Origin of the sequence: Nakamurella lactea DSM 19367 (genome assembly GCF_000426645.1) — a bacterium.
Lineage (GTDB): Bacteria > Actinomycetota > Actinomycetes > Mycobacteriales > Nakamurellaceae > Nakamurella > Nakamurella lactea.
Genome location: NZ_KE384551.1, coordinates 115389 through 172072 on the forward strand (window position 1 = coordinate 115389; position 56684 = coordinate 172072).

57 protein-coding genes, 1 pseudogene and 1 riboswitch (1 of these 59 only partly in view) are annotated in these 56684 nt (G+C 69.6%); of the genes and pseudogenes, 25 read left to right on the forward strand and 33 right to left on the reverse strand.

Annotated elements, in window-relative coordinates; translation table 11 throughout:
* The 11 genes and pseudogenes from K340_RS36345 to K340_RS33465 form a co-directional block, all read right to left on the reverse strand.
* Positions 1-462, reverse strand: a pseudogene (locus K340_RS36345) (hypothetical protein); the annotation flags it as partial.
* Between the two features lie 122 nt (positions 463-584).
* On the reverse strand, positions 585-2444 hold the full coding sequence (locus tag K340_RS0125745) for an ABC transporter substrate-binding protein (RefSeq protein ID WP_154674489.1): 1860 nt from the start codon (positions 2442-2444) through the stop codon (positions 585-587).
* Between the two features lie 40 nt (positions 2445-2484).
* A complete protein-coding gene (gene typA, locus K340_RS0125750) occupies positions 2485-4344 on the reverse strand; it encodes a translational GTPase TypA (RefSeq protein WP_029138805.1) in 1860 nt (619 codons plus the stop codon).
* A gap of 370 nt (positions 4345-4714) precedes the next feature.
* Entirely contained in the window at positions 4715-5551 is an 837-nt protein-coding gene (locus tag K340_RS33440) for an amino acid ABC transporter ATP-binding protein (protein WP_051267675.1), read from the reverse strand.
* Entirely contained in the window at positions 5551-6345 is a 795-nt protein-coding gene (locus K340_RS0125760) for an amino acid ABC transporter permease (RefSeq protein ID WP_051267676.1), read from the reverse strand. Before K340_RS0125760 ends, K340_RS33440 begins: the two co-directional genes overlap by 1 nt.
* Before the next feature lie 84 nt (positions 6346-6429).
* Positions 6430-7440 carry an ABC transporter substrate-binding protein gene (locus tag K340_RS33445; protein WP_051267677.1) on the reverse strand — a complete coding sequence of 337 codons (1011 nt, stop codon included), beginning with the start codon at positions 7438-7440 and terminating at the stop codon, positions 6430-6432.
* 206 nt (positions 7441-7646) lie between these two features.
* Positions 7647-8531, reverse strand: coding sequence for a (deoxy)nucleoside triphosphate pyrophosphohydrolase (locus K340_RS36815; protein WP_281170767.1), 885 nt, complete (start codon positions 8529-8531; stop codon positions 7647-7649).
* The gene (locus K340_RS33450) at positions 8528-9613 is read right to left on the reverse strand and encodes an ABC transporter ATP-binding protein (RefSeq protein ID WP_084615016.1); all 1086 of its coding nucleotides are present in this window, start codon (positions 9611-9613) and stop codon (positions 8528-8530) included. The genes K340_RS36815 and K340_RS33450 overlap by 4 nt, the downstream gene beginning before the upstream one ends.
* Positions 9614-11419, reverse strand: a complete 1806-nt coding sequence (locus K340_RS33455; RefSeq protein WP_084615018.1) for an ABC transporter permease — start codon at positions 11417-11419, stop codon at positions 9614-9616.
* Positions 11420-11430: 11 nt separating this feature from the next.
* Positions 11431-12723, reverse strand: coding sequence for a thiamine ABC transporter substrate-binding protein (locus K340_RS33460; RefSeq protein ID WP_084615020.1), 1293 nt, complete (start codon positions 12721-12723; stop codon positions 11431-11433).
* 30 nt (positions 12724-12753) lie between these two features.
* Positions 12754-12862: riboswitch (TPP riboswitch) on the reverse strand.
* A gap of 4 nt (positions 12863-12866) precedes the next feature.
* A complete protein-coding gene (locus tag K340_RS33465) occupies positions 12867-14093 on the reverse strand; it encodes a mannosyltransferase (RefSeq protein ID WP_161632192.1) in 1227 nt (408 codons plus the stop codon).
* Positions 14094-14385: 292 nt separating this feature from the next.
* On the opposite strand from K340_RS33465, the gene K340_RS0125795 reads away from it, so the two are divergent.
* Positions 14386-14928: a hypothetical protein gene (locus K340_RS0125795; RefSeq protein WP_211229642.1), complete on the forward strand. Its 543-nt coding sequence runs from the start codon at positions 14386-14388 to the stop codon at positions 14926-14928.
* 52 nt (positions 14929-14980) lie between these two features.
* Here K340_RS0125795 and K340_RS0125800 read toward each other — a convergent pair whose 3' ends face one another.
* The 3 genes from K340_RS0125800 to K340_RS34865 form a co-directional block, all read right to left on the reverse strand.
* Complete coding sequence (locus K340_RS0125800) at positions 14981-15514, reverse strand: hypothetical protein (protein ID WP_029138809.1); 534 nt, start codon at positions 15512-15514, stop codon at positions 14981-14983.
* A gap of 3 nt (positions 15515-15517) precedes the next feature.
* The gene (locus K340_RS0125805) at positions 15518-16246 is read right to left on the reverse strand and encodes a class I SAM-dependent DNA methyltransferase (protein WP_029138810.1); all 729 of its coding nucleotides are present in this window, start codon (positions 16244-16246) and stop codon (positions 15518-15520) included.
* A gap of 248 nt (positions 16247-16494) precedes the next feature.
* Complete coding sequence (locus K340_RS34865) at positions 16495-17769, reverse strand: HNH endonuclease signature motif containing protein (RefSeq protein WP_029138811.1); 1275 nt, start codon at positions 17767-17769, stop codon at positions 16495-16497.
* A 118-nt stretch (positions 17770-17887) separates the two neighbouring features.
* On the opposite strand from K340_RS34865, the gene K340_RS0125815 reads away from it, so the two are divergent.
* Positions 17888-18358, forward strand: coding sequence for a DUF1877 family protein (locus K340_RS0125815; RefSeq protein WP_161632193.1), 471 nt, complete (start codon positions 17888-17890; stop codon positions 18356-18358).
* A 134-nt stretch (positions 18359-18492) separates the two neighbouring features.
* Here K340_RS0125815 and K340_RS0125825 read toward each other — a convergent pair whose 3' ends face one another.
* On the reverse strand, positions 18493-19239 hold the full coding sequence (locus tag K340_RS0125825; protein WP_029138813.1) for a Sua5/YciO/YrdC/YwlC family protein: 747 nt from the start codon (positions 19237-19239) through the stop codon (positions 18493-18495).
* 278 nt (positions 19240-19517) lie between these two features.
* Here K340_RS0125825 and K340_RS34870 point away from each other — a divergent pair, with 278 nt between their 5' ends.
* Entirely contained in the window at positions 19518-20519 is a 1002-nt protein-coding gene (locus K340_RS34870) for a hypothetical protein (protein WP_084615028.1), read from the forward strand.
* Between the two features lie 107 nt (positions 20520-20626).
* On the opposite strand, the gene K340_RS33480 is transcribed toward K340_RS34870, so the two are convergent.
* Positions 20627-21142: a group II truncated hemoglobin gene (locus K340_RS33480; protein ID WP_084615031.1), complete on the reverse strand. Its 516-nt coding sequence runs from the start codon at positions 21140-21142 to the stop codon at positions 20627-20629.
* Between the two features lie 132 nt (positions 21143-21274).
* Here K340_RS33480 and K340_RS34875 point away from each other — a divergent pair, with 132 nt between their 5' ends.
* Positions 21275-21685 carry a hypothetical protein gene (locus K340_RS34875; protein WP_051267680.1) on the forward strand — a complete coding sequence of 137 codons (411 nt, stop codon included), beginning with the start codon at positions 21275-21277 and terminating at the stop codon, positions 21683-21685.
* Between the two features lie 42 nt (positions 21686-21727).
* A complete protein-coding gene (locus K340_RS0125845; RefSeq protein ID WP_029138814.1) occupies positions 21728-22438 on the forward strand; it encodes a TetR/AcrR family transcriptional regulator in 711 nt (236 codons plus the stop codon).
* A 17-nt stretch (positions 22439-22455) separates the two neighbouring features.
* Here K340_RS0125845 and K340_RS0125850 read toward each other — a convergent pair whose 3' ends face one another.
* Positions 22456-23424, reverse strand: coding sequence for a zinc-binding alcohol dehydrogenase family protein (locus K340_RS0125850; protein ID WP_029138815.1), 969 nt, complete (start codon positions 23422-23424; stop codon positions 22456-22458).
* Between the two features lie 110 nt (positions 23425-23534).
* Between K340_RS0125850 and K340_RS33490 the strand changes: the two genes are divergently transcribed.
* Positions 23535-24173 (forward strand): TetR/AcrR family transcriptional regulator C-terminal domain-containing protein, encoded by a 639-nt coding sequence (locus K340_RS33490; protein WP_051267681.1) that lies wholly within the window; start codon positions 23535-23537, stop codon positions 24171-24173.
* A 58-nt stretch (positions 24174-24231) separates the two neighbouring features.
* Here the strand turns inward: K340_RS33490 and K340_RS36820 are convergent, their stop codons facing one another.
* On the reverse strand, positions 24232-24924 hold the full coding sequence (locus K340_RS36820) for a hypothetical protein (RefSeq protein ID WP_051267682.1): 693 nt from the start codon (positions 24922-24924) through the stop codon (positions 24232-24234).
* Between the two features lie 55 nt (positions 24925-24979).
* On the opposite strand from K340_RS36820, the gene K340_RS36495 reads away from it, so the two are divergent.
* Complete coding sequence (locus tag K340_RS36495; protein ID WP_029138816.1) at positions 24980-25312, forward strand: hypothetical protein; 333 nt, start codon at positions 24980-24982, stop codon at positions 25310-25312.
* A gap of 61 nt (positions 25313-25373) precedes the next feature.
* On the opposite strand, the gene K340_RS36175 is transcribed toward K340_RS36495, so the two are convergent.
* A complete protein-coding gene (locus tag K340_RS36175; RefSeq protein WP_051267683.1) occupies positions 25374-26096 on the reverse strand; it encodes a glycine-rich protein in 723 nt (240 codons plus the stop codon).
* On the opposite strand from K340_RS36175, the gene K340_RS36500 reads away from it, so the two are divergent.
* Positions 26080-26580, forward strand: coding sequence for a hypothetical protein (locus K340_RS36500; RefSeq protein WP_029138817.1), 501 nt, complete (start codon positions 26080-26082; stop codon positions 26578-26580). The genes K340_RS36175 and K340_RS36500 overlap by 17 nt on opposite strands.
* A 250-nt stretch (positions 26581-26830) precedes the next feature.
* Here K340_RS36500 and K340_RS0125880 read toward each other — a convergent pair whose 3' ends face one another.
* Positions 26831-29563, reverse strand: a complete 2733-nt coding sequence (locus K340_RS0125880) for a helix-turn-helix transcriptional regulator (protein WP_029138818.1) — start codon at positions 29561-29563, stop codon at positions 26831-26833.
* A 164-nt stretch (positions 29564-29727) separates the two neighbouring features.
* On the opposite strand from K340_RS0125880, the gene K340_RS0125885 reads away from it, so the two are divergent.
* The gene (locus K340_RS0125885; protein WP_051267684.1) at positions 29728-31134 is read left to right on the forward strand and encodes an alpha/beta hydrolase family protein; all 1407 of its coding nucleotides are present in this window, start codon (positions 29728-29730) and stop codon (positions 31132-31134) included.
* Here K340_RS0125885 and K340_RS0125890 read toward each other — a convergent pair.
* The gene (locus K340_RS0125890) at positions 31121-31681 is read right to left on the reverse strand and encodes a TetR family transcriptional regulator (protein ID WP_029138820.1); all 561 of its coding nucleotides are present in this window, start codon (positions 31679-31681) and stop codon (positions 31121-31123) included. The genes K340_RS0125885 and K340_RS0125890 overlap by 14 nt on opposite strands.
* A gap of 121 nt (positions 31682-31802) precedes the next feature.
* Here K340_RS0125890 and K340_RS33505 point away from each other — a divergent pair, with 121 nt between their 5' ends.
* Positions 31803-32723, forward strand: a complete 921-nt coding sequence (locus K340_RS33505; RefSeq protein ID WP_037366887.1) for an SDR family oxidoreductase — start codon at positions 31803-31805, stop codon at positions 32721-32723.
* 57 nt (positions 32724-32780) lie between these two features.
* Here K340_RS33505 and K340_RS0125900 read toward each other — a convergent pair whose 3' ends face one another.
* On the reverse strand, positions 32781-33137 hold the full coding sequence (locus K340_RS0125900; RefSeq protein WP_029138821.1) for a VOC family protein: 357 nt from the start codon (positions 33135-33137) through the stop codon (positions 32781-32783).
* Positions 33138-33315: 178 nt separating this feature from the next.
* On the opposite strand from K340_RS0125900, the gene K340_RS33510 reads away from it, so the two are divergent.
* Positions 33316-34548 carry a DUF480 domain-containing protein gene (locus tag K340_RS33510; protein ID WP_211229643.1) on the forward strand — a complete coding sequence of 411 codons (1233 nt, stop codon included), beginning with the start codon at positions 33316-33318 and terminating at the stop codon, positions 34546-34548.
* Positions 34549-34623: 75 nt separating this feature from the next.
* On the opposite strand, the gene K340_RS0125915 is transcribed toward K340_RS33510, so the two are convergent.
* Positions 34624-35070, reverse strand: coding sequence for a MarR family winged helix-turn-helix transcriptional regulator (locus K340_RS0125915; RefSeq protein ID WP_029138822.1), 447 nt, complete (start codon positions 35068-35070; stop codon positions 34624-34626).
* Between the two features lie 84 nt (positions 35071-35154).
* Here K340_RS0125915 and K340_RS33515 point away from each other — a divergent pair, with 84 nt between their 5' ends.
* A complete protein-coding gene (locus K340_RS33515; RefSeq protein ID WP_051267685.1) occupies positions 35155-36612 on the forward strand; it encodes an MFS transporter in 1458 nt (485 codons plus the stop codon).
* 94 nt (positions 36613-36706) lie between these two features.
* On the opposite strand, the gene K340_RS0125925 is transcribed toward K340_RS33515, so the two are convergent.
* The 3 genes from K340_RS0125925 to K340_RS0125930 form a co-directional block, all read right to left on the reverse strand.
* A complete protein-coding gene (locus K340_RS0125925) occupies positions 36707-37117 on the reverse strand; it encodes a type II toxin-antitoxin system VapC family toxin (RefSeq protein WP_029138823.1) in 411 nt (136 codons plus the stop codon).
* On the reverse strand, positions 37114-37395 hold the full coding sequence (locus K340_RS35525; RefSeq protein WP_084615040.1) for a type II toxin-antitoxin system Phd/YefM family antitoxin: 282 nt from the start codon (positions 37393-37395) through the stop codon (positions 37114-37116). The genes K340_RS0125925 and K340_RS35525 overlap by 4 nt, the downstream gene beginning before the upstream one ends.
* Before the next feature lie 98 nt (positions 37396-37493).
* Positions 37494-37946 carry a MarR family winged helix-turn-helix transcriptional regulator gene (locus K340_RS0125930; protein ID WP_029138824.1) on the reverse strand — a complete coding sequence of 151 codons (453 nt, stop codon included), beginning with the start codon at positions 37944-37946 and terminating at the stop codon, positions 37494-37496.
* 133 nt (positions 37947-38079) lie between these two features.
* On the opposite strand from K340_RS0125930, the gene K340_RS0125935 reads away from it, so the two are divergent.
* Positions 38080-38673 (forward strand): hypothetical protein, encoded by a 594-nt coding sequence (locus K340_RS0125935; protein WP_154674490.1) that lies wholly within the window; start codon positions 38080-38082, stop codon positions 38671-38673.
* Between the two features lie 157 nt (positions 38674-38830).
* Here the strand turns inward: K340_RS0125935 and K340_RS0125940 are convergent, their stop codons facing one another.
* Together K340_RS0125940 and K340_RS33520 are read right to left on the reverse strand one after the other, a co-directional pair.
* Positions 38831-39379 carry a GNAT family N-acetyltransferase gene (locus K340_RS0125940; protein ID WP_029138826.1) on the reverse strand — a complete coding sequence of 183 codons (549 nt, stop codon included), beginning with the start codon at positions 39377-39379 and terminating at the stop codon, positions 38831-38833.
* Positions 39380-39584: 205 nt separating this feature from the next.
* Positions 39585-40208 carry a TetR/AcrR family transcriptional regulator gene (locus tag K340_RS33520; RefSeq protein ID WP_051267686.1) on the reverse strand — a complete coding sequence of 208 codons (624 nt, stop codon included), beginning with the start codon at positions 40206-40208 and terminating at the stop codon, positions 39585-39587.
* A 64-nt stretch (positions 40209-40272) separates the two neighbouring features.
* On the opposite strand from K340_RS33520, the gene K340_RS0125950 reads away from it, so the two are divergent.
* The gene (locus tag K340_RS0125950) at positions 40273-40566 is read left to right on the forward strand and encodes a DUF4287 domain-containing protein (RefSeq protein WP_029138827.1); all 294 of its coding nucleotides are present in this window, start codon (positions 40273-40275) and stop codon (positions 40564-40566) included.
* 84 nt (positions 40567-40650) lie between these two features.
* On the opposite strand, the gene ychF is transcribed toward K340_RS0125950, so the two are convergent.
* Together ychF and K340_RS33525 are read right to left on the reverse strand one after the other, a co-directional pair.
* On the reverse strand, positions 40651-41730 hold the full coding sequence (ychF, locus tag K340_RS0125955; RefSeq protein ID WP_029138828.1) for a redox-regulated ATPase YchF: 1080 nt from the start codon (positions 41728-41730) through the stop codon (positions 40651-40653).
* Positions 41731-41772: 42 nt separating this feature from the next.
* Complete coding sequence (locus K340_RS33525; RefSeq protein WP_051267687.1) at positions 41773-42489, reverse strand: class I SAM-dependent methyltransferase; 717 nt, start codon at positions 42487-42489, stop codon at positions 41773-41775.
* A gap of 75 nt (positions 42490-42564) precedes the next feature.
* On the opposite strand from K340_RS33525, the gene K340_RS0125965 reads away from it, so the two are divergent.
* The 6 genes from K340_RS0125965 to zwf all read left to right on the forward strand — a co-directional run bounded on the left by K340_RS0125965 (position 42565) and on the right by zwf (position 48877).
* A complete protein-coding gene (locus K340_RS0125965) occupies positions 42565-44091 on the forward strand; it encodes an AlkA N-terminal domain-containing protein (protein ID WP_029138829.1) in 1527 nt (508 codons plus the stop codon).
* Complete coding sequence (locus tag K340_RS0125970; RefSeq protein WP_084615041.1) at positions 44088-44744, forward strand: methylated-DNA--[protein]-cysteine S-methyltransferase; 657 nt, start codon at positions 44088-44090, stop codon at positions 44742-44744. The genes K340_RS0125965 and K340_RS0125970 overlap by 4 nt, the downstream gene beginning before the upstream one ends.
* Before the next feature lie 33 nt (positions 44745-44777).
* On the forward strand, positions 44778-45569 hold the full coding sequence (locus K340_RS0125975) for an inositol monophosphatase family protein (RefSeq protein WP_029138831.1): 792 nt from the start codon (positions 44778-44780) through the stop codon (positions 45567-45569).
* A 203-nt stretch (positions 45570-45772) separates the two neighbouring features.
* Positions 45773-46861, forward strand: a complete 1089-nt coding sequence (locus K340_RS33530) for a DNA recombination protein RmuC (protein WP_051267688.1) — start codon at positions 45773-45775, stop codon at positions 46859-46861.
* Between the two features lie 45 nt (positions 46862-46906).
* Positions 46907-47347, forward strand: coding sequence for a DUF6542 domain-containing protein (locus K340_RS0125985; RefSeq protein WP_154674491.1), 441 nt, complete (start codon positions 46907-46909; stop codon positions 47345-47347).
* A 36-nt stretch (positions 47348-47383) separates the two neighbouring features.
* Positions 47384-48877 carry a glucose-6-phosphate dehydrogenase gene (zwf, locus tag K340_RS0125990; RefSeq protein ID WP_029138833.1) on the forward strand — a complete coding sequence of 498 codons (1494 nt, stop codon included), beginning with the start codon at positions 47384-47386 and terminating at the stop codon, positions 48875-48877.
* A 35-nt stretch (positions 48878-48912) separates the two neighbouring features.
* On the opposite strand, the gene K340_RS0125995 is transcribed toward zwf, so the two are convergent.
* The gene (locus K340_RS0125995) at positions 48913-49872 is read right to left on the reverse strand and encodes a 4-hydroxy-3-methylbut-2-enyl diphosphate reductase (protein WP_029138834.1); all 960 of its coding nucleotides are present in this window, start codon (positions 49870-49872) and stop codon (positions 48913-48915) included.
* A gap of 114 nt (positions 49873-49986) precedes the next feature.
* On the opposite strand from K340_RS0125995, the gene K340_RS0126000 reads away from it, so the two are divergent.
* The 4 genes from K340_RS0126000 (at position 49987) to K340_RS0126015 (ending at position 52719) form a co-directional block, all read left to right on the forward strand.
* Entirely contained in the window at positions 49987-50412 is a 426-nt protein-coding gene (locus K340_RS0126000; RefSeq protein WP_051267689.1) for a TIGR03667 family PPOX class F420-dependent oxidoreductase, read from the forward strand.
* 62 nt (positions 50413-50474) lie between these two features.
* On the forward strand, positions 50475-51176 hold the full coding sequence (locus K340_RS0126005) for a lipid droplet-associated protein (RefSeq protein WP_029138836.1): 702 nt from the start codon (positions 50475-50477) through the stop codon (positions 51174-51176).
* The gene (gene xseA, locus K340_RS33535) at positions 51173-52450 is read left to right on the forward strand and encodes an exodeoxyribonuclease VII large subunit (RefSeq protein WP_037366895.1); all 1278 of its coding nucleotides are present in this window, start codon (positions 51173-51175) and stop codon (positions 52448-52450) included. The genes K340_RS0126005 and xseA overlap by 4 nt, the downstream gene beginning before the upstream one ends.
* The gene (locus K340_RS0126015; RefSeq protein WP_029138837.1) at positions 52447-52719 is read left to right on the forward strand and encodes an exodeoxyribonuclease VII small subunit; all 273 of its coding nucleotides are present in this window, start codon (positions 52447-52449) and stop codon (positions 52717-52719) included. The genes xseA and K340_RS0126015 overlap by 4 nt, the downstream gene beginning before the upstream one ends.
* 60 nt (positions 52720-52779) lie before the next feature.
* Here K340_RS0126015 and K340_RS0126020 read toward each other — a convergent pair whose 3' ends face one another.
* A complete protein-coding gene (locus K340_RS0126020) occupies positions 52780-53469 on the reverse strand; it encodes a DUF4245 domain-containing protein (RefSeq protein WP_154674493.1) in 690 nt (229 codons plus the stop codon).
* 109 nt (positions 53470-53578) lie between these two features.
* On the opposite strand from K340_RS0126020, the gene K340_RS0126025 reads away from it, so the two are divergent.
* The gene (locus K340_RS0126025) at positions 53579-55039 is read left to right on the forward strand and encodes a class II fumarate hydratase (protein ID WP_051267709.1); all 1461 of its coding nucleotides are present in this window, start codon (positions 53579-53581) and stop codon (positions 55037-55039) included.
* A gap of 179 nt (positions 55040-55218) precedes the next feature.
* Here K340_RS0126025 and K340_RS36180 read toward each other — a convergent pair whose 3' ends face one another.
* Positions 55219-56684: the 3' portion of a hypothetical protein gene (locus tag K340_RS36180; RefSeq protein WP_154674494.1), read on the reverse strand. Its footprint extends 331 nt past the window's final position; only the last 1466 of its 1797 coding nucleotides appear in the window; its start codon lies off the right edge, out of view; its stop codon occupies positions 55219-55221.

Below are 56684 nucleotides of genomic sequence, written 5' to 3' on the forward strand. Positions count from 1 at the left end.
GCAGGTACCGAACTGGTCGTTGTTCACCAGCTCGAGCTTGTCGTTGTAGTAGAAGAACCCGCCCTGGTTCATCAGGTACAGCGGCTGGGTGTTCGCGGTCGCGTTGCCGTGGCCGCTGTTGGTGTTGAACGAATACAGCGGCTGGTTCCAGGAAATCTTGACCGAGCCGCCGGTCGTCGCCGGCTTGTCGTACGGACCGTGCGGCACGCCACAGGCGTTGTCCCCGCTGGCAGCGGCGCCGCCGCCGGTCGCGGTGGCGGCGGACGATCCGGTGGCACCGGACGTACCCGCACCCTCCGAGCCTGTCGCGCCGGTGTCGCTGGGCGCGGCGGGCGCCGAGGTGGCGGTGTTCGGCGCCGATGTGTTGCTGCCGCCCTGCTGCTCGGTGCTGCCGCATGCGGCCACCACCAACGCAGTCGCGGCGACGAGAGCAGTGACCGCTACTGCCCGGGTTGTCCTCATGGATGAGTCCTCCTTGTGTGTGCTTACCTCCTCTTGAATGTCACCGCGGCGCCCGCGAGTGTCGCACCGTGATCAAAGAGTGACCGGATCCACGCAGCGAAGTTCCCGACCGGGTCGACCGATCAGGCCGGCCAGCCGGCCACGCCGCTCAGCGGTCCGGTCCACAACCAGCCGGCCCCGGCCCCGTCCAGTACCGAGGTCAGCTCCGGCGCCACGGCGAACACCGCCGCCGGTTGTCCCAGCGGAATCGTCGGCAGGTCGCGCCACAACTGTGGGTCGAGCGAGGTCACGGTCCCCCCGCCGGTCAGTACGGCTGTCAGCGTCGGCTGGACGAAGGTCGAGCAGTACCCGGTCAGGTTCGAGGCGAGAACCCCGTCCCGCACCGGACAACCGAACAGTGACGCCGCAGCCACCGCGTCCGAGCTACCCCTTGGCACCGTCAGCAGGGCCATGTCGATCTGGCCGGTCGTCAGCCGGGCGACGACACCGTCCGGCGTGTCCACCAGCAGATCCACCTCGATGCCGACCCTGCCGAGTTGCTGCTGGATCAGCTTCGCGGCGGCGGCGATCCGCGGGTCACCGGTCGCGAAACCCAGCGAAAGCCTCAGCGGCACACCGTCTTTGGTGGCATACAACCCGTCGACCAGATAGCCGGCCGAGGCCAGCTCGGCGGCGGCGGTCGCCGCGTCACCGAAGACCCCAGGTGATCCATCCACCGCGCCGGTCGCCGATCCGGGCTCGGCCGGCAGCCGGACCATCGACGTCACCTCGGCCATGCCGTCGACGCGGGAGCCGGACAGCGCGTCGGTGATCACCTCCTTCGACAATCCGGCGGCCACCGCCCGGCGGACGGCCGGCAACGACCCGGGCCGGGTGGCGGTGCCGCTGCCGGCCGCCGGGTCGGTGGCCGGCGCCGGATCGGTGGCGGGAGCGGTGGCAGTGGCCGGGGCGGTGGCGTTGGCCGGGGCGTTGGCGGTGGCGGTGGCGGTGGCACCGGCGAACGCCAGCTGCACGGTGGCCGGCACCGGCACATCGATCCGCCGATCCGCCGGCACCGCGGTTGCCAGCTCGTCGGCGGCCGCGCTGTTCGGCCGGATCAACAACGCCTGCACGTCGCCGCGCTGCAGGGCAGATACCAGCTCCGCGCCGGTGCCGACCCGCAACTGCACCGTTTGCGGTCCGGGCTGCTCGCCCCAGAACTTGTCGTTGCGCACCAACGTGATCAGTCCGGTCACCCGGTCCACCGAGTCCAGCCGATAGGGGCCGGCGGACACCGGCACGCCGCCGGCCAGGCCACCGGCGAAGCCGCCGGGCGCGTCCTTGAGGATGTGCGCCGGCAGCAACGGCGAGAACATCGTCAGCCAGTCCTGCACCGGCGCGCTGAACACCACCACTACCTTCTTGCCGGCGTCCTGCGAGCGGATCTCATTGATCGAGGCGTACGGCGCGGCCCCGACGGTGCCGTTGGCGGCCACCAGCTGCTCGTGCAGATATCGGAAGTCCTCGGCGGTTACCGGGGTGCCGTCCGACCAGGCGGCGTCACGGACCAGGTCGTAGGTCACGGTGAATGGATTGGTGTCGGTGACGGTCGCCGACCGCACCAGGCGCCGGTCCAGCCCGACGGTGCCGTCGGCCGCCACCGTCGAGACCGACGGCAGCACCAGCGACGCGACCGTCCGCTCGGCCGGCGAGAAGTCTGCGACGGCATAGGGGTTGAAGCCGCTGATCGGCCCGTCGATGCCGATCGTCACCGAGCCGGCGGTGGCCTGACCGGTGGCGGTGACGGTGGCGACGCCGGAGTGACCGGTGGATCCACCGGACGTCTGCTCCGGGCTCAGCGGGGCCGGCAGGCCGGGCGGCGTGCACCCGGTGGCCAGTAGCGCGGCGACCGCGATCACTGAACGCAACAGCAACCGGCGCCGGCCGGTGAGCATGCCGCCCCGTTGATCAAGCCACGGGCGGGCGGCACGGCGTTCCGTCACCGCCCCACCCTATGGCGTGCCGGCGGACCGGCGCGGAGCGTCAGCCGGCGTTCTTCGAGCGCGACCGGGCCCTGGCCCGCTCCCCCGCATTCAGGATCAGCTTGCGGATCCTGGCCGAGGTCGGCGTCACCTCGACACACTCGTCGTCGCTGCAGAACTCCAGGCTCTGCTCCAGGCTCAGCGCCCGCGGCGGCACCAGGTGGACCAGCTCGTCACCGCTGGACTGACGCATGTTGGTCAGCTTCTTCTCCTTGGTGATGTTCACGTCCATGTCGTCCTGCCGGGAGTTCTCGCCGACGATCATGCCCTCGTACACATCGGTGGTCGGCGGGACGAACATGGTGCCGCGCTCCTGCAGCGAGAACATGGCGAACGGGGTGGCCTTGCCAGCCCGATCGGCGACCAGCGAACCCGTTGCCCGGGAACGCATCTCGCCGGCCCACGGGCCGTAACCGTCGAAGATCGCCGAGGCGATGCCGGTGCCGCGGGTGTCGGTGAGGAAGTCGGTGCGGAAGCCGATCAGGCCGCGGGACGGCACGTGGAACTCCAGCCGGATCCAGCCGGTGCCGTGGTTCGTCATGTTCTCCATCCGGCCCTTGCGGACCGCCAGCAGCTGGGTGACGGCGCCCAGATACTCCTCGGGCACGTCGACGGTGAGCCGCTCGAACGGCTCCTGCTTCTTGCCGTCGACCTCGCGGGTCACCACCTGCGGCTTGCCGATGGTCAATTCGAATCCCTCCCGGCGCATGGTCTCCACCAGGATGGCCAGCGCCAGCTCGCCGCGGCCCTGCACCTCCCAGGTGTCCGGCCGCTCGGTCGGCAGCACCCGCATCGAGACGTTGCCGATCAGCTCGCTGTCCAGCCGGTTCTTCACCTGACGGGCGGTCAGCTTGCTGCCGCCGTCCTTGCCGGCCAGCGGCGAGGTGTTGATACCGACCGTCATCGAGATGGCCGGTTCGTCGACGTGGATCGGCTCAAGGGCCACCGGATTGTCCGGGTCCGCGAGGGTCTCGCCGATGGTGATGTCGGCCATCCCGGCCACCGCGATCAGGTCGCCGGCGGACGCCGACTCCACCGGCACCCGGTCCAGCGCCTCGGTGATCAGCAGCTCGGTGATCTTGGTCTTCACCACGGTGCCGTCGAGCTTCATCCAGGCCACCTGCTGACCCTTGGTGATCGTGCCCTCGATCACCCGGCACATGCCGATCCGGCCGAGGAACGGCGAGGCGTCGATGTTCGTCACCTGCGCCTGCAGCGGAGCGCCCTCGGTGTACTTGGGGGCCGGAATCGCCTCCAGCAGCACGTCGAACAGCGGGTCGAGGTTCTCGTGGTCGGGCATCTCGCCGTTGGCCGGCTTGTTCAGGCTGGCCCGGCCGGCCCGGGAGGCGCAGTAGACGATCGGGAACTCGATCTGCTCGTCATCGGCGTCCAGGTCGATGAACAGCCCGTAGGTCTCGTCCACCACCTCGTCGATCCGGGCATCCGGCCGGTCGGTCTTGTTGATCACCAGCACCACCGGCAGCCGGGCCTGCAACGCCTTGCGCAACACGAACCGGGTCTGCGGCAGCGGCCCCTCGGAGGCGTCGACCAGCAGCACAACGCCGTCCACCATCATCAACGCCCGCTCCACCTCGCCACCGAAGTCCGCGTGGCCGGGGGTGTCGACGATGTTGATGATCAACTCGCCATCGGGGGTATGACGGTGTACCGCGGTGTTCTTTGCCAGGATGGTGATGCCCTTTTCCCGCTCCAGGTCGCCGGAGTCCATCACCCGGTCGGTGTGTGCCGACCCTTCGCGGAAGGCGCCGGACTGCCAGAGCATGGCGTCGACGAGCGTCGTCTTGCCATGGTCGACGTGGGCGACGATGGCGACGTTGCGGAGATCGGAACGAATCGGCATGAATGAACTTCCTGGTGATGACGGATGACGGCGCTCGGCCGGCACTGGCATGCGCTGACCTGCGGGGTGCTGACTACGGGGTGCTGACACCCGGAGTGCGGGCACGGCGAAGCCAGGTAGGCATTGCCAATGAGCAAACCTACCCGTACCGGCCCGCTTTACCTGCAACGATCGGGTCTGACGTGAGCAGGTTCTCAGTCATCTGGTCGCCTACGGGCGCTCGGCTGTGTCATCTGGTCGCCTACGGGCGCTCGGCTGTGTCATCTGGTCGCCTACGGGCGCTCGGCTGTGTCATCTGGTCGCCTACGGGCGCTCGGCTGCGGTCAGGCGCGACCGCTCCTTCGTCGCGGCCGCACCTGTCCTCGCTTCGCTACTTCGGCTCCGTTTTCTGGTCGGGTGCCGGGAACTGATCGCCCTCCTGCACCGCCGTCGGGTTCAGCACCCTGGCCAGGAAGCTCTTCGTCCGCTCGTGCTGCGGGTCGCCGATCACCTGCTGGGGGGTACCTTCCTCGACGATGTAGCCGCCGTCCATGAAGACCACCCGGTCGGCGACGTCCTTGGCGAAAGCCATCTCGTGGGTGACGACCATCATCGTCATCCCCTCCTTGGCCAACCCCTTCATCACCGCCAGCACCTCGCCGACCAGCTCGGGATCGAGCGCCGAAGTCGGCTCGTCGAACAGCATCAGCTCCGGATCCATCGACAGCGAGCGGGCGATCGCGACGCGTTGTTGTTGGCCGCCGGACAGCTGGGCCGGGAAGGCGTCCGCCCGGTGCGCCAGCCCGACCCGGTCCAGGTTCGCCATGGCGACCCGGGTGGCCTCCGCCACCGGCCGCTTGAGCACCTTGGTCTGCGCGATCGTCAGATTCTTCAGCACCGACAGGTGCGCGAACAGGTTGAACTGTTGGAACACCATGCCGATCTGCCGCCGGGCCTGATCGATGTCGACGTCCGGGTCGGTGATCTCGTGAGCGCCGACCACGATGGTGCCGGCGGTCGGCTCCTCCAGCAGATTGACGCAACGCAGCAGCGTCGACTTGCCGGAACCGGATGGCCCGATCACGCAGACCACCTCGCCGGCGCCGACCTCGAGGTCGATGTTCTTGAGCACCTCGATCGGACCGAACGACTTGACCAGCCCGCGGATCGAGATCGCCGCGGCTCCACCGCCGGTCGGCGCGGGTGTCGGGTTCTTGGTCAAGGACATCAGCGGGCCTTTGCGTGACGGCGCTCGAGTCGGCGCACCAACCAGGACAGCGGGAGGGTGATGAACAGGTAGAGCACCGCGATCACCGTCAACGGGGTAACGCTGGCGAACTCGTTGATGGCGCTCTGCCCGTACTTGGTGAGTTCGTACTGGTCGGTGGTGACACCGAGGATGTAGACCAACGACGAATCCTTGACCAGCAGGATGATCTCGTTCGTCAGCGGCGGGATGACGATCCGCAGCGCCTGCGGGAGCACGATGGTGACCATCGTCCGGCCAGGCGACATGCCGAGCGTCCGCGCCGCCTCGACCTGACCCTTGGGCACGGCCTGGATGCCGGCCCGCAACGTCTCGGCCATGTAGGCCGCTGCGGTCACCCCGAGGCCGACCGCCACCTGACCCAGGGTGTCGCCGGGAAACTTGAAACCGGGAAAGGCGCGCGGCAGTCCGTAGGCGATGATCACCAGCACGGCCAGGGCAGGCAGGCCGCGGAACAACTCGATGTAGGCCATCGCCACCGCCCGATAGACCTTGATCGAGCTCAGCCGCATCAGGGCCAGGACGATCGCGAGGGCGATACCGAAGGTGAATCCCAGTGCTGTGTACAACAGCGTGTTGACCAGACCGGTGGCGAGCACGTCGGGGAACATCTGCCACGCGATGTCGAGGTTGAACCACGCCTTGACGAACACCGGCCAGTCGATGAGCAGCGCCACGATCACCACGACGACCAGCCCGATGAGGTACTGGATACCGCGGAACATCCGCTTCCGCTGCGTGCGGGTCAACGCCATGGTCGCTCCGAGGGGTTCAGAGTTGCGGGTCGTACGCCGAAGGTCGCCCCGCCCGGGTGCACCGAGCGGGGCGACCGCAGGCGATCAATTCTTCGGAGCGTCCGTACCGAACCACTTCTTGTAGCTCTCGTTGTACCTGCCGTCTGCCTTGATATCCGACAGCACACCGTTCACGACGGTCGCCAGGGCCTCGTTGCCCAGCTTCAGCCCGAAGCCGTACTGATCGCCGGTGTCGACGGTCTGCACGATCTTCACGGTGGAAGCGTTGTCGTCGACCAGCTTCTTCAGTACCGGAACGTCATTGAAGACCGCGTCCACCTGGCCGGTGAGAATGGCCTGGCTCTGCAGGTCGAACCCGGTGTACTCGACGACCTCGTAGCCGTACTTGTCCTTGTTCTCGTTCAGCCAGTCGAGGCCGGTGGTGCTGGCCTGCCCACCGACCTTCTTGCCCTTGAGGTCCTCGATCTTGGTCACCGTGCTGGCCGTGGGCACCACCAGCGAGAAGTTCGCCGAGAAGTACGGATCGGAGAAGGTCATCACCTTCTGCCGCTCAGCGGTGATGGACATGCCGGCGGCGGAGAGGTCGCACTTGCCGCTGTTGTTCGCCTCGCCGGACTTGATGCCCTCGAACGGGGTGTCGATGATGCTCGTCTGAACGCCGAGTTCGGCCGAGATGAAGTCGACGAGATCGATGTCGAAGCCGACCACCTCACCGCCCTTCTTCGACTCGAACGGCTCGAACGGCAGCGTGGTGCAGACGGTGAGCTTGCTGGGATCGATGAGCGTCTTCTTGGCCGCGTCGATGGCCGCCTGATCCATTGCCGCACCGGCGGCGCTGGTGGCGCCGGACGCCATCGAACCGGCCGCGCTGGTGGCCTCCGAGGCCATCGAACCGGCGGCGCTGGTGGCCGCTGACGCCATCGACTCGGCGCCGCTGGCCGCAGCCGTGATCGCGCTGGAGGCGCTGTCCGCGGTCTTGTCGGCGCTCCCGCAGGCGCCGAGCGCGAGCAGCGCGACCGCACCGATCGCGACCGCGCCACTACGCAGCGCGAAGGTGCGGCGGGGCGCCGCCGAACGGGTGGATGCAACTATCACGATGACTCCCAGTACAGGTCGGGTTGGCCCGAACGGACCAACAGCACGCAGGTATCCGTGTGGTCGCATCCTGCCACGCCGGGCGTATTTCGAAGATGACGATTGCGCTACGGCTGTAGCTTTTGGTGCGCCTCTGGCGCTCGACTGCTGGCGCGATACCCGGCTGCTTCGGCGCGGGTCTTCGTGTCCTCGCTTCGCTGGTCGGCTCAGCCACGGAGCAAGTCGCGGAGCGCCGGCAGCAGGTCGCGGTCGGCCGGCAGCCAGTCGACGGTGTCCAACTCGTCGGCCGTCAGCGCACGGAATTCCTGGTGCTCGCGAACCGTCGGCACCTCGTCCGAGGTCACCCGGAAGGCCCGCAGCACCATCCCGCTGCCTAGGTCGACGTCGGGGCCGATCCGGCCGCCGACCGATACCGCGATTCCCAGTTCCTCGTCCATTTCCCTGGCCAGTGCGGCAAACTCGGACTCGCCGAGCTCCACCTTCCCTCCGGGTAGCTCCCAACCGGCGGGCCGGTGATCCTCGCACTGTCCCTGACCAGGACGCAGTGCGGCCAGCACCGTCGGACGGGCGCGCTCGTCGCTGCCCAGCAACGCACCGGCGACCACCACCAGCGGTTCGCGGGCCACCAGGGTGGCGATGCCCAGCAGGGTCTGCGCCGCCAGCAGCACCCGGCGCCTGGTCAGCGCGCTGCTCAACGCCGAACCCCCGGTCCGGTAGTCCAACCGGGTGAGCACGCCAGCCCCGGTCCGGCTGGTGTGCAGGGTGATGCTGGTCCCGCCGTCACCGGCCGGGTCGCCGGTCCGGCCGGACGAGCGGCCGGCCCGCACCGAACGACCGGCCGTGCGGCCGGCGACACCCCGCAATTCCGGCAGCCCGGCGTCGCTGATGCTGACGGCGAACTGCCGACCGGGCCGCAGTGGCCCCGATCCGGTGAACGTCATGGTGTCGCCGGTCCGCAGCGCCCCGCTCGGCCCGGCCAGCCGGCCGCCGACTGCTCGGGCAGTGCGGCGCCAGGTGTCGCCCGTCGCCAGAGCACGGATCACCGCCGGTTCGGCGGCGTCGATCACCGCGGCGGCGCGAATCAGGGTCACCGGTTCACTGTGCCCGATGTGAGCGATGCGTGATGCTGCGGTGCCTGATCGTCCGGCGCCTGATCGTCCTGCGCATGATGATCCGGCGCCTTCGCGCTGCCGGCCGGCAACGGGGCGGTGGCCGACAGGTCGACGGCCAGCCGGACGGTCGCACCAACGGCCGGCAACGTACCCGAGATCGCTTGGACCGCACCGGATCCGGGCAGCTCGACGGTGAGCCGGACGGTATCCGGCGCCGGCCGGGCCTCGAGTACCCGGCCGGCCAGCCGGCCGTCCGGATCCACCACCAACGCGGGCGGCCGGAGCGCGATCGGGCCATCGGGCAGGCCGGGTACGCCGTGACCGACCGGCAGCACCGTGGTGTAGCCGACGAATCGGGCCACCCACTCGTCAGCCGGTTCCCGCCACACGTCGGACGGGCTACCGACCTGGCGGATCCGGCCCTCGTTCATCAGCGCGACCCGGTCGGCGATCGCGAATGCCTCGCCCTGGTCGTGGGTCACGTACAGCGCGGTGCTGTGGGTCCGGGTCAACACCGTGCGCAAGTCAGTGAGCAACCGGGAGCGCAACGCGGTGTCCAGGGCGGCCAGCGGCTCGTCCAGCAACAACAGCCGCGGCTGCGGGGCCAGCGCCCTAGCCAGCGCCACCCTTTGCTGTTGCCCTCCGGACAGCTCGGTGACCCGACGGCCGCCCAGCCCCGGTAGACCGACCAGTTCCAGCAGTTCATCGACCCGGTGCCGACGCCGGGCCGGGGCCAGACCCAGCTGGCGCAGTCCGTAGCCGATGTTGCCGGCCACCGTGCGATGCGGGAACAGCACCCCGTCCTGGAACATCAGACCGAAGTGCCTGCGGTGCACCGGGATCCGCGCGAGATCGGTGTCGTCCCAGCAGATCCGGCCGCCGCTCAGCGGCTCCAGCCCGGCGATCGCGCGCAACAACGTCGATTTACCGCAGCCGGACGGCCCGAGCAGCGCCAGCACCTGCCCGTCGGCCAGGTCCAGCTCGACGCCGTCGACCGCGGTAACCGGGTCGCTCCCCCGGGCGCCCACGTAGGTCACCCGGACATCCGTCAGCGAGAGCATCTAGAAGCCTCCGATCCGGGCGGCGTTGCGGGCTCCGGCGAGAGTATCCACCGCGACCATCACCAGCGCGCAAGCCAGTGCCAGCACGGTCGCGGCGGCCAGCGCGGTGCCGGTGTTCGCGGCGCCCGGGCGGCTGATCAGCCGGACGATCACCACCGGCAGGGTCGGTGTCTGCGGACGCGCCAGGAAACTCGTCGCCCCGAACTCGCCGAGCGAGACCGCGAAGGCGAACGCAGCGGCACCGGCCAATGCCCTGGCCATCAGCGGCAGGTCGACGCCCGTCCACACCCGCAGCGGCGGCGCCCCGAGGGTGGCGGCCGCCTGCCGCAACCGGTCGTCGGCGGCCCGTAGCACCGGCAGCACCATCCGCACCACCAACGGTAGCGCGACCATGGCCTGGGCGATCGGCACCAGCAGCGCCGAGCCGCGCAGGTCCAACGGCGGCCGGTCCAACGCGATCAGGAAGCCGAAGCCGACGGTCACCGCCGAGACCCCCAACGGCAGCATCATCACCGTGTCGACGGCGCCCAGAATCCGTCCCACGCCGCGGTTCCGCGGCCGACGGGCCAGTACCACGCAGAGAGCGACGCCGACCAGTACGGCCAGGGCGGCGGCGATCGCCGCCGCCCGCAACGAATTCACCAACGCGTCCGTCACCGGCACCAGCATCAGGTTGTCCTCGCCAAGGGTGGCCAGCGCGCGGTAGTTGCCCAGCCCCCAACCGGTCGGTGTCTGCAGCGATCGGAGCACCATCACCAGCATCGGCGCCAGGAACGCCACCCCGACGGCGGCGGTCACCAGCAGCGCCGGCAGCGCCTCCCGCCCGAGCCGCCGGCTGCCGGCCCGGGCGCCGGTCAGCGACAGCCTGGCCTCGGCCCTGCGCCGCAACAGTCCGGTCAGCACCAGCACCCCGGTCACCAGCACGATCTGGGTGATCGAGAGCACCGCGGCGGTGCGCAGGTCGAAGATGTCGGTGGTCTGCCGGTAGATCTCCGTCTCCAGGGTGCGGAACTTCGACCCGCCGAGGATCAGCATCACCCCGAAGCTGGTGGCGCAGAACAGGAACACCATCGCCGCTGCTCCGGCAATGGCCGGTCCGAGTGCCGGAACGGTGACGGTGAGAAAAGTGCGGACGCCGCCGGCTCCCAGACTCCTGGCGGCCTGCGCCGGCCGCTCGTCCAGGACGGCCCAGGTGGCCCCGACCGTGCGGACCACCACCGCGTAGTTGAGGAACACGTGTGCGGCCAGCACCACCGCCAGCGAGCCGTCCCAGCCCCACGAGCCGAGCGGGCCGTCGGCGGCGAACAACGTCCGAAAGGCCAGCCCGACCACCACCGTCGGCAGCACGAACGGCACGGTGACCAACGCCCGGAGCACCGCCTGACCGCGGAACCGGCAGCGGTACAACAGATATGCCCCCGGTATGCCGAGCAGCAGACACAGCCCGGCCGAGACCGCCGCCTGCCAGATGGTGAACACCACCAGCGAACGCATCCGGGACCGGCCGAAGACGTCGGCGAACGCGCCCAGGTCCAGGCCGCTGTCCGACCACAGTCCCCGGCCGATCAAGGCGACCACCGGGTAGCAGAAGAACAGTCCCAGCGCGACCAGCGGCACCGCGGCCAGCAGCACCAGCCCGACCCGGCGACCGACCGCCAAGGCCCGATCGGCGGGCCGCTCGATCAGCCCGGCGGGCCGCTCGATCAGCTCGGCGGGCCGCTCGATCGGGTCGGCGGGCCGCTCAATCGGGTCGGCGGGCCGCTCAATCGGGTCGGCGGGCCGCTCAATCGGGTCGGCGACTGCCATCGGAGTTCCGCTCAGCCCTCGACCAGGTCGGTCCAGGTCTGGATCCACTGGTCACGGTGCGCGGCGATCTGGTCCGCCGGCAGCGAGGCCGGGTCCTTCGCCGCCGGGGCGAACTGCTGCCAGTTCTTCGGCAGCGCCACGTCGTCATCCACCGGATAGACGTACATCTGGTCCGGCATCGCCGCCTGGAACTCCTTGGACAGCAGGAAATCCACTACCTTCTTCGCCCTCTCCGGATTGGCCGCGCCGGCCAGCACCCCGGTGTACTCGACCTGCCGGAAACAGGTGTCCAGCAGCGCTCCGGTCGGCGCCTTCGTCTCGCCCGGCTTGACCTCGAACGGGGGTGACGACGCATAGGAAAGGACCAACGGCCTGGCCCCCTTGCCCGACGAACCGGAGAAGTCGACGCTGTAAGCGTCCTCCCAGCCGGCGGTGACCTTCACGCCGTTGGTCTTCAACGCGGTCCAGTACTGCTGCCAGCCGCTGCCGTCGCCGGCGTCTGTCGAGTCGCCGCCGCCGAAATGCGCGATGGTGCCGAGCAGAAAGGCCAGACCCGGCGAGCTGGTGGCGGGCGACGGGACGACCAGCAGGTCCTTGTACTCGGGCTTGGCCAGATCCTCATAGGTCTTGGGCTCGGCGAGCTTCTTGTTCGCGAACCAGGTGTGGTCGACGTTCACGCACACGTCGCCGTAATCCACTGCGGTGAGCCGGTTCTGGTCGTCGCTCGAGCCGCCACCGATCGAGTACTTGTCGGCGCCGTTGTGCGCCGCGGGCGGGGCGTAAGGCTGCAGCACCCCGGCGTCCAGCGCCCGCGAGGCGAAGGTGTTGTCGATGCCGAACACCACGTCGCCCAGCGGCGCGTCCTTCGTCAGCACCAGCTTGTTCACCATCGCGCCGGCGTCGCCCTGGGCCAGAATCTTCAGCGTGATGCCGGTGTCGGTCTGGAACTTCGCCAGCACCTTCTTGTCCATGTTGAACGAGTCGTGCGTCACCAGTGTCACCGTGCCGCCCGTCGCGGCACCGCCTGTCGCGGCACTGCCTGTCGCGGCACTGCCTGTCGCGGCACTGCCTGTCGCGGCACTGCCGGTCGCGGCACTGCTCGATCCCGCGCTCGACCCGGCGCCGGTCGAACCCCCACCGGCGGTCGTGGCGGCCGAGCTGTCGGCGCCGGCCGCCGGCCCGGGGGTCTGCCCGCCGGCGGCGTCGCTGCCGCAGCCGGCGAGCACGGTCAGCAGAGCGGTGGTGGCGGCCAATCCGGCCGCCGCGCGGCGACCGGATCGGTGTCTGGATGAGCGGTTCTGCATGGGGTGCCCCTTCCCTCGCGGGCTCAGGCACGGGTGGCAAGAGGACGTCCCTGCGCCGGCATGATCCGGGTCAGGTTCGACGGTCAGGGACTCCGTGTCCCTCTCTCAGCCCGGCGCACCGGACTCCCGTGTCAGGCGTCAGCCTACGCGGTCGCCGCCGGGCGCGACGACAGCGTCTCGCCGTCCTGCAGCGGCAGCGGGCGTCGGTTGAGCACGGCCAACACGACCAGGGTGAGCATGCCCATCAGCACGTACGCGGTACCCAACCAGGAATGCAGGCCGGGCCGACTGGCCGGCTCACCCTCGTACTGCCAGGCGATCAGGATCGAGACGACGTAGCTGCAGGTCGCGGCCAGCCAGCCGGCCGCCAACAGCCAGGCCAGCGGCCGACGACGATGCGGTCCGAAGAACGCCCACAGCAGCAGCGGCAGCACCCACACCCAATGGTGCGACCAGGAGATCGGCGATACCAGCAGCCCGATGAACTGCACCGCCAGGAATGAGCCGGTCCGGTCCCCGGCCCGCAGCGACCACCAGGTCGCTGCCACCCCGATCACCACCGTCACCAGGGAGGCGATGACCCAGCCCGTGGACACGTCGTGGCCGGCGAGTCGGGCAAGCGTCCCACGCCAGGACTGATTGATCGCCGACCAGACCGGTCCGGTCCGGCCGGGATCGAGCATCAGCTCGGTGTAGAACCGGACGGTCTCGCTGGGAAGGAAGATCAACGCGATGACGACGGTCACCGCGAACGCGGCGAACGCGGCGATCACCGCGGTCCAGCGACGTTGCAGCAGGTAGTAGAGCCCGGTGATGGCCGGCACCAGCTTGATGCCGGCCGCGATGCCGACCGAGCCGCCGGCGAACCACTCCTTGGCCGACGCCGCGCCGGCCAGCAGCAGCGCCGCCAGGAACAGGTTGATCTGTCCGTAGTTGAAGGTGGTGCGCACCGGCTCCAGCCAGATCGCCAGCGCGGTGCCGGTGATGACGATTCCGCGGACGTTCTGCATCGGGTTGGGCGCGCCCTTCCCGGTTCGGCCGAGCAGCCGCAGGGTGGCGTGGATCATCAGCGCCACGGCGCCGAACGACGCGGCCTGCCACAGGATCCGCAGCAGAGTCCATGGCAGCCAGGAGATCAGCCCGAACAGCAGCGCGGAGAACGGCGGATAGGTGAACGGCAGGTGCAGCGGCTCGGAGAAGAAGTCGTAGAGGGTGCCGTCGAACAAGTGGTGGGCGCCGTCGACATAGACCTTCAGGTCGACCATCTTGAACGGGTCGGCGCCGGCCAGCGTGACCAGCACGTGGGCGACTGCGGTCAGCACCAGGAACACCCAGGGCGCCCAGGACGATGCCAGGTACCGCTTCAGCACGCGCACTCCTTCTCGGCCGTCCGCCGGTCGGGGTGATCACGGCGGGTCGAACAGCCAGAGCGTAGCGACACCGTGGCCCGATACGGTCGACGTCGTGACCCATTGCGACGATTCGGCGCGCGACGATTCGGCGTCCGCGGCACCGCAGACGGGATCGCCGGGGACGCGATCGCCAGGGACCCGGTCGCCGAGAACGGGATCGCCACGGACGGGATCCGCACAGACGGGATCGACGGGAAACCGATCGCCGGGGAAGCCGAGCCGGATCTGGTACGTCAGCTACGGCTCCAACATGTGCCGGGCGCGATTCACCCACTACCTGGCCGGTGGTCGGCCGGACGGCGCGCGGCGCAGCTACCCCGGCGCCAGGGACTCCACCGCACCGACGGACGACGCGGCCGTCGAGCTGCCCGGTCGGATCTACTTCGCGGGGCGGTCACGAACCTGGGGCGGCGGGATGGCCTTCTACGACCACGACGCGAACGGGCCCGCTCCCGCCCGCGCCTACCTGATCACCGTCGGACAGTTCGCCGACGTCGCGGCCCAGGAGATGCACCGGCTCCCGGATCCGGCGGATCCGATCGAGCAGGTGCTGATCGACGGCTTCGCCGGTGGCCGGCACTCCGCCGGTCCCGGTCGGTACGAGACGCTGATCGAGGTCGGCGCCCGCGACGGCCTGCCGATGTACACGTTCACCGCGCCGCACGGCTCGGCCGCAGTCCCGCACACTCCGCCAACCCGGCCGTATCTGGCGATGCTCGCCGTCGGGTTGCGCGAGTCACAAGGCTGGGATGACGAACGGATCGAGGACTACCTGCGGTCTGCCATCGGCTGACGGCTGAGGGCTGAGGGCTGAGGTCCTCCCCGCGTCGTCAACCGAGCAGTCGTCAACCGGTGGCGACCACGGTCAGACCGGCGATCACCGCGTAGGCCAACAGGCTCGTGCCCATCGCGGCCCCGACCTGCGCGCTGGTGGTGCGGGTGTCCGAACGAAGCCGACGATGAAGTCCGACCAGAATCACCAGCTCCAGGGCCCCGATCACGGCGATCGACGCATCGTCCAGCAGCCAGGCGAGCGGCAGGAAGTGCACCGCCACCACCAGGCCCACCCACCAGGCCATCCAGCGTTGCCGATGGGTCTTGGCCAGCCACGCGCACCCGCCGCCGGCCAGCAAGACCTCCGCGGCAACCAGAACGCCGAACCACTGGTATCGCCCCTGCAAGGCGCTCGGGGAGTCCCAGTTCGCCGCCGTCGCGACGCCGAATCCGATGGCGATTGCCGTACCGATCACCGAGCCGATGCCGAGCCAGATCCGCCATCTCGGTGGCGGATCCTCCTGTGCCCAGCCGAACCAGACCATCGTCATCAGCCCAAACCAGGCAACGGTGAAGACCGCGTCCCGTGAGAATTCGGTGAGCACGGATCACGACTCCCGAGTGGCGACGAAGACGAGCTCGCGCCTGGGGCGATCCGGCGCATCGCGGACCACGTCCACGGTGAATCCGTTGTCCCGCAGGGACTGTTCGATCTCCTGGCGGGTCCGGAACCGGAGCGTGGAGTCGGAGATGATCGTCGCACCGTCGGCGTGGAAGATGTTCGTCCAGCGGAAGCTGACCAGCTGGCCACTCACGTCCGTCAGGTCGCACCACGTCTCGACCGGGCCGACGCCGGGAACGTCCTTGGTCTCGTGGGTGTGCTCGCGGTCCCATTCCTGCCAGGCCCGGCGAGCCGGGTCGCGGACCTCGAACACCACCCGGCCCTGGGGTTTCAATGCGGCGCGGATGCCCTGCAGGGTGGCTGCCCAGCTCTCGTCGGTGACGAACACCTGCGCGACGTTGGCCGTCATCGTCGCCAGGTCGACCTGCAGCGACGGCAGGGTTGTCGCGTCACCATCGATCCAGCGGACCAGGTCGGCGCCCGGTTTGGTCCTGGCGACGTCCAGCGAGGCGCCGGCGGGGTCGACGCCGATCACCTCGACGCCCCGGGCAGCAAGCAGACAGGCGAAGGTGCCGGTGCCACAGCCGACGTCCAGCACGCTGCCGGCGCCGAACTCGTCAACCATGGCGGCGTAAGCGTCCAGATCGCTGCGGTCGGGGTCCATCGGGTCGTAGATCTCGGCCAGTCGACGGTCGCTGAAGATCGGATCGGGCACTGCAGCACTGTAGGCGAGCATGGTCGATAGCGGCGACCACAATCTTCGGGGTGCCCAGGGTTTCGACCTGGACGCGACCGGGCAGCGAATCTAGCGTTCCGATCGTGGCAACGATTCCGACCTTGGACGACCGTGTCGCCGAGGGCGAGGCGGTAGCGGTGGACGGTTGGGACTTCTCCCGGTTCCTGGCCTGTTCTTTGCCACCTCGGAACTGTTCCTGATCGAATGCCGCCGCCGATCCGCAGTCCTCAGCCGGAGGTCTTGGCCGTCAGGAGTTGGTCGTACGAACCAGGTGTCCGATCCCAGACGACTCGGCCGTCCACCACCCGGCCGGCAAGTCTGTCCCGATGCACGACGGTATGGTGCCGCCCGCAAATCAGAGCCGCATTGTCCAACGAGGTCGGGCCGCCATCGGCCCAATGTTTCAGGTGATGCGCATCCGTCCAATGCGCCGGCGTGTCACACCCGTCGAACGTGCAGTGCTGGTCCCGCAGCCACAGAGCCTTGATCTGTCCCACAGTGAAATACCGCTTCGCGGTCCCCACGTTCAGGATCTCGTCCCGATGATTGCGCAAGACCGGAATGATTGCCGCGTCGCACGCCAACTTCCGCACGGTCTCAGCAGCCAGCACCGTGCCCTGCGCCGCCGACCCGACAACACCGCCGGCGCCTCGACGGCCGGCCAGATCGGGCTCGCTGATCATGACGAACAGCGAAGCCTTCGCCTGGACCGGCAACCCTTCGGCAGCGGCTGCCGACCGGCGACACACCGCGACCAATGCCTCGCCCCGCCGCCGCCCGGCCGACCGCATGTCCGGCTCACCGTCCGGGCCCGGTTGCGGCCCGGCCAGCGGTCCGATCGCCGCCTCCAACACCGCCTTACCCTCGGCGTCGAGCTGCAGCCGGTAGTGGAACACACCGTCGACCTCCCGCGGCTGCGACAACTCCACATACCGGGCCTTGCCGTCCTGCTCCTCCTGGAAGATCCCGTCCCGTCCGTACTGCGTCAACAGCAGCTCCCGCAGGTCCCGCACCACTTGCGACCCACACGTCGCGCCGGCCTCGATCATCTGATCCAGCACCGCATCCCGTGCCCCCGGCTGCAATTCAGGGCAGAGCTTGTCGAATTCCTGCGCCACCGTGACTGCCACGTTCGGCGGCAGGTCAGCACCCCGGACCGCGTCGGCCAGCGCCGGCACATCCCGCCGCCGCACGATCGCCGCGGCCTTCGCGATCGAGGATGCCGCTCCCGCCTGACAGTGCCAGTCCTGATCCCGCACCCAACCGGCCGTCGACTTCGCGCGCGACTCCTCGATCGCGCCGCGATCGTCGGCCTCTGCGGTGGCCACCACCTGGCCCGCCACCGCCCAGGCCGCCAGGTTGCCCAATTCGCCGACCAGCTCGCCCAATTCGCCATTGGGAACTTGGTGGACGCTCGACGACAGTCCCTGCAGCAGAACAGTCACCGACGCAACAGCGGCACGAACCTCTGCCACCGTCGCCGTTTCCGCGCTGTCCGCCATGAAACAACCGTACGAACTTCCACCGACGATCGATTCAGTTGTCCACATCTAGGCGATGATCGGCACCACTGTGGATAACTCAGCCGCCACGGGTCGGACCCTGGAACGCTTGGGAACCATGGGAATTCGCTACTACGGTTTCGCACTGGCCGCCGACGACGTCAACAGTGCCCGCGCCGATCCGAACAGATTCGTTCATGCAGCGGAGCACGAGAGCATCCGTCATGGGTGGTCGGATGCCTGCCTGGACAAGGGCTGGTCCGTGCTGCAGGGTCTGTTCGGAGGACTCCGATGGACGATGGATGGACCCTCTACCAGGCCGGCAGCCCGGTTGGTCGCCGGGGACGTCTACTACACACCGGAGGGCACCTATCTGCCCCACTACGGGGTGCTGACGCCCGAGGAGATGACGGAAATCGCTGCCGACATCGAACTGGTGACGGCAGCCGACGTCGACAGTTACTTCGATGCAGAACGTCGCGACCGTCGCGGCGACATCCGGTATACCTGCGACCTCCTCCGGCAGGCACAGACCTTCTGCCGCGAGGTGGTGAGCCGCGGCCAGGGCGCGATCTATGCCATCACCTGAGCCGCAGGCGAGTGTTGTGGATGCGAGCCGCGATCGTGCGGCCGGACGGCAACGCATCGGCCGTATCGGCGGCGAAGCCCACAGCGATGACCATCCCCTGGAGCCGAACAGGGGTGAACCTCAACGGAAGTTGCTCAGCGGCTGCGTGACAGCCCCACCTCCGCGGCCAGCTGCTCGAGGAACTCCTCGGGCCCCAGGCCGCTGGCCTTGCTCTGCGCACCCGCGCGGTGCAGGGTCAATCGGCCGAGCCGATCGATCCGCACCATCGTGCTGGCCTGCCGCTCGACGGCCGGACCGTCGACGGCGTCCGCGTCCAGCACGACGCAATCGGTGCCGAACATTTCTACCGCGCGCGCCGCGGAGTCCGCCGGAGCTTCGCCGGAGACGTTCGCGCTGCTGCCGTACAACCGGGGAAACTCCTTCCACAGGCGGGCGGTTGGAGCCCAGCACCCGTTGAACGCCGCCAGATAGCCGTCCCGGACGGCCGGGGTGAACCAGCCGGGCGGCGGTCGGCCCGGGCGCATCGGCAGCAGCACGGTGAACCGCTGTTCCATCAGTCCCGCCGCCGCCGACAGCGCCGCAGCCGATAGCTCGATGCTGGACGCCACCGCCGACCACTGTGACTGCTCGTGCAGGGACACGCCAACGTTCTGCTCCAACGGGCGTCGCTTGATCGCGTTGAGAGCTCGCGCCGACGTCGCCACGATGCCGTAGGTCATCGGGGGCGGATTGGGCACCACGACGACAGCTCCCTCGGCCAACGCCTGGCAGGCACGGGCCAGCCCCGGCAGCTCAGGCCCGGGCATGTTGATGCCCTGCCACCGGCGACGGCCGGCCTTGCGGGCCCGGACGTGCTCGTCGACACATGATCCGCGCGCCACCCTCCGATCGCACACCACAACCGTAGGGTTGCCGCCACCGCGAAGGGAAAGTCTTTTTCGCCAACGTGTTCCGGTGCCGCGGCTGCTGAGCAGGACCCGGTCCGGCCTTGTCCTGACAAGGAAAAGGTGTGGCTCGCCGTCGAAGCCGGTGCTACCACTGGTCCCGGCTGCGGCCAGATCGCGGCGCCTCTGACCTGGAAGGTGACATGGGACCCTTGTCGAAGAAGAACCGGAGCGGACTCGCATTCGGTTGCTGTCTGGCAGTTATCGCCGCAATCGTGACACCCACCGCAGCTGCCGCTTCGTCGGGCAGCGCCTCCACCTCGGAAACCGGTGCCTCCGCTCCGCCACCCGCCGAGCGTCACGGCGGCTTGCAGGCCCTGTGCTTCGTGTCGTCAGACCGGCCCGATCGCGAACACACGATTCACCTGCCGGCGGAGGTAGCCAACCTGCTGGTCCGGATCACGCTGTCCTATCGCGGGCCGTGCGCCGACTACGGGCAGTCGGCGCCGCGCGGCAAGGGCACACTGACCGCGTATTCACAGTCGGAGCACGGCCGGCCCAGCGCAATCGGCCTGGTCTTCCCGGACCGTACACTGATCGGCTTGCCGACCGACCCGCCGAGCGACGGACAGTGGTGCTTCGACAAGAACGCCGATGGCACAACGGATCCGATGACGGAGTGCACCGACGGCTACGGCAGCACGTTGCAGTTGAGTGAGCATTTCAAGAGCTCGGTGGATACCCAGTTCACCTACCTGCTGATCAACTGGAACCCGATGGGTCACCCGCCGATGCACGTCTACGACTCCCCACATTTCGACATCCACTTCTATCTGAACGCGAATTCGGAGCGGCTGAAGATCCGCACCGGCCCGTGCGGCGAACTCGTCAATTGTGATGACTTCGAACTGGGCAAGGTGTTGCCGCCGGCCAAGTACAACCCGCCGAAGTACGAATTCACCGGCGCTGTCGCGCCGGGTATGGGCAACCATCTGATCAACACCGACGCGCCGGAGTTCCACGGACAACCGTTCACCCATTCCTGGATCCAGGGAACGTGGAACGGCAAGGTCACCTTCTACGAACCGATGGTCACCAAGGCCTGGTTCGCCGGACTGATCGACGGCACCCGCCCAAGTCGCTGTTTCCCGATTCCACCCGCGCAGGCGGTCCAAGCCGGCGGTTGGTACCCGACCAGATACTGCCTGCGGCACCGCGACAACCGGCACGAGATCACCGCGTCCCTCGAGGATTTCGACTACCGGCAGGCGGCCTGACCGCCGAGCGCCCGTCCACCCTGCAGGTAGCGGAATCCTGCCCGGAGCAGAACGGGACAACCGCGCCATCTGACCAACGTTCCGCTACCTGACCAACCATCCGCTACCTAACCACTGGGTGGCTCGAACCCGGCCGGCGGATCGTCATCCCCGACGTCAGCCCCGTTTCCCCCGGCGTCGACAGGGCCGTGCCAGGACCAGCGCGGCACCGGCAGGCCGTCCGGCACCCCCGCCGCGGAATCGGGGTGCGCGGCCATTGCCGTTGTGGCCCAGCGAAAGTAGTCCTTCAGCGCTGTCCGCAGCCGGACGTCGTCCGGGAACCCTGCGTCGTCAAGGGCCCGGGCGAAACAGAGCTGAGCCCGCTCGTCCATCTCTTGATGCTCGCCATTGCCCGAGTGCATCCGCACGACCCGGCTCTCGTCGCCCATCGAACGGGAGTAGGTCGGTGGGCCGCCCATTGCCTCGGCCCAATAGGCCGCCAGCCGTTCGACGTGCTGCGGGTGCTGTCCTGGGTGCGAGAACGCGTGGCTCACCACCGGGTCCTGCAGGCAGCGGCGATGCCAGGCCGCCGCCAGTGCCAGAAATGCCCGATCGCCGCCCGACGCCTCGAAAATGCTGGTCACCGGACCAGCGTGGCACGGCCCGGGCTCGCAGGTCCACGTCAATCCGGCCAACTGTCGACCCGGCAGCCCTCGGAAGCGGTATCGAAGAAATTCACTTGGTCTATTGGCCAGACGGTCAATATTATTGGCCGCATGGTCAATAACACCTCTCCGCGACCCAGCGCCACCCGGGCGCCGGGCCGACTCACCGTCGTCACCATGCTGGTCGCCGGTTACCTCGTCCTCACCGTCGCCACCCTGGCCGCACTTGCCATCCTCTCCGTCACCGCGCCGGAGCAGGCGACGTCCGAAGCCTGGGGACACGCGGTGATCGTCGCGCTGTTCGCAGCGCTGTTACTGATCCGGCTGCGCGCCGCGCGCCGCGGGTCGTCGCGCGCGCTGACCGCGGTCGGCCTCATCGCAGGCATCCTGGTCGTGGCGAATCTGGTCGAGGCGGCCCTCCCCCACTCGTTTCCGGGCTGGATGCGCGTTCAGATGGTCGTGGTTGCGGTCCTGATGGCGGGCACAGGGTTCGCGGTGCGCCGTATCCGACATACCCGGTGAGCCGCCTTGCCGGAACCGGCACCACTGCGACACAGTGAGTCGATGAGTTCCGCGGCGAAACCGTCATCCCCACGGGCATCACCGCCAGATCCGCCGGACCCGCCGGATTCGCCGAATCCGCCCGACCCGACCGGGTCGAAAGGAGCGGGCCGGCGGCGTCGGCTGAGCGAACAGGAACGCCGGTCCCAGATCATCAGCGCGACCGTGGCCACCGTCGCCGATCTCGGGTACAACGGGGCGAGTCTGGAGCGGATCGCTGCTACCGCCGAACTGTCGAAAGGGCTGCTGTCGCACTACTTCGGCGACAAAGAAACCCTGATGACGCAGACCGCACGGATCACCCTGGACGCCGTACGGAACGGCATCGCGGCGACCCTGGACCTGTCGGTCCCGGTTCCCGACGTGATCCGTCAGTCGATCCACCGGGTCGCTGCCGTGCACACCACGTACCGTGCCGAACTGACCGCCCTGGATCAGATCATCACCCACCTCCGCGATGCGGACGGGCATCCGATCCTCGGACTCGGCGACTACGAGTCGACCTACCTCGAACAGGAAAAGCTGTTCCGACGCGGTCAGCAGGAGGGATCACTGCGCGCCTTCGACACCAGGGTGATGGCCGTGACCTACCAGGGCGCGCTGGACGCCATGCTCGGCTACCTCCGCCAGCACCCGGAGATCGATCCGGACACGTACGCACACGTCGTCGCGGACCTGATCATCGCCGCAGTGCAGAGCCGGCCCGACAGCTAGCAACGGTCGGCGGCTCGCTATCGCTGCCCGGTGAGAACAACGCGCCGCCCCGGCGTCGACGCCTGCCAGGCACGCGCGATCTCGGCGAGCGGAAACTCGGCGACCTCGACCCTCACCGTGCCGTCGGCGAAGCGCTGCAGGTATCCAGGGATCTCCGCCATGATGTCGTCGATACGGCTCGACCCGGCACCCGAGCCGCGGATGGTGATCGCCGTGCTGCGCAGCAATTCTGCCGGCAGCGCCGCCGAAGACCCGGCGGCCTGCCCGATCTCGACATAGTCGATCGTCCCGGCCCGCTGGTCCAGGCTCGTCCCGGTGAGCGCCGCGAAGGTCGCCTCCGCCGGCTCGCCCCAGAGGAAATCCAGGACCAGGGAAGGGATGTGCTCGGCGAACCCGGCGCGAAGAGCTTCGGCATCGACGGCCACCTCGCCGGTCAACGTCACCGGGCTGACGGCGCCCCGGTCGCCGGCCACCTCGGCCAGCGCGGCGGCGTCCCGAGCCACCGCGATGACGTGCTCGGCGCCGCACGCCGCGGCGTTCTGCACGGCGAGTCGCCCGGCGACCCCGGTCGCCCCCAGTATGACGACGGTGCCGAGTTCGTCCCGTGAGGCCAGGGCCGATCGCAACGGGAGCCAGGACGACATCCCCGGGTTGAGACCGGCCGCGATCTGCTTCGGATCGGCACCAGCCGGCAGCGGCAGCACCATTGGCACGCTGATCCGCTCGGCGAAGGTCCCGTACGGATGCTCGGCGAACCCGGTGTACACCAGCCGCTCCTGGGCGTCCCTGGCCACTGCATCGACGCCCGGGATCATCGGCCACGACCTGTCGCTGCCGTAGTGATCGCCGTCGGCCAGCGATCGAACGACCGGATGCAGCCCGGCGGCGACCATCGTCACGTCCTGCCGTCCGGCCGAGTTCGGCGGATCTGGGAAGTTCACGAACGACGGGACCGCTCCCGACTCGGTGAGCACTGCGGCACGCATGACGTCTCCTTAACGTTGTTCAATAGCTTCCAGGACAGGATGCCTTAACATCGTTAAGGATGCAACGGGTCTTATCGCGATCGACGGACACAGATGACCGAAGGAGTGCCATGGCGAAGGGGCTGACCCTGGAACTGATCGTGGGCGCCGGGCTCGAACTGCTCGACGAGGTCGGCCTCGACGGACTCACCACGCGTGCCCTCGCCGCCCGCCTGGGGGTCAAGGCTCCCGCGCTGTATTGGCATGTCGCGAACAAGCAAACGCTGGTCGACGAGATGGCGACCGAGTTGTGGCGCGAAATCCAGGCGGCGTTGCCCGAAGTCGATCCCGATACACGGTGGCGGGACTACCTGCTCACCTTCGCGACCACGGTTCGCGGCACCTTGTTGCGGCACCGGGACGGCGCCAGGTTGTTCAGCGGGACGTATCTGACGGATGCCGGGGTGCTGCAGGCCCAGGAGGCGCCGCTGGCATTGCTGGTGGCATCGGGCATGAGCCTGCCGCAGGCGGTCGAGGTAGCCATGGTCCTGTACTCCTTCACCATCGGCGCCACGATCGAGGAGCAGGCGGTGGCCGCGGCCGTCGACGATCGCTACACGCTGGCCCGGCGCGAGCAGCGGCTGGATCCGGCGCGATTCCCCCTGATCACTGAGGCCGGCCGGATGGCCTTTCCGGAGCCGGGCGTCCTGTTCGCCGGCACCGCGCGCCGACTCATCGCCGCCTTCGACAACTGGCCGGCCGGGGCGTAGGCGCGCGTTGGACCGCGGTTCGACGCGGGATAGGTTCCGCGCCAACGGATAAGACTGATCAGGAGCTGGTGGTCCAGGTGATGACCGCCTCGCCGCCGCCCGGCGCAGTTCCGTAGCCGACCGTCGGGGAGGTGACCTGGACGGCGTACATACTGGTGCCCGCCCCTGCGCCGCCGCCGGCGCCGGAACCGCCGTGGCCGCCCGCCCCGCCGAGCGCGCCGCCGCCACCCCCGCCGCCCGGGCCGTCGTCTCCGCCGCTACCCACTCCACCGATGCCGCCCGTCCCGCCGATCTCGGCGCCGGCGGTGCCGCCGTCACCGTGTCCGGCTCCGTTGCCGTCGTTGCCGTTGTGGGCCGGCACCCCGGCGCTGCCACCGTCGCCGCCCTTGCCGCTGAACGGGCTGTTCCCCCCGGTGCCGCCACCGCCGCCGCCACCGGCCACCGCAGTCTGCGCCCCGTTGACCGTCAGCAGTGTCGCGCCACCACCCCCGCCGCCGCCAAAGGCCGCCCCGCTGTTGGGATTCGTGCCGCCCGCCCCGCCCGAGGGCTGACCCCACCCGCCATGGTTGTTCTGCGGGTTCGTGCCGTAGTGGCCGCCCTGCCCGCCGACCGCGATCGTCACGGTCGAATCCGGGGTCACCGCGATCGTGCCGCTGACGACCGCGCCGTAACCACCCCGCCCGCCGCTGAACGCACCCTGTGCACCGGAGTCACCGCTGCCTCCGGAGCCACCGATGAGGGTGAACGACATCGACGTAGCGTTGCTGGGTACCGGCACCGTTTCGGTAGCGCCGGTGAAACCGTAGGTGATCGGCACGTCCTGCGACAGACGGGCCGGCGACGAGCTGACCGGCGACGAGCTGACCGGCGACGAGCTGACCGGCGACGAGCTGACCGGCGACGAGCTGCCCGGCGACGAGCTGCCCGGGGATGAGGCGATCCGCGCCACCATCGAAGGGGCGTGGCCCACCGAACGGGTCGGCCTCGCGTTGTCGGAGCCGCAGGCGGAAGCGACGAGAAGTACGGTGGCGCAGGCGCCGGCCCCGAGGGTGGTGCGCCAACGTGCAGACAATGAGATGTGTGACATCGGGTTTCTTCTTTCCGGTATTCCAAAGGTGGGAGTCGGCGCGGGCTGTTGACCACGACGGGGCCGTCCGCGGACCGAGAATCGTTGCGGTGCAGGAAGTATGGGTGAGCGGTTCAGGCTGTGGTGTACCAGGTGATGACCGCCTCACCGTTGCCGAGGCCGGTGCCGTAGGCGGCCGTCGGCGAGGTGACCTGCAGGGCGGTCATGCAGGTTCCGGATCCGCCCCCACCGGCTGAGTTGTGCACGGCGGAGCCTCCCGCACCGCCCGCCAGGCCTCCGCCCCCGCCGCCTCCGGGGCTGTCGAGCTTTCCGCCGGAGCCACCGACCGCGCCGACCCCACCGACCTCAGTTCCGGCGTGCCCCCCTTTCCCAGGGGATGGGCCATTGCCCGTGTTGCCGTTGTGGGCGGGCACCCCAGAGGCGCCGCCGTCGCCGCCGTGGTAGCCGGCGAATCCGACGCCGCCGCCACCGCCGCCGCCGGCGACGGCGATGAGTGCGCCGTCGACGGTCAGGCTGGTCGCGCCACCGCCACCGCCGGCACCGAAGCCCCCTTCCGCGGTGTTGAGACCCCCGACTCCGCCGGGGAACTGGCCCCAGCCGCCGTGGTTGTTCTCCGGGTTGGTGCCGTAGTGGCCGCCCTGCCCGCCGACTGCGATGGCCACGGTGGTACCTGGGTTGACGGCAACGGTGCCGGTGAGCACCGCGCCGTACCCACCCCGACCGGCATCGCCGCCGCTAGCGTTGCCACCGGAACCGCCGGCCAGGCTGAACTGCAGTGAGGTGGCGTCAGCCGGGACCTGCACGGATACGGTCGCGCCGGTGAAGCCGTACGTCACCGGCGCATCCGCCGCCGGCGCGACCGGCGACGACGCGACCGGCGACGACGCGACCGACGACGACGAGACTGACGACGACGAGACTGACGACGACGAGACTGACGACGACGAGGCTGACGACGAGGCTGACGAAGACGCGACTGGCAACGGTCCAGTGGGTGTCGAGCCGACGGGCGACAACCCGCCGGACAGCGACGCGGCGACGGGCGCCGCCGCCGCATTCTGTTCAGGGCTGGCGGCGCCGCAGGCCGCGGTGACGGCAAGCAGCGCACCGCACGCTATGAGCGCCAAGGTGTTTCGCCGGCGGTGGCGCGGGACGACACGGTTCATTGCGGCGGTGCAAACGGCGGCTACAGCGGTGGCGCCGCGCCGCATGCCGCGCCGAATGCCGCTCCGAATGCCGCACGGCATGCTGGGCGGCGCCACCCGTCCGTCGTGCTCCGGCCAGTCGGCGGCGCCCGTCGGCGAGCGGAAGATCTGCTGACATTCCTTGAGGTAGTTCATCTTTGACTCCGGGGACGGAGGAGGGTGCGCACCTGGAGGGCACCACTCCTGGTCTGCTTCGGCGGTGGTCTCCGCCGACACGTTGAATGGAACACGCGCCGCAGCCCGGAGTACCTGGGGAAAGCCCCTAGTTCTTGACGCCTAGTGGTGCGCGTCGAACCCGTGGGGCGATCAGGCGTCGGCGGTGAAGTCCGTCTTCACCAACTGACTTCACCAACTGAACAGTGGAATCACGCCAACGACCGCAGCTCACGTCGTGACCGGATGCCGAGCTTGCCGAAGACGTTTCCCAGGTGGTACTCGACGGCCTTGTCGGTGACGTACAACTGAGCGGCGACCTCGCGATTCGTCAGCCCCTTCGCGACCAGCGCGACGACATCCTGTTCTCGTTCGGTGAGCGCAGCGAAGGGCCGTCCCGCGGACACGTCGATCCGCAGCCCGGCCCGTCCGAGGTCGGCGGCTACCCGCTCGGCGTAGGGCGTTGCCCCGGCACCATCGAGGATGGCGAGTGCGCTGCGGAGCTCGTCGGTGCCTTCCCGGCGGTTGCCGCGGGCCAGCTGCAGTCGACCGAGTCGGTGCCGGAGATCCGCTCGGTCGAGCAACGGCAGGTCTTCGGTCGCGTGATCCAAAGCCGATCGGTACAGGTTGACCGCTTCATCGGCGGCGTCCGTGCCGGCGTCGGCCCGGGCAGCCAGCAGTTGCGCGCGCAAACCCAACACCGACGCCGTGAGGTCCAGCTCGCGCCGCAAGGCGGCGTCGGCGAAGATCTCCAGCCGGCGCTCCGCCGCCGCGAGGTCCCCGATGTCAATGGTGGCGGACACGATCTGGCCGAACCACGTCATGGTCGTCGCCATCGGTAGCCGGGAGCTCACCGCGGCGTCACCTCCCGCCAGCAGCGGAGCGTATGCCGCGAGTACCCCGGCGGCGTCGCCGTGAGCTCTGGCCAGGTTCGCCGCGGCATTGCGGGCGGTGAATGCTGCCTCCGCGATCCGGCTGCGGGTCGCCGCCGCGGTCGCATATCCGAGGTGGGTCGCGGCTTCTTGCCACCGGCCGCGGACCGCCATCAGGGTCGCGAGCACGGCGTTGGCCTGCGCCCGCATCCAGACCAGCCCGCGGTCGGAGACCAGCGCGAGCGCCAACCGCGCGTGGATCAGACCCTCGTCCCAGTCGCCGGTCAGTGCGAGCACCTGGGCCAGCTGCAGGTGAGCACGCGGAAGCTCCTCGGCCCGCGCACCCGCACGGACCAGCTGGATCGCAGCGCGAAGGTCTGCGGCGGCCGCAACGTTGCGTCGTGCGTAGTACTTGAGGGTGCCGCGCAGGATCAGCAGGTCCACCTCCGATGCCGGCGTCTCCTCGGGCGGCTGCGGCAACCTGGGGTGCAACCACCCGAGGGCGGCGTTGCCGCCGCGTTGCCACATCACCCCTGTCGCGCCCGCGATCCAGGCCATCTGCTCGAGTTCGGGAGCCAGATCCTGCTGTTCCAAGGCGCTCCGGGTGAGGGCCACTGCCGCGGGTCCGTCGTCGGTGACGGCATGCGCACGGGCCAGCCGGACTTGCGCCTCCACCGACTCCCCGCGGAACTCGGGGTCGGTGCAGGCAGCGGCCTCGGACAGGTGCGCGACAGCGGCGGCCGCGTCGCCGGCCTCCCAGTCCAGGATGCCCAACACCAGGCTCCGGGCCGGGCCGGGAGTCGAGTGCACGACCCGCTCGCGGAGTCCGGCGGCGTGTAATTGCTGGCTGTCGTCCACCAACAGGCGCACCGCGTCCAGCAGGTGCCGGTCCGAGGCGACCGGTGACGCACACACCCTGGCGGCCCAGAGCAGATCCCGGGCGGCGAGTCCCCGGGAGCCGGCGGTGCGATGACGCTCCGCGTCCCTCGTCAGGTCCTCGGCCAACTCGTCGTCGGCCCGATCGGTCGCGGCGACCCGATGCGGCAGCCCCGCAACCGGACCGAGCTCCTGGGCCGCCGCCAGGTTGAGCTGTTGGAGACGCAAGGGGGACAGGTCGTCGACGATGGCCGCCCGCAACAGCGGGTGGGCGAAGGCGATCACCGTCGAACCCTGGGACCCGGATGCGGCGGTGGTGACGCGGGTGACGAGCCCGGTGGGCAGCAGCGCATCCAATGCCGCGGTCGGTGCGGCGAGGCCGGCAACTCGCCCGACCAGCGTCAGATCCGACGGGCGGCCCAGTACGGCCAGCGCCAGCGCAAGCTCAACAGCATCCGGCTCGGCGGCCACAAGTCGGGCCGCCGTCGTCGCGGCCAGCGAACGCGGGGCGGGCAGGTCCCCCTCCGGGGCCGTGAGCTGTTCGGGACCCAGCTCGGTGAGCAGGGTCTTGACGTACAGAGCGTGTCCGGCGGTGTGGGCGTGCAGGCGCCGGGCGGCAGCGGGGGTGAGAGCGACCCCGGATCGGGCGGCCAACTCGCCGACCTCGGTCGGCGTCAACGCGCCGACCTGGATCAGGTTCGTGCGTCGCGCATCGAGCCGGATCCGGTCCCAGCCGTCCGGTGGGCCCTGCGGCCTGCTGGTGATGAGCAGCAGTATGCGGTCGGTGACCAGCCGGCGCGCCATCATCAACAGTGCCTCCCGCGAGGCGGGGTCGGCCCAGTGCAGGTCCTCCAGCACGACCGCCAGCGGCGCGTCCGGGCGCTGCGCACCGAGATCGCCCAGGGCGGCCAGCAGTTGGATCGCGGCGCTCATCGTGGTCTCGGCGTTGACCGGGGCCAGCTGCCCCGCCAGTGAGTACGGCAGGTCGGCGGAGAACTCGTCCGCCTCGGCCCGAATGACGCCGAACTCCGCCGGCAGCCGGTCCAGTGCCCGCTCCAGCAGGGAAGACTTCCCGGCACCGGCCGCGCCCTCGATCCAGACCAGTGACGATCGCCCGGTCGCTACCTGAGCGCCCGCGGCGTCGATCCGTGCGAGCTCGGTCGTGCGTCCGACGAACTCACCGGTTGAGGGATTCATGGGCTTCCCCGGAATTTCCTGGCGTTCACCGCCTGCTCGTAGGAAGAATATCCCGCGCGTCGGCGGGCATCCTGGCGGCCGGGCGCAGCCGGCGAGACACCGAGAGCAAAGACTGGGGAGTTTCCCCAGGGCGCGCCGGCCGACGGCCGGGCACTGTCGGTGGTGTGGAAATCACCGTGACCATCGCCCCCGGACCGGACGGACGGCTGACCGGGGTCGCTCGATCGAGCGAGCCGGGCAGGCAGGCACTGCCGTTCTCCGGCAATCTCGAACTTCTGGCCGCGCTGGAGCGAATCTGCGCCGCCGCCCGGCAGGACTTCACACCCCGTCCGATCCCGGTTCCATCGTCACCGATCAGGAGCATTGAAATGAACGACCCAGCCCGCATCTACTTCAAGGACGCCAGCTACGACGGGCAGTTCGCCCGGACCCTGAGCGCCGCGGTGGACGGCAGCGCCGATCTCGGCGAGGCGTTCACCGCGGCGCGTACGGTGCGCACCTGCTCCGGTCCGGCCTGGTGGCAAGCCTGGTCGGCGGCGGCCGGCCGCGCCGACGGCGTCGCGGCCGCGGCCCGCGCGGCCGGCGACCTGGTCACCGCCAGGGACGCCCATTTCCGGGCCAGCGAATATCACCGCCAGTCCTACTACTTCCTGCGCAGCGATCTGCAGGACGAACGGCTGCGCAGCGGGTACGCGGCCCAGGTCTCGGCCTTCCGATCCGCCGTCGAGCTCCTGCCATATCCTGCGTCAGCCATCCAGATTCCTTATCAGGAAACGCATCTGAACGGGTACTGGCATACTCCCGACGGCAGCGGGGCGGCCCGCCCGACCATGGTGATCCCGGCCGGCTACGACTCCAGCGCGGAGAGCATGTTCGGGGTTCCGGACCCTATCGAGCGCGGGTTCAACGTGCTGACCTACGAAGGACCGGGCCAGGGTGGCGCGCTGTACGAGCAGGGTCTGTACTTTTTCCCCGAGACAGACGCCGTCGTGACGCCAGTGATCGACTGGCTGTTCACCCGGCCGGAGGTGGATCCATCGAAGGTCGTGCTGGTCGGGCGATCCTTCGGCGGGTACATCGCCGCCAGGGCGGCCGCGTTCGAGCACCGGATCGCCGCGCTCGTACTGGATCCGGCGCAGCCCCGGATGGCGGACCGGATTCCGGACGGCCTCGTCGGCAGGATCGCCCCGCACCTGGTCAACGTCCAGATGAAGATGTCGGCCAATCGAGCGGAGTTCTTCGGCAGCCGGATGGCCACGCATGGCCTGCACACCATCGCCGACTACTTCGCGGAACTGCGCCGCTACGACATGCTGCCCGTCGCCGACCGCATCACCTGTCCGACCCTGTTGGTGGATGCGGAGAACGACTTCGCCGGCGGCGGTTCGGGTCTGCTGCGGGACGCGATGACCTCCGCACCCACCACCCTTGTCGCGCTCACCGCGGCGCAAGGCGCGGACGGGCACTGCGCAGGCATCGGGCAGCGCGTGTGGGCCGCGACGGTCTACCCGTGGCTGCTGGCCACCATCGGCGCAGCGGACCGCCACATCACCTGCGTCAGCCGGCCGTGATCGCCCGCAGCTGGTCGAGCGACTCGCGCATCACCTGGGCCAGGTCCCGGTCCGCCGGCTCGGTGACCCAACGCTCGAATGCGACCCGGAACACCGCGATCCCCGTCTCGGCCGCCAGACTCGCCTGCGGGTCGGATACGCCGCGGCGGCGCAGTCCGTCCGAGAGCGCTCGGGACAGCGACGCCATCTTGATCAACTCGCGCTCCTGCAACTCGGCGTTCGCGACGATCACCGACTGTCGGCGCGCCGAGTGCTCGCGGTCGGTCAGCACCCGGCCGACAGCGTCCAGCGCTGCCCGCACCGCTGTCATCGCCGATGCCGATTCCGGCGCGCCCTCGAGAGCGGCAATCATGGTGTCCTGCAACACTTCCGAGCCGGCGAACAGCACCTCGCGCTTGTCGGCGAAGTAGCGGAAGAAGGTCCGCGCGGTCACCCCGGCCCGCTCGCCGATCTCGGCCACCGTCGTCTGCTCGAACCCCTGCTCCAGGTAGAGCTCCAAGGCCGCCTCGCGCAATCGCCCGCCGGCGCCCGGCTCCCATCTACCCATGGGTCGATCGTACGTGATGTCAGTCGCTGACATCAGCTGCTACAGTGATGTCGTCAAGTGACATCACGTCCTGACACCCGCGGAGCACCTCGGCGACGCGGTACGGACTCTGGAGGATTCCATGCGCATCTTCGTCACCGGCGCGTCCGGCTGGATCGGCTCCGCCGTCATCCCCGAGCTTCTCGACGCCGGTCATCAGGTCCTGGGCCTCGCCCGTTCCGACACCTCGGCGGCCGCCGTCGCCGCCCTCGGGGCCGAGGTTCACCGCGGTGGTCTGGACGACCTGGACAGCCTGCGGTCCGGTGCGGCGGGCGCCGACGGCATCGTGCATCTCGGCTACCACCACGACTTCTCCCAGATGGAGCTGGCCGCGCAGTGGGATCGACAGGCGATCGAGGTGTTCGGTAACGCCCTGCAGGGCAGCGGCGGTCCGCTGGTCGTCGCCTCCGGCGTCGCCGGGATGACGCCCGGACGGCCTGCCACCGAACAGGATCGGCCCGACCCGGACCAGCACCCCCGGATCGCGAACGCCAACGCCGCGCTGGAACTGGCCGACCGTGGCGTGCGGTCTGCCGTCGTCCGGTTCGCGCCGACCGTGCACGGTCCGGGCGACCACGGCTTCGTCGCCGTCCTGGTCGCGATCGCCAGGGAGAGAGGGGTTTCCGGGTACATCGGCGACGGTTCCGGCCGCTGGCCGGCGGTCCATCGACTCGACGCCGCCAACCTGGTCCGGCGGATTGTCGTTGACGCCCCGGCCGGCTCGGTGTGGCATGCGATCGCCGAGGAGGGCGTGCCGACCCGCGAGATCGCCGAGGCGATCGGCCGCGGACTCGACCTGCCGACCGCCTCGGTTCCGGCCGACCAGGCGGCGGAGCACTTCGGCTGGCTCGGTCAGTTCTTCGGCATGGATTCGCCGGCCACCAGCGAATTCACCCGCCGGACGCTCGGCTGGCAGCCGACCCACCCGGCGCTCATCGACGACCTGAACTCCGGGGCGTACTTCGACGTGCCGAGTCACGGCGCCGAGTCGGCGACCGGCTGACCCGACCCGGCCGCTCGGAACAAGTCAGCCGCGACGGCCCGGATCAGGTCGGCCGGTTCAGTTCAGACAGAGGCAGAACGGGTGCCCCGCCGGGTCGAGGAACACCCGGAACGAGGTGCCCGGCTGGTGCTCGTGCTTGGTCGCCCCGAGCTTGAGCACCGCTGCCTCGCCGGCGTCGAGGTCGTCGACCACCACGTCGAGATGCATCTGTTGCGGCACCTGCTGGCCCGGCCACTGTGGCGGCGAGTAGTTCTCCACCGGCTGGAAGGACAGGCACTGCCCGTAGTCGGATTGGACGTTGATCCAGCCGTCCGACGGCTCCACCTTCCAGTCGAGCAGTGCCGCGTAGAAGTTGGCAAGGGCGTTGGCGTCGGGACAGTCGATCACGATGCTGGGAAAGCGTGCGATAGCCATGACGGGCACAGTAGCCACGGTTCCGGACGATCTGCATCCTCATGACGGAGCCGGCCGATCGATCAGACCGGCAGCCCCGGCACCCGCACCGGCGTAGCGGGGTTGTCCCGTCACCCCCGAACCCGCGTAGCGGGGTTGTCCCGGGCGCGCGGGCCGGGCAGCGACGTAGGCTGCCCCGGTGGCCGAAACCGACGATCCGCGACCGCAGCTGACGCCCGTCGAGCAACGGGTGCTCGGCGCCCTGCTGGAGAAGGAACGCACCGTTCCGGCGTCATACCCGATGACGCAGAACGGGTTGCGGTCCGCCTGTAACCAGACCAGCAGTCGCGACCCGGTCACGGACTACGACGATCAGACGCTGCACGAGGTGCTGGGCGGATTACGGGACCGCGAGCTGGTCAGGACCGTGTGGACCGGAGCCGGATCCCGCGCGGTCAAGTTCCACCAGCGGCTGGCCGAGCGACTGCAGCTGGATGATGCTATTGCCGAACCTGCGCTGGCGATTCTCACGGTGCTGCTGCTGCGCGGGCCGCAGGCGCCGGGCGAGCTACGCACCCGGACCGAGCGACTGCACACCTTCCCGGACCGCACCGCCGTCGAGGCCATGCTCCAGCAGCTCGCGGCGCTCACCGAGCCGCTGGTGCTCGAGCTGGAACGCCGTCCCGGCCAACAGGATCGACGCTGGGCGCACGTGCTGGGCGAGCTGCCTGCCGAGTCCTCGGGAGCAGTACCGGTCGTCGATCGGGAGTCGCTACTGGCCGACGGCGCCGAGGCCAGGGACGCGATGGTGGTTGCCGGCTACGACGCCTGTGCAGAAGGGTACGCCGAGCAACTGCGAGACGAGTTGGCGGGCAAGCCTTTCGATCGCTGGCTACTGGACCTGGTGGCGGCGGCCGCCACCGGCGGGCCGGTCGCGGACGTGGGCTGCGGACCGGGCCAGGTGACCGCGTACCTGGCCGCTGCGGGTGCCGTGGCCACGGGCTTCGACCTGTCCCCCGGGATGATCGAGCGTGCCCGCGCCGAGCATCCCGACGTGGAGTTCGAAGTGGGCGATCTGACCAGGCTGCTGCGGCCGCGGGCCGCCGCCGGCTGGACCGCGATCACCGCCTGGTATTCGCTGGTTCACCTCGCCGACTCCGAGTTGCCCGGCGCGGTGGCCGGCCTCGCCAGAGTGCTGATCCCCGGGGGTGTGCTGGCGCTGGCCCTCCACATCGGGGACGGAATCCACCACGCCGACGAGCTTTTCGGGGCGACGGTCGATCTGGACTTCGTGCTGCACGACCGACAGCACGTTCTCACCGCCATCGAGGCCGCCGGCCTGGTCGACGTCGAGTGGTACCTGCGCGGCCCGAACGCGGCGGTCGAGGTTGCCACCGAGCGGTTGTACGTGCTGGCCCGGCGCAGCGAGTAACGGCAGCACAGAAGCGTCGGCCAGTCGGGGCCAGGGATCAGCAGCGTCGGCCCAGCATGACGGGTCGGGCGACGCTCAGCCGGATCTCTCGGCGTGGTAGGCCAGCACCCGGCCGAGCAACGCCAGCAGTTGCTTGCGCTCCGCGGCAGACAGCGGGGCGAGCAGTTCGCCCTGCGCCTGGGTGAGCAGGTCGTCGAGCTGGGCCAGCCGCCGGCGTCCGGTCGCGGTCATCGTAATGACGTTGCGGCGGCGGTCGGCCTGGTCGGGCATCCGGACGACGAAGCCGTGGTCGACCAGTTCGTTGACCATCTCGACCATGTCGCTGCGGTCGATGCCGGTGCGCCGACTGAGATCGGCCTGACTGGCCGGCTCCCCCTCCTCGAGCGCGGCGAGCACCGCGAAGTGGTAGCCGTGCGCATCGACCGGTGCCAGCGCCTCGCTGCGGAGCCGGTGCGCGTGCAGGGAGGTCTTGTTGATCAGCCAGCTGGCCTTCCCGCGTAGCCGGGCCGGTGCTTCATCCATGGACCCAGCCTAGCCGTAATTGTTGGACAACCCCACAGTCCATGGCTATCGTTGGCTTCGCCAACGTTGGATTGGCCTACGAATATGGAGGCACCCGTGACCACGGTGACCGGACCCGATCGCACGTCGAACCAGCAGCTCGATCCGCGGCGGTGGTGGGCCCTCGCTGCAGTGGCGACCGCCCAGCTGATGGTCGGTATCGACCTGACGATCATGAACATCGCGCTGCCGTCGGCGCAGCGTTCCCTCGACATGTCCGACCCCACCCGGCAATGGGTCATCACGATCTTTGCGCTGTGCTACGGCGGACTTCTCCTGCTGGGCGGGCGCATCTCGGACCTGGTCGGCCGGCGGCGGATGCTGATCATCGGCCTGGCCGGGTTCAGCCTGGCCTCGGCGCTCGGCGGCCTGGCGACCGGCCCCGCGATGCTGCTGGGCGCGCGGGCGCTCCAGGGAGCTTTCGGCGCGGCCCTGACCCCGGCAGTACTCGCCACGCTCGCCGCGACGTTCCCCGCGGCGGCCGAGCGCGGCAAGGCATTCGGGATCTACGGCACGATCATGGGCAGCTCGTCCGGGTTGAGCCTGATCCTCGGCGGCGTACTGACGAACTACGTCAGCTGGCGCTGGTGCATGTTCGTCAACCTCCCGATCGCCGCCCTCGCGGCGGCCGGCGTCATGTACGCAGTGCACGCCGCCCCCCTGGTCCCCGGCGTACGCCTCGACGTCGGCGGTGCCGTGCTGGCCACGCTGGGTCTGATGTCGCTGGTCCTGGGCTTCTCGCGCGCCGAGGTCGACGGCTGGGGCGCTCCTTCGACGGTCGGGTCGCTGGCCGCTGGCGCCCTGCTGCTCGCCGTGTTCCTCTGGTGGCAGGAGCGGGCAGAACAACCCCTGCTCCCGCTGCGAGTGCTCCGGAATCGGCTGCGCGCAGGGTCGTACGTCGCCGTGTTCGGCCTGGCCGTCGGGATGTTCGCAGCGCTGTTCTTCCTCACCTTCCACCTGCAGAACGTCCTGCACTACTCACCCGTGATGACCGGCTTGGCGTTCCTGCCGCTCACGGTCGGTCTGCTGCTGGCAGTGCGGATCGTCAGCCGACTGCTCGGACGGGCGTCCGTGCGTGCGCTGCTGTGCCCAGGACTGCTGACCCTGGCGGTCGCTCTGGCGCTGCTCGCAGCGGTCCGGGTCGACAGCAACTACTGGTTGCATGTGCTGCCGGTGCTTGTGCTGGTCGGCTTCGGATCTGGTTGGGTACTGATCGTCGCCAACAGCACCGCAACCCTCGGCGCCGGACCCGATACCGGGGTGGCGGGCGCGATGGTCATGACGTCGCAGCAGATCGGCGCCTCGGTCGGCACGGCGCTGCTGACCACGATCGCCGCGACTGCCGCAGCCGGACACTCGGCGGCAGACTCGGTGCGCGGCATGAACATCGCCGGCCTCTGGGCCGCCGGCATCGTCCTGGCCGGCGCGGCAATCGTCTTCGTGCTCGCCGGCCGGCAGCAGCCGCCGCCGGGGCGGCCGACCGCTCGCCGCCGACCTTCGTGACACCGGAAGCTGCACTCCCCCGAAGAAACGCCGCACGGCCCTGAGGGAAATTCGCCCTCACGAACGATCGCGCGAGCTGCACAGCGTCAGTTTCCTACGAGGCGCTCGCCGCGCCGGGAGCGATCACGTCGAGTCCCGCAGACCTCGCTGCGTCCAGAAGCCGACGGTCGTATGCGAGGACGGCTTCAACATCAAGACGCATCGCCGCCTCCAGATGCAGAGCATCGAGGGTACGCAGGTACGGCATCGGCAGGAACCCTGCGGACCGATACGTGGCTCTGTCAAGTGCCGCGAGCGACACGCCATCGAGAATCGCGGTGACCTTCGACTGATCACGCCCTTCCCTCACCGCCATGCGACGCAACTCCGTCTCGAGCAGATCACTCGAGACAAGCCTGGCAGGCGTTTGTTCTAGCCAGTCGACCAGCGCCTGAGTCTCGGGCTGAGCGACCAGGAGCGCTCCGAGTGCAGAGGTGTCGGCGTAGACGAGCGGGACGTCCTTCACACCCGATCCTCTCGCAGCTCATCAAGGATTCGCGCCATCGGGCGGTCGTCTTCCGACCTCCGAGGTGACAGCACTGCCCAACCACCAACACGCTTGGCGGGCCGCGCGATCAGCAGCGTAGGCGATGGAGCATCGAGAGGAACGATGCGACCGACGGGGACTCCGCGGTTGGTCAGCACAAAGGAATGCCCCTCCCCGACCGCGCGAAGAACGCGTCCGGACTCGTTGCGCAGCTCGCGCTGCGAAAGACTCTCGACTTGCGGCTCACCCATGCTCATACCGCAATCGTAGCACCCGCGCTACAAGTTGAACCGGAACTCCACCACGTCGCCGTCGTGCATCACATTGTCCGGATCGCTCGCTGCGCCACCGGCGACTACTGGTCCGCGAGCCGCGCCATCATCGACACGAACTGTTTGCGTTGCGCAGCAGACAGCGGAGCGAGAACCTCCCGCTGAATGTCGTCCAGCACAGCATCCAACCTGCGCAGAGACGTGGACCCGGACGATGTGATGCTCACGATCTTGCGCCGACGATGAGTCGGGTCGACCGTTCGAGTCACCAATTCGCGCGCCTCGAGCTCGACCAGCGCGGTGGTCACGTCGCTGCGATCGATGCCTGCGTCACGACCGAGGTCGGCTTGGGCAACCGGCCCCCACTGTTCCAGCGAGGCGAGAAGTCGGTAGTGATATCCGCGCAGCCCGTCCCCGCGCTCCGCGAACCCTGACGCAAGGAGAGCGGACGCGCGACCGGCGGCCCGATTCAACAACCAGGTCGGACGCTCCTTGAGCCGGTCCGGGGTCCGGGCAGGACTGACGTGCTCTCGCATCCCACCAGCCTCATCGGATGTTGGTGCCGCCAACGATGAGCTATGTTGGCGGAACCAACATTGGTTCAACCAACATGGAGTGGACATGTCCCGACAGAAGAAGCGAGTGCTCATCCTCGGACGCAGCACGTCTGTGCTCGTCGACACCGTCGCGATGCTGCGCGACCGCGGATACGGGGCCAACGCGAGCAACCGGTTCGATCAGGCGCTCGACGACTACGACCTTCGCGAGGTCGATCTGGTGCTCCTGGGCGGCATGGTCCCAGCAGAGACGAAGGAGTGGCTGCGCGGCCAGATCCCGACAGTCAATCCGCAGATCTCGCTGCTCCAGGGCTTGGGCGGGCTCCCGCCGCTACTGGTGGCCCAGGTCGAGCAGTTCTTCCGCGGAACGGCAGACGGCATCGAATACGACCCCGGAAGCCGGGTGCTCCGGCTGACTCTGTTCGAGGCCTGCCCGGTCACGGTCGAGGGGGTCTGGGCCGAGATCGTGCCTCCGGAGCCCATCGTTCGGTCAATGGCTCTCGTCGACGCCGAGCTCGCTCCAGGCGTCCACGAGATCGCCGTCCCCGACGTTGTCCCCCTCGAAGGTTCCTTCGTCACCGTCCGCATCGACGACCGTGCATCCGCGCTGCAGATCGGCGAAACACCCGCAGTAGTCAGGCGATTCGCGGCGAATCAGTCGCTGCCCGCTCCCACGCCAGTGACCACCCATCTGCCTTGGGAATGATTCAGCGGGTCGCCGGCTCGATCGCCGTCGTCACGGCTCGCCCAGGGCCGCACGCCGATTGACGGGCTCGAACCCTCGTCCTCCTCCGTCCCCCCAGAGGCGAGCACGCGCTGTCTGGCGCGGTGCGGCTCCAGACATCTGCGCGAGGCCGGCGAAATCAACCCGTCCAGTCGCGTCGCAGCAGGCCGTACACCCAGGAGTCGGACACATCACCGTTGACGATGCAGTCCTCGCGCAACGTTCCCTCGCGCTGGAAGCCGAGCTTCTCGAGCACACGGGCCGATGCCACATTCCGGGTATCGGTCTCGGCCTGAACCCGGTTGAGGTCCAGCGCACCGAACGCCCACGCGAGCAGGACGTGTGCGGCCTCCGTCGCATAGCCGTGACCCCACGCCGCCCGGTCGAAGCAGTAGCCGAGGGAGGCACTCCGAAAGTCGGGGTTCCAACTGTTGAAGGTGCCCCAGCCGACGAAGACACCGTCGGACCGGCGCTCGACCGCTACCCGCGCACCGCTGCCTTCTTCCGCCATCTGCTGGCATCCGGCCATGAAACGCGCCACCGACGCCCGGTCCGTCCACGGTGGAGAGTCCCAGTAGCGCAACACATGAGCGTCGCTCTGCAAGGCGAAGAGGTCGTCGGCGTCGGCAGCTCCGAAGGGACGCAACCGAAGTCGTTCGGTTTCCAAGGTCGGGGTCGGGAGACTCATGACGGCATGATCGCACGCCGGAAAAACCCTCCAGCCGCACCGTCGATGCACGCGCTCACGCCACCTTTCCAGGGGGCGCGAGCAATCTGACCTGCCACCCGATCCTCCGCCAGATCGAGGTCGTCGAGCAACTCCGCGGACCTCACCTGACGTGGCCTGCGCACCGCCACTGGCTGGATCCGAGGTTCGATCGACGGCGCGCTTCTCACGCGGTCACAGCAAACGAACGCAGGAAGGCATCGACGCCGGCCGTCACCTCCGCCGCGCTGACGGACCGCGACGCGCCGGCGAACATCGTGCGATTACTGGGGATCCAGAGCAACATCCCGGCCAGTTGTTGCGCCGCGACCGCAGGGTCGGACACCCGCAACAATGACCGCTCGTCGAGCACCGCGAGGCAGCGCGCAACCGAGTCGAGCACCCGTAGGAAGCCGCGCTCCCAGTACAGCTCGCCCAGTTCCGGGAACCGCGCAGCCTCGGCGATCACCAGCCGGCGGAGCTGCTGGATCCGCGACGACATGATCGGGCCGGCGAATTGCTCGGCGAGACTGCGCACCGCTTCCTGTGCGGTGGCGGCGTGGTGCATGCCGTCGACCAACGGGGCGAACGGGTCGTGGATGCGATCGCACTCCACCTGGATCAGCGCGGCGAACAGACCTTGTTTGTCGCCGAATGCGCGGTACAGAGTCTGTTTGGAGACCGCCGCCGCGGCGGCGAGCTGGTCGGTGCTGGTGCCTACGTACCCATTGGCCACGAAGACTTCGAGGGCGTCGCCGAGGATCTGTTCACGCTTCTCGGGCGAGATCGGGGAGTCCGGTTTGCCGTCCATCAGTACTGAACAGTACTCTGAACCGTGGGTACCGATCGGTACCCACGATACTCAAGGAGCACCCGTGTCGTTCCAGGCATACTTGGACACCATCGAGAAGAAGACGGGTATGACGCCCCGCCAGCTGGTGGACATCGCGCAGCAGAAGGGGTTCGACGCTCCGGGCGTGAAAGCGGGCGACATTCTCAGCTGGCTGAAGGACGACTACGACCTCGGCCGGGGCCACGGCATGGCACTGGTGCACGTCATCCAGAAGGGCCCGACGATCGACACCAAGCACGTCGGGACCGACGGCGTGCACCGCGACGAGTCGGAGACGCTCTGGCTGGACGGCGTGGCGACGAAGCCCACCGGTTGAGGTCCTCAGCCCGGAGGCCGGTTCGGGTCCGGGAGAATTCACTTCGCCGTGGGAGATGTCGGAGCCGCCACTACCGCAAGCCCGCTACACGTTGAAGCGGAACTCCACCACGTCGCCGTCATGCATCACGTAGTCCTTGCCCTCGATCCGGACCTTGCCGGCGGCCTTGGCCGCCGCCATCGAACCGGCAGCGACCAGGTCGTCGAAGGAGACCACCTCGGCCTTGATGAAACCCTTCTCGAAGTCGGTGTGAATCACCCCGGCGGCCTGCGGCGCGGTATCGCCTTGGTGGATGGTCCAGGCCCGGGATTCCTTCGGGCCGGCGGTCAGGTAGGTCTGCAGCCCAAGAGTGTGAAAACCCGCGCGGGCCAACGCATGCAGCCCGGGCTCGTGCTGCCCGACCGACTGCAGCAGCTCCAGCGCCGACTCCTCGTCCAGCTCCAGCAGCTCGGACTCGACCTGAGCGTCCAGGAACACCGCGTCGGCCGGGGCAACCACCTTGCGCAGCGCCTCCTTGCTGGCCTCGTCGGTCAGCGCCCGCTCGTCGGAGTTGAAGACGTACAGGAACGGCTTCGTCGTCATCAGCGAAAGTTCCCGCAGCAGCGGAGTTTCCACCTCGGATTTGGCCGAGAACAGGGTGCGCCCGTCGTTCAGGATCTTCTCCGCGGCCTGCGCAGCCTCCAGTACCGGCTTGCGCTCCTTGGCGTTGCGGGCCTCCTTCTCCAGCCGCGGGATCGCCTTCTCCAGGGTCTGCAGGTCGGCCAGGATCAGCTCGGTGTTCACCGTCTCGATGTCCGACATCGGGTCGATCCGCCCGTCGACGTGCACCACGTCGTCATCGCTGAAGACCCGGACCACCTGGCAGATCGCATCCGCCTCACGAATGTTTGCCAGGAACTTGTTGCCCAGCCCGGCACCTTCGCTGGCGCCCTTCACGATGCCGGCGATGTCGACGAACGACACCACTGCCGGAACCGTCTTGGTCGAGCCGAAGATCTCGGCCAGCTGGTCCAGCCGCGGATCGGGCAGCGGCACCACGCCGACGTTCGGCTCGATGGTCGCGAACGGATAGTTGGCCGCCAGCACATCGGCCCGGGTCAGGGCGTTGAACAGGGTGGACTTGCCGACGTTGGGCAGCCCGACGATTCCGAGGGTGAGACTCACGGGCTCCGAGTCTAGGTGGTCACGGCGGCTGGGCGCACCGCGCTAGCCCTTCGGCGCCCAGCGACCGTCCGGACCCGTCGGTTCCGGCCGCCGACCGGGCTTGCGGAAGACGCTGACGGCCCAGTCCGAATCTCCGGCGTACGGATCCAGGTGCCAGGTGGCGAACCGGTGCTCACCGAGCCAGCCGACCGCGGCCGAGTCCGCATCCAACGCATCAACGGTGTAGTCGCGATCGGTCGCGAAGCCGAAAACGGCCCGGCCGCCGGGCGCCAACAGCGCATCCAGGTTCGTCAGGATCCGCGGTTCGGTGCCGGACGCGGCGTAGACCATCACGTTCCCGGCGCTGACGATCAAGTCGAACGGCGGGGCCACACCCGCTCCGGCAAAGGCGTCGGCGGCCAGGTCGGCCAGATCGGCGACCAGCAACGGCACCAGCGGGTACCGCTCGATGCCGATCCGTACCAGGCCGGCGTCCTTGTCCACCCCGATCGCCCGGTGGCCGCGGGCCGCCAGTCCGGCGGCCACCCGGCCGGTCCCGCACCCGGCATCCAACACCACCGAATCGCGGGCCGCGAGCATGTCGACGAACCGGGCCTCACCGTCCATGTCGGTGCCATCGGCGTAGTAGGTAGCGAACTTGTCGGCATACGACTGCCAGCGCTCGGGCTGCTCGGCCCACTGCTGTTCCCAGCGGGTGGGCGGCGTCCGGTCGGTCGGGTCTGACGTCTGCCCTGTCGGGTTCGGCGGTGTCCGGGTCACGCCGCCCAGTCTGGCACGGACCCATCGACGGCCGTGTCCGAATTCCGCTAGCGCGGCGGTCGGTACGTTGGCAGAGTGGAGCGGGTGATCAACGATCCGGAAGCCGCCTACCGGGCTGTCGAGACCAGGGACACCCGGTTCGACGGGCAGTTCTTCACCGCTGTCCGGACCACCCGGATCTACTGTCGGCCGGGTTGTCCGGCGCGCACTCCGCACCGCCGCAATGTCGAGTTCTACCCGACGTCGGCGGCCGCCCAGGCGGCCGGCTTCCGGGCCTGCAAACGATGCCTGCCGGACGCCGCACCCGGATCGCCGGAATGGAACCTGCGCGCCGACACGGTGGGCGCCGCGATGCGGCTGATCGGCGACGGTGTCGTCGATCGTGAGGGGGTGCCAGGGCTGGCCCGCCGGCTCGGCTACACCCCCCGGCACCTCGGCCGACTGCTCGTCACCGAGGTCGGCGCCGCCCCGCTGGCGTTGGCCAGGGCTCGCCGGGCCCACACCGCCAGGATGCTGCTCACCTCGACCCGGATGCCCATCTCGGACGTCGCGTTCGCCGCCGGGTTCGCCTCCATCCGGCAGTTCAACGACACCCTCCGCGAGGTGTTCGACCTCGATCCGAGTGGGCTCAGGGCGATCGGCAGCCCGACCACGACGCCGGCCGGCACCATCCGGCTGCGACTTCCCGTCAGGGCACCGTTCGCCGCCACCGCGCTGCTGGAATTCCTTGCGGCGCGGGCAGTCCCCGGCGTGGAGTCGATCCGCGGGAGAACCTACTCACGCAGCCTGCGACTTCCGGCCGGGGTCGGCGTCGTCCGGCTCACCTTCCCGCCGGACGTCGCCGGACCGGGGCCGACGGCGGCCGTCGACACCGAGCTGACCCTGACCGAGCTCGCCGATCTGGCACCGGCTGTCGACCGCTGCCGCCGGCTGTTGGACGCCGATGCCGACCCGGCCGGGATCGATGCCGCGCTGAGCGGTGACCCGGAGCTCGCACCGGCCATCGACAGCGTCCCGGGATTGCGACTGCCCGGAGCCGTCGACGGACCCGAGATTCTGTTCAGAGCGCTACTCGGACAACAAGTTTCGGTCGCCGCGGCACGCACGGCCTGCGGCAAGCTGGCCGTGCTCGCCGACGAACGGGTGCCCTCGCCGGATCCGGAGATCCGGCTGTTGTTCCCGAGCCCGGCGGCGATCGCGGCTCTCGGCCCCGAGACGATCGGCGGACCACGCCGCCGGGCGTACACCATCGCCGAGGCAGCGGCCGCCATGGCCACCGGCGAGCTCCGCGTCGATCCGGGCCGTCGAACCTCGGAATTGACGGCCGAACTCGTTGCCCGGCAAGGCATCGGACCATGGACCGCCGGCTATGTCGCGATGCGGGTGCTGGGTGATCCGGACGTCCTGCTCACCGGCGACCTGGTGCTGCGCAACGGTGCTGGTGCACTCGGGCTGCCGACGACGCCTCGATCACTTGACGAGCACGGCAGGCGATGGAGCCCGTTCCGCTCGTACGCCGGCATGCACTTGTGGCGGGCAGCACCCGACCGCCCCCGGTCGGCAACCACCCCGCCGGTCACCGATCTTATGGAGAACCGATGAGAACCGTTGCGACACAGTCCGCCGCCCTGCCGGCCACCGCCGCGCCGTCCGTCACCGCGTCGTCCGTCACCGCGCCGTCCGTCACCGCGTCGTCCGTCACCGCGTCGTCCGTCACCGCGTCGTTGGCACCAGCGCCGTCGACCGCGCTGGCCGCGACCGTCGCCACCCCGATCGGGCCGTTCACCGTCATCGCGGAGGTTGCGGGCGGGACAGCGGGCGCGGCAACCGTTCTGGCCTCCGGCTGGACCGATGATCTGGCGGCGCTTCTCCCCCAGGTCGCCGCCGCGCTCCGGCCGTCAGCCATCACCACGGTCGAGGCGATCGACGGCATCACCGAAGCGGTGATCGCCTACCACGACGGCGATCTCACCGCGATCGACGCGGTGCCGGTCCGTCAGACCTCGGGGCAATTCCGCTCGCATGCCTGGGACGTGCTGCGGACGGTCCGGGCCGGCGAGCCCGTCACCTACACCCGCTACGCCGAATTGGCCGGCCGACCGGCCGCGGTGCGGGCGGCGGCCGGTGCCTGCGCGGCCAACGCCGCGGCGTTGTTCGTGCCGTGCCACCGGGTGCTGCGGACCGACGGAACGTTGGGCGGGTTCCGCTGGGGCCTGCCGGCCAAGCGGTGGTTGCTGGACCACGAGGCAGCCTGACCGCCGAATCCACGTCGCCCTAGGCTGACGGCCATGGCCGCCGACCCGCTCGACATCGACCCGTCCCTGTCCGACCTCGATCTCGCTGCCACCTTGGTCACCGAGGCCGGAAAGCTGGCCGCGCAGATGCGGGCCGGTGGACTGGAAGGGTTCCGGAAGACGTCGGTGTCGGACGTGGTGACGGCCGCCGATCATGCCGCCGAGAAATACGTCCTGGAATCGCTGCGCCGGGCGCGACCCGACGACAGCATCCTGGGCGAGGAGGGCGCCAGCCATCAGGGCAGTTCCGGCCGGACCTGGGTGATCGACCCGGTCGACGGTACCTACAACTTCCTGTCCGGACTGGCCTACTGGTGCAGTGCTCTGGCCTTGACCGACGCCGGCACCGTGGCACTGGGCGCCGTGTACCAACCGACGGCCGGCGAGCTCTGGCTCGGTGGTCCGGGGCATCCGACCAGCTGCAATGGCGAACCTGTTGTCCCGCTGATCGACCGCGCGCTGGATCAGGTCAGCCTGGCCACCTATGTGAACCCGGGCACCATGACCAACGATGACGCACTCGCGCCGTTCCTCGCGCTGGTCTCCGGATCGGCGGCACCGCGAATCCTCGGATCCGGATCGGTGGATCTGGCCGGGGTGGCCGGCGGTCGGATCGGCGCCTGGGCCCAGCATTCCTGTCCGGACTGGGACTGGCTGCCGGGCAAGGCGCTGGTCGAGGCGGCCGGCGGCCGGACGGACGTGATCGAGCACCGCGGCCGACGCTGGCACCTGGCCGGCAACGCAGCGGCGGTAACGGACCTCACCGAGCGGCTGCTCGCCAGCTGAGCTGGCCCGGGTCGCGGGTGATCGTCAGCGTCGTCGGTGGTCCTTTGCGACGTCTCGGCGGCCTCCCGCGGCCCATCCGCCCACTTCGCGCGACCTTTGCGACGTCTCGGCGGCCTCCCGCCACCCCTCCGCGCCGCACGGCAGCGACACGCCATGCCGTCAGGTCCGCATCGCTGTCGGTACCCCTCGTCATCCTTGGTGGCATGAACAACTCGTTGCTCGTGGGGGCACTGCTGCTGGCCATCGGCCTGTCCGGCGGTGTGATCATCGGGATCCGGCTCGGCCGCGCCAGGGCCACCGACTCCGTCGACCCGATCGGCGCCGTCACCGCCGTCCTCGGCCCGGCCGCCGACGCCCTGCAGCGGGTGGAGTCCGAGCTGCACCGGGTGGAACGCGAACGGGCCGGCAGCTACGCCGGCCTGCACGAGCAGGTCGCGGCCCTCCACCGCAGCTCGGCCGAGCTCGGTCAGCAGACCCGATCGCTGGTCGGCGCGCTCCGCGCACCGACGGTCCGCGGCCGTTGGGGCGAGGTGCAGCTGCAGCGGATCGTCGAGCTGGCCGGCATGGTGCAGCACTGCGATTTCGACACCCAGACGAGTTTCGCCGGCGGTGGCGACGATCCGGCCGCGGCCGGCGCCAGGCCGGACATGGTGATCCGGCTGGCCGGCGGCCGGCACATCCCGGTCGACGCGAAGGTCCCGTTCCAAGCCTGGCTCGCGGCGCTGGACACCGACGACGAACGGCACCGGGCCGCGGCGATGCGCGAGCACGCCAGGGCACTGCGCGCCCACGTCGACGCCCTGGCGGCCAAGGCGTACTGGCGGCACTTCCAGCCGGCGCCGGAGTTCGTGGTGATGTTCGTCCCCGGCGAACCGTTGCTGGATGCCGCCATGACGCAGGATCCGAGCCTGACCGAGTACGCCTTCTCCCGGCAAGTGGTGATCGCCACCCCGAGCACCTTGATCGCGCTGTTGCGGACCATCGCGTTCACCTGGCGGGCGGAGCGGCTGTCGACCTCGGCCGAACAGGTGCATGCTCTCGGCCGGGAGCTGCACGGCCGGCTGGTGGTGTTGTCCGAGCACCTGGGACGGGTCGGATCGAACCTGCAGCGATCCGTCGAGTCGTACAACTCGGCTATCCGGTCCTACGAGTCACGGGTGCTGGTGAGCGCTCGCCGATTCACCGATCTCGGCGCCGCGACCGATCCCCTTGAGCAACCGGACCAGGTCGACACCGCCGCCAGAACGGTGGCCGAGCCGGTCCGCGACCTCCCTTTGCGTCGCTCTGGGTGACGCGATGTGATCGCCGCCGGGCTCGCGGACCGCTACCGTGGTGGAGTGACGACGACTGCTGCCCGGCCGACCGGGGTGACGACCACCCGTGCTCACGCCTCCGTTGTGCCCTCGATGCCCGGCGTCCCCTGGTACGGGGCGGTGCTGTTGGCGCTGCTGGTCACCGCCATCGGCCTGATGATCGGCGGGAACGATTTCTCCGACGGCGTGCCGGCCGCCCTGTGGGTGTGCTTCCTGGCCGGCTGCGGGCTCGCCGTGCTGGTGGTCCGACGGCACGCGGTGTTCACCACGATGGTGCAGCCGCCGCTGGTGCTCGCCGTGGTGGTCCTCGTCGGCGGACGGATGTTCGCCGGCCTGGACAGCGTCTTCGCCGGCGTCAACGTGGTGAAGACGTTCCCGTTGATGTGCGTCGGCACCGGCCTCGCGATCCTGCTCGGTCTGCTGCGGATGGTCGCCGAGCCGACCCGGCCCCGTCGCTCCGCCTGACCCGCCCGCCGGACCGATCCGTGTCATCATTCGGTCGTGTCCACTCCAGCACAGACCATCGCCTACCCGGCTCCCGGCGCCCACCCGTACCGGCGTGATCAGGAGGCGCTGCCGCCGCACGTCATCGTGCTCTTCGGCGCCACCGGTGACCTCGCCAAACGCAAGTTGCTGCCGGGCCTTGCCCATCTGGACGAGTCCAAACTCGCTCCGGACATCCGAGTGGTCGGCACCTCGCTCGAAGAGCTGTCCGACGACGAGTTCCGCGCGCTGGCCCGTACCGCCGCGGAGGACTTCGGCACCCATGCGTTCGACGAGCAGAAGTGGGCCAGGTTCGCCGAGCGACTCAGCTACGTACCGCAGGCGGCCGGGCCGGAGGCGCTGAAGGCCGCCGTCACCGCCGCCGAGACCGAACTCGGCACCGGCGTCCGCCGGCTGCACTACCTGTCGGTGCCCCCGAAGGCCGCCGAGGCGGTGATCACCATGCTGCGGGAGTCCGACCTGGTCGATCACTCGCGGGTGGTGATGGAGAAACCGTTCGGGACCGACCTGGCCAGCGCCATCACGCTGAACAACTTCGTGCACCGCACGTTCCACGAGTCGCAGGTCTTCCGGATCGACCACTTTCTGGGCAAGGAGGCCGCGCAGAACATTCTGGCCTTCCGGTTCGCCAACGGCCTGTTCGAGCCGATCTGGAACCGCAACTTCATCGATCACGTGCAGATCGACATCCCGGAAACCCTCGGACTCGACCAGCGGGCGAACTTCTACGAAGCCACCGGCGCCTACAAGGACATGGTCGTCACCCACCTGATGCAGGTGATGGCCTTCGTCGCGATGGAACCGCCGACCGCGCTGGAGCCGCGGGCGATCAGCGAGGAGAAGAACAAGGTCTTCCGGTCGATGCTGCCGATCCACCCCGCCGACGCCGTCCGTGGCCAGTACGCCGGCTACCGCACGGAGACCGGGGTGGCATCGGACTCCGATACCGAGACGTTCATCGCCCTCAAGGTCGGTGTGGACAACTGGCGCTGGGCCGGCGTGCCGTTCTACCTGCGTACCGGCAAGAAGATGGCCGAGGGACAGCGGATCATCTCGATCGCATTCAAGGAAGCGCCGCGGACGATGTTCCCGGCCGGTTCCGGCGTCGGTTCGGAGGGACCGGACCACCTGACCTTCGACCTGGCCGACGCCTCGAAGGTGTCGCTGTCGTTCTACGGCAAGCGGCCGGGTCCCGGCATGCATCTGGAGAAGCTGTCGATGCAGTTCTCCACCCAGGAAACCGCGTCGGCGGGCGACGTGCTCGAGGCCTACGAGCGGCTGATCCTGGATGCGATGCGGGGCGATCACACCCTGTTCAACACCGCCGAGGGCATCGAATCGCTGTGGCAGCTGTCCGAGCCGCTGCTCACGGATCCTCCGCCGGCCAAGGTCTACCCGCCCGGGACCTGGGGGCCGAACGCCATCCACCAGCTGATCGCACCGAACGCCTGGCGGCTGCCGTTCGAACGGGCCTGGCGGGAGAAGCTGTAGGCGCGGCGGGGTGGCCGCACCAGTCGGCGAGGTCGTCAGCCCCGCGGTACCGGCTTGCTGCGCAGCTCCTTCGGCAGCGAGAAGGTGAGCGTCTCGGTGGCCGCGGTGATCTCTTCGACGTCACCGAAGCCGTTGCCGGCCAACCATTCCAGTACCCCGTCGACCAGATCCTCCGGGACCGAGGCGCCGGACGTCACCCCTACGGTGCCGACCCCGTTGAGCCAGGTCGGGTCGATCTCGGAGGCGTAGTCGACCAGGTGCGCGGCGCTCGCGCCGGCGTCCAACGCCACCTCGACCAGCCGCACCGAGTTGGACGAGTTGCGGGAGCCGACCACCAGCACCAGGTCGCAGTCGCCGGCGATCTGCTTGACCACTTCCTGCCGGTTCTGGGTGGCGTAGCAGATGTCGTCGCTGGGCGGTGAGGTCAGCAGCGGGAACCGCTGGCGCAGCAGATCGACGGTCTCCAGCGTCTCGTCCACCGACAGCGTGGTCTGACTCAACCACACCACCTTCTCCGGGTCCCTGACCTGCACGGCGTCGACATCGGCGGCGCTGTTCACCACCTGGATCGAGTCCGGCTCCTCGCCGTAGGTGCCCTCGACCTCCTCATGACCGGTGTGACCGATCAGCAGGATGTCGTAGTCGTCGCCGGCGTACCGGTTGGCCTCCTTGTGCACCTTGGTGACCAGCGGGCAGGTGGCGTCGATCACCTGCAGGTTCCGCTCCGCGGCCTCGGTGTGCACCGCCGGCGAGACCCCGTGCGCGGAGAACACCACCAGCGCACCCTCCGGAACCTCGGCGGTCTCCTCGACGAAAACCGCGCCACGCTTCTCCAGCGTCGCCACCACATGCTTGTTGTGCACGATCTGCTTGCGGACGTAGACCGGGGCGCCGTAGGTCTCCAGCGCCTTCTCCACGGTCACCACGGCGCGGTCCACCCCGGCGCAGTAGCCGCGCGGGCGGGCGAGCAGGACGCGTCGGGTCGGTTCGGTCATGATCCCCATGGTAGGCACCTGTTGGGAGCCGCCGACCGCTGTCGGCACCCGGCCGTATCGTTTGCGCCCTGGCACCGGCAGCCTCGGCGCCACGTCGACCCGGAAGGTTGTGCCGTGGATCTCACCTCTTCGCTCGAACCAGCGCGTCGGGAGCATGTCCGCGCGCGGCTGGACAACAACCTGATGGCCTGGTTGAGCACCGTCACCCCCGGCGGGCAGCCGGTCAGCGTCCCGGTGTGGTTCCTGGTGCGCGAGGACCGCAGCATCCTGATCTACAGCGAGGCCGGCAAGGCCAAGCTCCGCAACCTCGAGCACAACCCGAAGGTGACGATCGGGTTGGACGTGACCGATCTGGGCCGGGACATCGTCCGGATCGACGGCACGGCCGCGCGGGCCACCGACGTTCCACCGGCCGACCAGAATCCGGCATTCGTCCGGAAGTACCTGGAGCGGATCGCCGCGATCTTCGGCACCGTCGACCGGTTCGCCGAGAAGTTCTCGGTGCCGCTGATCGTCACCCCGACGCGGCTGCGGGCCTGACCGTGCCGACCGGCACACCCCCTTCGATCGCACCCGGGCCGGGGATGCGGCAGTCTGGTGTCATGCCGAATTCTCTGCCGTTCCCGGTCCGGGTGGCCGCCGGCCTGGTGTCGACAGGTCTCGACACCCTCCGCGGGCTTCCGGAGAACCTGCCGACCATCGGGGTGGAGATCGCCGGTCACGTCACCAAGGCCGGCCTGCAGCTGCGGCAGCAGTTCGTCGACCTGGCGATCCGCGGCGACGAGCTGCTCCAGCGCGAGCCGGAACCCGAGGAACACCCGGCCTGGGCGCACTTCGACGACGAGGAACCGGACCTGCCAGGCTCTTCGGCTGACGACACCGCAGCTGACGCCACCGCAGCTGACGCCACCGCAGCTGACGCCACCGCCGCTGACGCCACCGCCGCTGACGCCACCGCAGCGGGAGCGTCACGCACCGCGAGTGGGTCGGCCACCGCGGGTGGTTCGGGCACCACGAGCAGACCCGCCGCTGCCACGTCAGACGGCGCCACGTCAGACGGCGCCACGTCCGCCGGCGCCACGCCCGCCGGCGCCACGTCCGCCGGCGCCACGTCAGACGCCGCTGCCGACGATCAGCCGCTGCCCGGGTACGACTCGATGACCATGGCCCAGGTCCGCGGGCACCTGCGGCACCTGGATGTCGAGCAGGTCCGCCGGCTACTTGAGCACGAGAAGGCGGGCGGCAACCGGCCGGCGATGGTCACCCTGCTCGGCAACCGCATCGTCACCCTGCAGCACCGGTGACCGCGCCGGCGGCCGACCGCCCGGCCGGGCCGCCGGCCAGGGCCGGCGACACCACCAGGGAGAACCCGTGGCCCGTGCGGGCGCTGGCCCAGCGGATGGTCGAGTACATCGGCCGAGCGCCCGCCGCCTGGGTGGAGGGCCAGATCGCCCAGCTGAACCTGCGGCCGGGCGCCAGCACCGCGTTCCTCACCCTGCGCGACCCGGCGGTCGAGATGTCGTTGCAGTTGACCTGCCACCGTTCGGTGATCGCCGCCCTGCCGACCCCGCCGACCGACGGGGAACGGGTGGTGGTGCACGGCAAGTTCGACTACTGGCCGGCCAGGGGCTCGCTGTCGTTCCGGGTCGATGCCATGCACCCGGTGGGCCTGGGTGAGCTGCTGGCCAGGCTGGAGCGGCTGCGTCAGCTGCTGGCCGCCGAAGGGCTCAGCGCGGCTGCCCGCAAACGCCCGCTGCCGTTCCTGCCCCGCCGGATCGGGCTGATCACCGGCCGCGACTCGGCCGCCGAGAAGGACGTCGTGGTGAACGCCCGGCATCGCTGGCCGGCCGCCCGGTTCACCGTGGAACACACTGTGGTGCAAGGCAATCAGGCGGTCCCGCAGATTCTCGAGGCCCTGCTGCGGCTGGAGAACGACCCGCAGGTGGAGGTGATCGTGATCGCCCGCGGCGGCGGCAGCGTCGAAGACCTGCTGCCGTTCTCCGACGAGGCGCTGTGCCGCGCCGTCGCCGGCTGCCGGACCCCGGTCGTCTCCGCGATCGGCCACGAACCCGACCATCCGATCCTGGACGACGTCGCCGACCTGCGCTGCTCCACCCCGACCGACGCCGGCAAGAAGATCGTTCCGGACGCCGCCGCCGAACACGACCGGGTCGAGCAACTGCGACACCGGGCCAGGCGGGCGCTGGTCGGCTGGGTGAGCACCGAGCGCGCACGACTCGACCGGCTCACCTCCGCCGCGGTGCTCGCCGATCCGTACGGGCCGATTCGGGCCCGGGAGGACGACGTCGGCCGGCTCGTCGAGCGGAGCCGCCGGGTGATCGGGCAGACCCTGGAGCGGGTCGATCGCGATCTGGCACACCGCAGGGCGCAACTCGCGGTGCTCGGTCCGGCAGCCACCCTGGCCCGCGGCTATGCGGTGGTGCAGGCAGGCGGCCGGACCGGCGCGGTCGTGCACAGCGTGAAAGACGTTCCCGCGGGAACGTCGCTGCGGATCAGGGTGGCCGACGGCGCCTTTGCGGCAACAAGTACCGGACCCGAACTGGAGGACCCAGCATGAGTGGCAAGAAGGCCCCCGAGGACCCGGCGACCGCGGCCGGCACCGAACCAGGTGGCGCCGGCGACCAGGCGCCGGACACCGCGGCGAACTACGAGCACGCCAGGGACGAACTGGCGAAGGTGGTGACGAAGCTGGAATCCGGCGGGCTCAGCCTGGAGGAATCGCTCACCCTCTGGGAGCGCGGCGAGCAGTTGGCCAAGCAGTGCACGGCGTTCCTGGACGGCGCCCGCAAGCGCGTCGACACGGCCCTCGCCGAGGCCGACGACTGACCATTCGTCACGGCTCACCGTCCGGGCCCGCAAGGACGCCGGAAACGCCGATGACGAAGGTCAGGCGCCGGCGATCGAAGCCGCGAGCGCCCGGAAGGCGAGCTCGTCGGCGTTGCCGGTGATCAGGTAGGTGATCCCGTCAGCCGCGGTTCGGTACCAGGCGACCTCGGAACGGACGCCGGTGGTCACCGTCCAGTCGGCGTCACCGGCCTTGACCGTGCCGGCATCGGTGGACGCCTGGTCGAACTCGGATCGCAACAGGGCGGACGGCTCGGCGTTCGTCGCGACCAGCGCGATGAACGCGCCACCCGGGGTGAGCCACCCGCCGCGGACGGACAGTGGGGTGCCCTGCGCGACGGTGTCGGGGTTGGTGATCGCCGCACTGTTGGCGTGCCAGTCGCCGGGCAGATCCTTCGGCACCGCCGGCTTGAACGGCACCATCCTGTTCGCCTTGGCGAACTCGCCGACCGCATCGGCGGTGGGCGCCGGCGCCGAATCGTCAGGGTGCCCCGGCGAGAAGGTGAAGCCGCCGTTGAGGCCGACGAACAACAGCACAACGACCGCGATCAGCCCGACCGACAGCAACATGTCCCGGAAGGTCTTGTCGCGCTTGCGGGCCACTTCCGGGCTGAGCACCACCGGCGTCGTGACGGTCACCGTCGCGGTGCTCGGATCGGCCCCGACCGCTCCGGGCTGACGGTGCCCTGCCCCGTCACCCGGTTCTGCCTGGTTCGTCACCGCGTCCGCCACGGTTCCATCCTCCCACGCCGGCCGGCCCACCCCGTCCCGCCCTGTGAGAGTGCGCACCTCGGGCGCCGTCGACTTCCGGCCCGATCACCCGGCCGGATACCGTTGGCTCATGGCTGATCACAACGACGTGGCGACCGACGCGAACAGCGCGGCGACCACCGCTGCCGACACTCCCACCGCGACCGACGGCGAGTACCGCGTCGAGCACGACACGATGGGCGAGGTCCGGGTCCCGAAGAACGCCAAGTACCAGGCGCAGACCCAGCGTGCGGTGGAGAACTTCCCGATCTCCGGCCGCGGCCTGGAGCGCGGACAGATCCGCGCGCTCGCGCTGGTCAAGTCGGCGGCCGCCAAGATCAACGCCCAACTCGGCGTCGTCGAGGCCGAGACGGCCGCCGCCATCGCCACCGCGGCTGCCGCCGTCGCCGGTGGTGCGCACGACGCGGACTTCCCGATCGATGTGTTCCAGACCGGATCCGGCACCAGCTCCAACATGAACACCAACGAGGTGCTCGGGACGCTGGCCACCGAGGCGCTGGGTCGCAAGATCCACCCGAACGATCACGTCAATGCCTCCCAGTCGTCCAACGATGTCTTCCCCACCTCGATCCACGTGGCGGCCACCGAAGCCGTTGTCCGCGAACTGATCCCGGCATTGGAGGTGTTGGCAGCGTCGCTGGCGAACAAGGCGACCGAGTGGGCAACGGTGGTCAAGTCGGGCCGCACCCACCTGATGGACGCGACGCCGGTGACGCTCGGCCAGGAATTCGGCGGGTACGCCGCCCAGGTCCGCTACGGCGTCGAACGACTCAACGCCGCACTCCCCCGGCTGGCCGAGCTGCCGTTGGGCGGCACCGCCGTCGGCACCGGCATCAACACTCCGCCCGGGTTCGCGGCCGCGGTGATCGCCGAGTTGGCGCAGGCCACCGGCCTGCCGTTCACCGAGGCCCGCAACCACTTCGAGGCGCAGGGCGCGATGGATTCCCTGGTGGAGACGTCCGGCCAACTGCGGACCATCGCCGTCGGCCTGGTGAAGATCTGCAACGACATCCGCTGGATGGGATCGGGTCCGCGGGCGGGGCTTTCGGAGATCCACCTGCCGGATCTACAGCCGGGCAGCTCGATCATGCCCGGCAAGGTGAACCCGGTGCTGCCGGAGGCCACCCTGCAGGTCTGCGCCCAGGTGATCGGCAACGACGCGGCCATCGCCTTCGCCGGTACCCAGGGCAACTTCGAGCTCAACGTGATGCTGCCGGTGATCGCGCAGAACCTGCTCGAGTCGATCCGCCTGCTGAGCAACGTTTCCGTGCTGTTGGCGCAGCGGTGCATCGACGGCATCGAGGCCGACGTCGACCGCTGCCTGGCCTACGCCGAGTCCAGCCCGTCGATCGTCACCCCGCTGAACAAGTACATCGGCTACGAACAAGCCGCCTCGGTCGCCAAGCAGGCGCTCAAGGAAGGCAAGACGATCAAGGCCGTCGTGCTCGAACGCGGCCATGTCGAAGCCGGCACGCTGACCGCCGACCAGCTCGACGCCGCCCTCGACGTGCTGTCGATGACGCATCCCTGATGACCCACCCTGATGACGCGCCCCTGACAACCCAGCCCTGACGCGCGTCACCAGACCCTCCGACTCGGAGCGTTCGTCCCCGCCGCCGGGGCGCCTACGTATCCGGACCCACCGACTCGGAGCGTCCGCCCCCGCCGGCCGGCAGGGCGCCCCGTTGACCAACCGCAGCCTCGCGGCGGCTACCGGCTCGGCGGGCGCCACTGGGTGGTGTCGTCACCGCCGTTGTCGTCACCGCCGTTGTCGTCACGGTTGTCGTCACCGTTGTCGGCGTCACCACCGTCGCCGGCACCGTCCGGCCGATCGACGCCGGTCCCGGCCGCTGGGTCGTCGGCGAACGGGTCGAATTGCTGCGTTCCGGGGCCGGCGGGTGGCGCCGGCGGGACGTCCTCGTCGGCGAACGGGTCGAATTGCTGGGTGCCAGGCGGCTCGGGGGCAGAGTGCCGGCCAGGCTGCTGTTCGCCGGCCGGCCCGATCATCTCGGTCGGGGCATTCGGGTCACCGATCACCTCTGTCGGCGGCGAGTAGTTCTCGGCCTGGCGGTGGGAGAACAGGATCGGCCGGTCCGGATGCTCGTCGAAGCCTGCCGGCGGCGGCACCGGGCCCGGCGCAGCATTCGGATGACGCATCGCCTCGGCATCGGCGGCGGCGGCCAGTTCGGCCTCCCGCTGGGCACGTTCGGCGTCGGACTCCTCGCGCCGCCGGCGACCCATTGCCACCGCGGCCACCACCAGACCGACCAGCAGCACCACGGCCAGCGTGATCCACAACCACCACGGGGTCCCCGAGCTACCCCTGTCCGGTGCGCCGATCGCCGACGAGGTGGTCGCGGGAGCCAATGACGACTCCGAAGCCGACGAGCTGACCGGGGACGATGCCACCGAGGAGGTGGCCGGTGCCGAGGTCGCGGTCGGCGCCGAAGTGGTCGGTGGCGCCGAAGTGGTGGGCGACGGCGTGCTGACCGCTGCGGACGCGGTGGTCGGCACGGCCGCGGCGACCACCGTGAAGCCGGCCTCGCCGACCCGCAGCGAGGTCTGGCCCTCCACCCGCAGGGTGTAGCCACCAACCGGGAAGTCCTTCGGCACGGTCCAGGCCACCCGGACCGAGCCGGCGGCATCGGCGCGCACGTTCGGCAGGGTCACCCGGTTCCCGCTCAGCGTGACGGCGGCGACCTCCCGCGGCTCGAACCCGGTGAACACCACCACCTGTTCCCGGCCCTGTTCCACGTCGGTCAGCAGCACACTCTGGGCCTGCACGGTGGTCGGCACCGGACTCGGGCTGCTCGAGGTGGTGGGTTCCTGGCTGGAGGTGGTGCTTTCGGAGGTGCTGGTGGTCGGCTCACTGGTCGTCGTCGAGGTGGTGGTGGGGTCGGTGGTCGGCGCGGCGAAGGCGATCGGCACCGCGACGTCCTCGGCCCGGGAGTCCCCGGCCGACCGGACGTAGACCGAGCACTTTCCGGTGACGCAGTCGGCACCGTCGTCGGCCGCCGCGACCTGCAGGGTCAGGCTGAATCCGTCGCCGGACCACTTGGCCGGCACCGGACCGGGCGGCACGTCATCGGCGTTGTCGGTGACGACGCCCCACGAAGTCGTCGCGTTGTCGTCCGGGATGGCACCGCCGAGGCACCCGGACAGATCCTTCGGTGCCT

Coding starts and splice junctions, on each gene's coding strand:
- K340_RS0125880 (WP_029138818.1), bottom strand. CDS start 29,563: ATGAATCCCTCAACCGGTGAGTTCGTCGGACGCACGACCGAGCTCGCA.
- K340_RS0125975 (WP_029138831.1), top strand. CDS start 44,778: ATGGCCGCCGACCCGCTCGACATCGACCCGTCCCTGTCCGACCTCGAT.
- K340_RS33460 (WP_084615020.1), bottom strand. CDS start 12,723: ATGCAGAACCGCTCATCCAGACACCGATCCGGTCGCCGCGCGGCGGCC.
- K340_RS0126015 (WP_029138837.1), top strand. CDS start 52,447: ATGAGTGGCAAGAAGGCCCCCGAGGACCCGGCGACCGCGGCCGGCACC.
- K340_RS0125970 (WP_084615041.1), top strand. CDS start 44,088: ATGAGAACCGTTGCGACACAGTCCGCCGCCCTGCCGGCCACCGCCGCG.
- K340_RS0125940 (WP_029138826.1), bottom strand. CDS start 39,379: ATGAGTCTCCCGACCCCGACCTTGGAAACCGAACGACTTCGGTTGCGT.
- K340_RS33505 (WP_037366887.1), top strand. CDS start 31,803: ATGCGCATCTTCGTCACCGGCGCGTCCGGCTGGATCGGCTCCGCCGTC.
- K340_RS0125795 (WP_211229642.1), top strand. CDS start 14,386: ATGTGCCGGGCGCGATTCACCCACTACCTGGCCGGTGGTCGGCCGGAC.
- K340_RS33530 (WP_051267688.1), top strand. CDS start 45,773: ATGAACAACTCGTTGCTCGTGGGGGCACTGCTGCTGGCCATCGGCCTG.
- K340_RS33520 (WP_051267686.1), bottom strand. CDS start 40,208: ATGGACGGCAAACCGGACTCCCCGATCTCGCCCGAGAAGCGTGAACAG.
- K340_RS0125995 (WP_029138834.1), bottom strand. CDS start 49,872: ATGACCGAACCGACCCGACGCGTCCTGCTCGCCCGCCCGCGCGGCTAC.
- K340_RS0125850 (WP_029138815.1), bottom strand. CDS start 23,424: ATGCGTGCCGCAGTGCTCACCGAGTCGGGAGCGGTCCCGTCGTTCGTG.
- typA (WP_029138805.1), bottom strand. CDS start 4,344: ATGCCGATTCGTTCCGATCTCCGCAACGTCGCCATCGTCGCCCACGTC.
- K340_RS0125915 (WP_029138822.1), bottom strand. CDS start 35,070: ATGGATGAAGCACCGGCCCGGCTACGCGGGAAGGCCAGCTGGCTGATC.
- K340_RS35525 (WP_084615040.1), bottom strand. CDS start 37,395: ATGAGCATGGGTGAGCCGCAAGTCGAGAGTCTTTCGCAGCGCGAGCTG.
- K340_RS0126025 (WP_051267709.1), top strand. CDS start 53,579: ATGGCTGATCACAACGACGTGGCGACCGACGCGAACAGCGCGGCGACC.
- K340_RS0125760 (WP_051267676.1), bottom strand. CDS start 6,345: ATGGCGTTGACCCGCACGCAGCGGAAGCGGATGTTCCGCGGTATCCAG.
- K340_RS34875 (WP_051267680.1), top strand. CDS start 21,275: ATGGTCAATAACACCTCTCCGCGACCCAGCGCCACCCGGGCGCCGGGC.
- K340_RS34865 (WP_029138811.1), bottom strand. CDS start 17,769: ATGGCGGACAGCGCGGAAACGGCGACGGTGGCAGAGGTTCGTGCCGCT.
- K340_RS33450 (WP_084615016.1), bottom strand. CDS start 9,613: ATGCTCTCGCTGACGGATGTCCGGGTGACCTACGTGGGCGCCCGGGGG.
- K340_RS0126005 (WP_029138836.1), top strand. CDS start 50,475: ATGCCGAATTCTCTGCCGTTCCCGGTCCGGGTGGCCGCCGGCCTGGTG.
- K340_RS0125845 (WP_029138814.1), top strand. CDS start 21,728: ATGAGTTCCGCGGCGAAACCGTCATCCCCACGGGCATCACCGCCAGAT.
- K340_RS0125900 (WP_029138821.1), bottom strand. CDS start 33,137: ATGGCTATCGCACGCTTTCCCAGCATCGTGATCGACTGTCCCGACGCC.
- K340_RS0125890 (WP_029138820.1), bottom strand. CDS start 31,681: ATGGGTAGATGGGAGCCGGGCGCCGGCGGGCGATTGCGCGAGGCGGCC.
- K340_RS0125815 (WP_161632193.1), top strand. CDS start 17,888: ATGGGAATTCGCTACTACGGTTTCGCACTGGCCGCCGACGACGTCAAC.
- K340_RS36820 (WP_051267682.1), bottom strand. CDS start 24,924: ATGTCGTTCACCCTCATCGGTGGCTCCGGAGGCAGCGGTGACTCCGGT.
- K340_RS33490 (WP_051267681.1), top strand. CDS start 23,535: ATGGCGAAGGGGCTGACCCTGGAACTGATCGTGGGCGCCGGGCTCGAA.
- K340_RS33515 (WP_051267685.1), top strand. CDS start 35,155: ATGGAGGCACCCGTGACCACGGTGACCGGACCCGATCGCACGTCGAAC.
- K340_RS33440 (WP_051267675.1), bottom strand. CDS start 5,551: ATGTCCTTGACCAAGAACCCGACACCCGCGCCGACCGGCGGTGGAGCC.
- K340_RS0125930 (WP_029138824.1), bottom strand. CDS start 37,946: ATGCGAGAGCACGTCAGTCCTGCCCGGACCCCGGACCGGCTCAAGGAG.
- K340_RS33455 (WP_084615018.1), bottom strand. CDS start 11,419: ATGGCAGTCGCCGACCCGATTGAGCGGCCCGCCGACCCGATTGAGCGG.